General features: G+C 66.5%; 53 protein-coding genes and 4 pseudogenes (1 of these 57 cut by a window edge). 27 read left to right on the forward strand and 30 right to left on the reverse strand.

Annotation, left to right across the window (positions count from 1 at the left end; translation table 11 throughout):
- The 5 genes from ACYVDK_RS01505 to ACYVDK_RS01525 all read right to left on the reverse strand — a co-directional run.
- Window positions 1-1,257: the 5' portion of a type I restriction-modification system subunit M gene (locus tag ACYVDK_RS01505; protein ID WP_460516906.1), read on the reverse strand. The gene continues 243 nt to the left of window position 1, outside the view; only the first 1,257 of its 1,500 coding nucleotides appear in the window; it begins with the start codon at window positions 1,255-1,257; its stop codon lies off the left edge, out of view.
- Window positions 1,254-3,215 (reverse strand): N-6 DNA methylase, encoded by a 1,962-nt coding sequence (locus ACYVDK_RS01510; RefSeq protein ID WP_460516909.1) that lies wholly within the window; start codon window positions 3,213-3,215, stop codon window positions 1,254-1,256. The genes ACYVDK_RS01505 and ACYVDK_RS01510 overlap by 4 nt, the downstream gene beginning before the upstream one ends.
- Entirely contained in the window at window positions 3,212-3,817 is a 606-nt protein-coding gene (locus ACYVDK_RS01515) for an NYN domain-containing protein (protein WP_460516912.1), read from the reverse strand. Before ACYVDK_RS01515 ends, ACYVDK_RS01510 begins: the two co-directional genes overlap by 4 nt.
- Before the next feature lie 1,141 nt (window positions 3,818-4,958).
- Window positions 4,959-5,546: an ImmA/IrrE family metallo-endopeptidase gene (locus ACYVDK_RS01520; RefSeq protein ID WP_460516915.1), complete on the reverse strand. Its 588-nt coding sequence runs from the start codon at window positions 5,544-5,546 to the stop codon at window positions 4,959-4,961.
- Entirely contained in the window at window positions 5,539-5,901 is a 363-nt protein-coding gene (locus tag ACYVDK_RS01525) for a helix-turn-helix domain-containing protein (RefSeq protein WP_460516918.1), read from the reverse strand. Before ACYVDK_RS01525 ends, ACYVDK_RS01520 begins: the two co-directional genes overlap by 8 nt.
- A gap of 100 nt (window positions 5,902-6,001) precedes the next feature.
- Between ACYVDK_RS01525 and ACYVDK_RS01530 the strand changes: the two genes are divergently transcribed.
- From ACYVDK_RS01530 to ACYVDK_RS01545, 4 genes are all read left to right on the forward strand, one after another.
- Window positions 6,002-6,274, forward strand: coding sequence for a hypothetical protein (locus ACYVDK_RS01530; RefSeq protein ID WP_460516920.1), 273 nt, complete (start codon window positions 6,002-6,004; stop codon window positions 6,272-6,274).
- Entirely contained in the window at window positions 6,271-6,669 is a 399-nt protein-coding gene (locus tag ACYVDK_RS01535) for a hypothetical protein (protein ID WP_460516923.1), read from the forward strand. Before ACYVDK_RS01530 ends, ACYVDK_RS01535 begins: the two co-directional genes overlap by 4 nt.
- Before the next feature lie 137 nt (window positions 6,670-6,806).
- Window positions 6,807-8,105: a ThiF family adenylyltransferase gene (locus ACYVDK_RS01540; RefSeq protein ID WP_460516925.1), complete on the forward strand. Its 1,299-nt coding sequence runs from the start codon at window positions 6,807-6,809 to the stop codon at window positions 8,103-8,105.
- A gap of 380 nt (window positions 8,106-8,485) precedes the next feature.
- Window positions 8,486-9,238, forward strand: coding sequence for an SDH family Clp fold serine proteinase (locus ACYVDK_RS01545; RefSeq protein ID WP_460516927.1), 753 nt, complete (start codon window positions 8,486-8,488; stop codon window positions 9,236-9,238).
- Window positions 9,239-9,723: 485 nt separating this feature from the next.
- On the opposite strand, the gene ACYVDK_RS01550 is transcribed toward ACYVDK_RS01545, so the two are convergent.
- Window positions 9,724-10,581: a hypothetical protein gene (locus ACYVDK_RS01550; protein WP_460516930.1), complete on the reverse strand. Its 858-nt coding sequence runs from the start codon at window positions 10,579-10,581 to the stop codon at window positions 9,724-9,726.
- 161 nt (window positions 10,582-10,742) lie between these two features.
- Here ACYVDK_RS01550 and ACYVDK_RS01555 point away from each other — a divergent pair, with 161 nt between their 5' ends.
- Together ACYVDK_RS01555 and ACYVDK_RS01560 are read left to right on the forward strand one after the other, a co-directional pair.
- Window positions 10,743-12,743 carry an ATP-binding protein gene (locus ACYVDK_RS01555; protein ID WP_460516933.1) on the forward strand — a complete coding sequence of 667 codons (2,001 nt, stop codon included), beginning with the start codon at window positions 10,743-10,745 and terminating at the stop codon, window positions 12,741-12,743.
- An 80-nt stretch (window positions 12,744-12,823) separates the two neighbouring features.
- Window positions 12,824-14,050, forward strand: a complete 1,227-nt coding sequence (locus ACYVDK_RS01560; RefSeq protein ID WP_460516936.1) for a DNA-methyltransferase — start codon at window positions 12,824-12,826, stop codon at window positions 14,048-14,050.
- A gap of 581 nt (window positions 14,051-14,631) precedes the next feature.
- Here the strand turns inward: ACYVDK_RS01560 and ACYVDK_RS01565 are convergent.
- The 7 genes and pseudogenes from ACYVDK_RS01565 to ACYVDK_RS01595 form a co-directional block, all read right to left on the reverse strand.
- A pseudogene (locus tag ACYVDK_RS01565) lies at window positions 14,632-14,907 on the reverse strand (ATP-binding protein); the annotation flags it as partial.
- Between the two features lie 105 nt (window positions 14,908-15,012).
- Window positions 15,013-16,005: a tyrosine-type recombinase/integrase gene (locus tag ACYVDK_RS01570; protein ID WP_460516939.1), complete on the reverse strand. Its 993-nt coding sequence runs from the start codon at window positions 16,003-16,005 to the stop codon at window positions 15,013-15,015.
- Window positions 16,002-16,934, reverse strand: a complete 933-nt coding sequence (locus tag ACYVDK_RS01575) for a site-specific integrase (RefSeq protein WP_460516942.1) — start codon at window positions 16,932-16,934, stop codon at window positions 16,002-16,004. Before ACYVDK_RS01575 ends, ACYVDK_RS01570 begins: the two co-directional genes overlap by 4 nt.
- Complete coding sequence (locus ACYVDK_RS01580) at window positions 16,931-18,097, reverse strand: tyrosine-type recombinase/integrase (protein ID WP_460516945.1); 1,167 nt, start codon at window positions 18,095-18,097, stop codon at window positions 16,931-16,933. The genes ACYVDK_RS01575 and ACYVDK_RS01580 overlap by 4 nt, the downstream gene beginning before the upstream one ends.
- Window positions 18,098-18,269: 172 nt before the next feature.
- A pseudogene (locus ACYVDK_RS01585) lies at window positions 18,270-18,791 on the reverse strand (ATP-binding protein); the annotation flags it as partial.
- Window positions 18,791-20,006, reverse strand: a pseudogene (gene istA, locus ACYVDK_RS01590) (IS21 family transposase). The pseudogenes ACYVDK_RS01585 and istA, both read right to left, overlap by 1 nt.
- A 215-nt stretch (window positions 20,007-20,221) precedes the next feature.
- Window positions 20,222-20,866, reverse strand: coding sequence for a TetR/AcrR family transcriptional regulator (locus tag ACYVDK_RS01595; protein ID WP_460516948.1), 645 nt, complete (start codon window positions 20,864-20,866; stop codon window positions 20,222-20,224).
- A 35-nt stretch (window positions 20,867-20,901) separates the two neighbouring features.
- Here ACYVDK_RS01595 and ACYVDK_RS01600 point away from each other — a divergent pair, with 35 nt between their 5' ends.
- Window positions 20,902-21,657 carry an SDR family oxidoreductase gene (locus tag ACYVDK_RS01600; protein ID WP_460516951.1) on the forward strand — a complete coding sequence of 252 codons (756 nt, stop codon included), beginning with the start codon at window positions 20,902-20,904 and terminating at the stop codon, window positions 21,655-21,657.
- Between the two features lie 100 nt (window positions 21,658-21,757).
- Here the strand turns inward: ACYVDK_RS01600 and ACYVDK_RS01605 are convergent, their stop codons facing one another.
- On the reverse strand, window positions 21,758-22,579 hold the full coding sequence (locus ACYVDK_RS01605) for an SDR family NAD(P)-dependent oxidoreductase (protein ID WP_460516954.1): 822 nt from the start codon (window positions 22,577-22,579) through the stop codon (window positions 21,758-21,760).
- A 59-nt stretch (window positions 22,580-22,638) separates the two neighbouring features.
- On the opposite strand from ACYVDK_RS01605, the gene ACYVDK_RS01610 reads away from it, so the two are divergent.
- The gene (locus ACYVDK_RS01610) at window positions 22,639-23,181 is read left to right on the forward strand and encodes a TetR-like C-terminal domain-containing protein (RefSeq protein ID WP_460516957.1); all 543 of its coding nucleotides are present in this window, start codon (window positions 22,639-22,641) and stop codon (window positions 23,179-23,181) included.
- A gap of 128 nt (window positions 23,182-23,309) precedes the next feature.
- Window positions 23,310-23,618, forward strand: coding sequence for a thioredoxin family protein (locus ACYVDK_RS01615; RefSeq protein WP_460516959.1), 309 nt, complete (start codon window positions 23,310-23,312; stop codon window positions 23,616-23,618).
- Between the two features lie 35 nt (window positions 23,619-23,653).
- Here ACYVDK_RS01615 and ACYVDK_RS01620 read toward each other — a convergent pair whose 3' ends face one another.
- The 6 genes from ACYVDK_RS01620 to ACYVDK_RS01645 form a co-directional block, all read right to left on the reverse strand.
- A complete protein-coding gene (locus tag ACYVDK_RS01620) occupies window positions 23,654-24,247 on the reverse strand; it encodes a cation diffusion facilitator family transporter (RefSeq protein ID WP_460516962.1) in 594 nt (197 codons plus the stop codon).
- A complete protein-coding gene (locus tag ACYVDK_RS01625) occupies window positions 24,244-24,615 on the reverse strand; it encodes a hypothetical protein (RefSeq protein WP_460516965.1) in 372 nt (123 codons plus the stop codon). Before ACYVDK_RS01625 ends, ACYVDK_RS01620 begins: the two co-directional genes overlap by 4 nt.
- Window positions 24,616-24,677: 62 nt before the next feature.
- Window positions 24,678-25,283, reverse strand: a complete 606-nt coding sequence (locus ACYVDK_RS01630; RefSeq protein WP_460516968.1) for a cation diffusion facilitator family transporter — start codon at window positions 25,281-25,283, stop codon at window positions 24,678-24,680.
- Between the two features lie 215 nt (window positions 25,284-25,498).
- Entirely contained in the window at window positions 25,499-25,966 is a 468-nt protein-coding gene (locus tag ACYVDK_RS01635) for an SRPBCC family protein (RefSeq protein WP_460516971.1), read from the reverse strand.
- Between the two features lie 10 nt (window positions 25,967-25,976).
- A complete protein-coding gene (locus ACYVDK_RS01640) occupies window positions 25,977-26,624 on the reverse strand; it encodes a dihydrofolate reductase family protein (protein ID WP_460516974.1) in 648 nt (215 codons plus the stop codon).
- A 1-nt stretch (window position 26,625) separates the two neighbouring features.
- Window positions 26,626-26,964, reverse strand: a complete 339-nt coding sequence (locus tag ACYVDK_RS01645) for an ArsR/SmtB family transcription factor (protein ID WP_460516977.1) — start codon at window positions 26,962-26,964, stop codon at window positions 26,626-26,628.
- 153 nt (window positions 26,965-27,117) lie between these two features.
- Here ACYVDK_RS01645 and ACYVDK_RS01650 point away from each other — a divergent pair, with 153 nt between their 5' ends.
- The gene (locus ACYVDK_RS01650) at window positions 27,118-27,462 is read left to right on the forward strand and encodes a YciI family protein (RefSeq protein WP_460516980.1); all 345 of its coding nucleotides are present in this window, start codon (window positions 27,118-27,120) and stop codon (window positions 27,460-27,462) included.
- A 21-nt stretch (window positions 27,463-27,483) separates the two neighbouring features.
- Here ACYVDK_RS01650 and ACYVDK_RS01655 read toward each other — a convergent pair whose 3' ends face one another.
- On the reverse strand, window positions 27,484-28,152 hold the full coding sequence (locus tag ACYVDK_RS01655) for a VOC family protein (RefSeq protein WP_460516983.1): 669 nt from the start codon (window positions 28,150-28,152) through the stop codon (window positions 27,484-27,486).
- Window positions 28,153-28,305: 153 nt separating this feature from the next.
- Between ACYVDK_RS01655 and ACYVDK_RS01660 the strand changes: the two genes are divergently transcribed.
- Complete coding sequence (locus ACYVDK_RS01660; protein WP_460516986.1) at window positions 28,306-29,505, forward strand: integrase catalytic domain-containing protein; 1,200 nt, start codon at window positions 28,306-28,308, stop codon at window positions 29,503-29,505.
- A 266-nt stretch (window positions 29,506-29,771) separates the two neighbouring features.
- The gene (locus ACYVDK_RS01665; RefSeq protein WP_460516989.1) at window positions 29,772-30,242 is read left to right on the forward strand and encodes a hypothetical protein; all 471 of its coding nucleotides are present in this window, start codon (window positions 29,772-29,774) and stop codon (window positions 30,240-30,242) included.
- On the opposite strand, the gene ACYVDK_RS01670 is transcribed toward ACYVDK_RS01665, so the two are convergent.
- A complete protein-coding gene (locus tag ACYVDK_RS01670; protein ID WP_460516993.1) occupies window positions 30,180-30,701 on the reverse strand; it encodes a pyridoxamine 5'-phosphate oxidase family protein in 522 nt (173 codons plus the stop codon). The genes ACYVDK_RS01665 and ACYVDK_RS01670 overlap by 63 nt on opposite strands.
- Before the next feature lie 61 nt (window positions 30,702-30,762).
- Between ACYVDK_RS01670 and ACYVDK_RS01675 the strand changes: the two genes are divergently transcribed.
- Window positions 30,763-32,082, forward strand: a complete 1,320-nt coding sequence (locus ACYVDK_RS01675; RefSeq protein ID WP_460516996.1) for a threonine/serine exporter family protein — start codon at window positions 30,763-30,765, stop codon at window positions 32,080-32,082.
- A gap of 96 nt (window positions 32,083-32,178) precedes the next feature.
- Window positions 32,179-34,368 carry a glycoside hydrolase family 36 protein gene (locus ACYVDK_RS01680; protein ID WP_460516999.1) on the forward strand — a complete coding sequence of 730 codons (2,190 nt, stop codon included), beginning with the start codon at window positions 32,179-32,181 and terminating at the stop codon, window positions 34,366-34,368.
- A 104-nt stretch (window positions 34,369-34,472) separates the two neighbouring features.
- Here the strand turns inward: ACYVDK_RS01680 and ACYVDK_RS01685 are convergent, their stop codons facing one another.
- Window positions 34,473-35,459 carry a LacI family DNA-binding transcriptional regulator gene (locus ACYVDK_RS01685; RefSeq protein ID WP_460517002.1) on the reverse strand — a complete coding sequence of 329 codons (987 nt, stop codon included), beginning with the start codon at window positions 35,457-35,459 and terminating at the stop codon, window positions 34,473-34,475.
- A 151-nt stretch (window positions 35,460-35,610) separates the two neighbouring features.
- On the opposite strand from ACYVDK_RS01685, the gene ACYVDK_RS01690 reads away from it, so the two are divergent.
- The 5 genes and pseudogenes from ACYVDK_RS01690 to ACYVDK_RS01710 form a co-directional block, all read left to right on the forward strand.
- A complete protein-coding gene (locus tag ACYVDK_RS01690) occupies window positions 35,611-36,564 on the forward strand; it encodes a carbohydrate ABC transporter permease (protein WP_460517005.1) in 954 nt (317 codons plus the stop codon).
- 12 nt (window positions 36,565-36,576) lie between these two features.
- A complete protein-coding gene (locus tag ACYVDK_RS01695) occupies window positions 36,577-37,407 on the forward strand; it encodes a carbohydrate ABC transporter permease (RefSeq protein WP_460517008.1) in 831 nt (276 codons plus the stop codon).
- Window positions 37,404-38,762 carry an ABC transporter substrate-binding protein gene (locus tag ACYVDK_RS01700; RefSeq protein WP_460517011.1) on the forward strand — a complete coding sequence of 453 codons (1,359 nt, stop codon included), beginning with the start codon at window positions 37,404-37,406 and terminating at the stop codon, window positions 38,760-38,762. Before ACYVDK_RS01695 ends, ACYVDK_RS01700 begins: the two co-directional genes overlap by 4 nt.
- A 69-nt stretch (window positions 38,763-38,831) precedes the next feature.
- The gene (locus tag ACYVDK_RS01705) at window positions 38,832-40,034 is read left to right on the forward strand and encodes a Gfo/Idh/MocA family protein (RefSeq protein ID WP_460517014.1); all 1,203 of its coding nucleotides are present in this window, start codon (window positions 38,832-38,834) and stop codon (window positions 40,032-40,034) included.
- 161 nt (window positions 40,035-40,195) lie between these two features.
- A pseudogene (locus ACYVDK_RS01710) lies at window positions 40,196-40,414 on the forward strand (ASCH domain-containing protein); the annotation flags it as partial.
- Window positions 40,415-40,580: 166 nt separating this feature from the next.
- Here ACYVDK_RS01710 and ACYVDK_RS01715 read toward each other — a convergent pair.
- Window positions 40,581-40,865 carry a hypothetical protein gene (locus ACYVDK_RS01715; RefSeq protein WP_460517383.1) on the reverse strand — a complete coding sequence of 95 codons (285 nt, stop codon included), beginning with the start codon at window positions 40,863-40,865 and terminating at the stop codon, window positions 40,581-40,583.
- A 282-nt stretch (window positions 40,866-41,147) separates the two neighbouring features.
- Here ACYVDK_RS01715 and ACYVDK_RS01720 point away from each other — a divergent pair, with 282 nt between their 5' ends.
- Entirely contained in the window at window positions 41,148-41,840 is a 693-nt protein-coding gene (locus ACYVDK_RS01720) for a TetR/AcrR family transcriptional regulator (protein WP_460517017.1), read from the forward strand.
- A 22-nt stretch (window positions 41,841-41,862) separates the two neighbouring features.
- Here ACYVDK_RS01720 and ACYVDK_RS01725 read toward each other — a convergent pair whose 3' ends face one another.
- The gene (locus ACYVDK_RS01725) at window positions 41,863-44,100 is read right to left on the reverse strand and encodes an adenylyl cyclase (RefSeq protein ID WP_460517020.1); all 2,238 of its coding nucleotides are present in this window, start codon (window positions 44,098-44,100) and stop codon (window positions 41,863-41,865) included.
- A gap of 161 nt (window positions 44,101-44,261) precedes the next feature.
- Window positions 44,262-45,143, reverse strand: a complete 882-nt coding sequence (locus ACYVDK_RS01730) for an SDR family oxidoreductase (protein WP_460517023.1) — start codon at window positions 45,141-45,143, stop codon at window positions 44,262-44,264.
- 85 nt (window positions 45,144-45,228) lie between these two features.
- Between ACYVDK_RS01730 and ACYVDK_RS01735 the strand changes: the two genes are divergently transcribed.
- Window positions 45,229-45,807, forward strand: coding sequence for a TetR/AcrR family transcriptional regulator (locus ACYVDK_RS01735; RefSeq protein ID WP_460517025.1), 579 nt, complete (start codon window positions 45,229-45,231; stop codon window positions 45,805-45,807).
- A 99-nt stretch (window positions 45,808-45,906) separates the two neighbouring features.
- On the opposite strand, the gene ACYVDK_RS01740 is transcribed toward ACYVDK_RS01735, so the two are convergent.
- Window positions 45,907-46,590 (reverse strand): thioredoxin domain-containing protein, encoded by a 684-nt coding sequence (locus ACYVDK_RS01740; RefSeq protein WP_460517028.1) that lies wholly within the window; start codon window positions 46,588-46,590, stop codon window positions 45,907-45,909.
- Between the two features lie 56 nt (window positions 46,591-46,646).
- On the opposite strand from ACYVDK_RS01740, the gene ACYVDK_RS01745 reads away from it, so the two are divergent.
- From ACYVDK_RS01745 to ACYVDK_RS01760, 4 genes are all read left to right on the forward strand, one after another.
- Window positions 46,647-47,339, forward strand: coding sequence for a winged helix-turn-helix transcriptional regulator (locus tag ACYVDK_RS01745; protein WP_460517031.1), 693 nt, complete (start codon window positions 46,647-46,649; stop codon window positions 47,337-47,339).
- Between the two features lie 121 nt (window positions 47,340-47,460).
- On the forward strand, window positions 47,461-47,910 hold the full coding sequence (locus ACYVDK_RS01750; protein ID WP_460517034.1) for a hypothetical protein: 450 nt from the start codon (window positions 47,461-47,463) through the stop codon (window positions 47,908-47,910).
- Window positions 47,911-47,919: 9 nt separating this feature from the next.
- Entirely contained in the window at window positions 47,920-49,035 is a 1,116-nt protein-coding gene (locus ACYVDK_RS01755) for a sensor histidine kinase (RefSeq protein WP_460517037.1), read from the forward strand.
- 214 nt (window positions 49,036-49,249) lie between these two features.
- On the forward strand, window positions 49,250-49,891 hold the full coding sequence (locus ACYVDK_RS01760) for a response regulator (RefSeq protein WP_460517039.1): 642 nt from the start codon (window positions 49,250-49,252) through the stop codon (window positions 49,889-49,891).
- Window positions 49,892-50,022: 131 nt separating this feature from the next.
- Here the strand turns inward: ACYVDK_RS01760 and ACYVDK_RS01765 are convergent, their stop codons facing one another.
- A complete protein-coding gene (locus tag ACYVDK_RS01765) occupies window positions 50,023-51,042 on the reverse strand; it encodes a zinc-dependent alcohol dehydrogenase family protein (RefSeq protein WP_460517041.1) in 1,020 nt (339 codons plus the stop codon).
- A gap of 275 nt (window positions 51,043-51,317) precedes the next feature.
- Complete coding sequence (locus ACYVDK_RS01770; protein ID WP_460517044.1) at window positions 51,318-51,959, reverse strand: LysE family translocator; 642 nt, start codon at window positions 51,957-51,959, stop codon at window positions 51,318-51,320.
- 88 nt (window positions 51,960-52,047) lie between these two features.
- On the opposite strand from ACYVDK_RS01770, the gene ACYVDK_RS01775 reads away from it, so the two are divergent.
- The gene (locus tag ACYVDK_RS01775; protein WP_460517047.1) at window positions 52,048-52,512 is read left to right on the forward strand and encodes an Lrp/AsnC family transcriptional regulator; all 465 of its coding nucleotides are present in this window, start codon (window positions 52,048-52,050) and stop codon (window positions 52,510-52,512) included.
- A gap of 164 nt (window positions 52,513-52,676) precedes the next feature.
- Complete coding sequence (locus ACYVDK_RS01780; protein WP_460517050.1) at window positions 52,677-53,918, forward strand: MFS transporter; 1,242 nt, start codon at window positions 52,677-52,679, stop codon at window positions 53,916-53,918.
- A gap of 367 nt (window positions 53,919-54,285) precedes the next feature.
- Here ACYVDK_RS01780 and ACYVDK_RS01785 read toward each other — a convergent pair whose 3' ends face one another.
- Window positions 54,286-55,320 carry a LacI family DNA-binding transcriptional regulator gene (locus ACYVDK_RS01785; protein ID WP_460517053.1) on the reverse strand — a complete coding sequence of 345 codons (1,035 nt, stop codon included), beginning with the start codon at window positions 55,318-55,320 and terminating at the stop codon, window positions 54,286-54,288.
- Window positions 55,321-55,412 lie beyond the last annotated feature (92 nt).

Here is a 55,412-nt window from a genome sequence, read left to right on the forward strand (position 1 = left end):
GGTCGCGTGTTCGGGTTCGAGGGTGTTCTGGTTGCGGCCCTTCGTCATCAGGTCTTCGCCGTTGATGAACAGCACCTTGTCCTGTTGATCGGCCGGCCGCTGATGGCGCAGGATCAGCACACAGGCAGCGAGGCCGGTGCCGTAGAAGAGGTTCGGGGCGAGACCGATCACGGCCTCGATCTTGTTCGCCTTGAGGATGTGGGTGCGGATGCGGGCTTCGGCGCCCTGTCGGAACAGTGCGCCTTGTGGAAGCACGACGGCGACTCGGCCGGTGTTCGGATCGGCCGAGGTGAGCATGTGCTGCACCCACGCCCAGTCCGCGTACCCCTTCGGCGGGACTCCGCCGATCTGGTTGCGTCCCCACCGGTCGGATGCCCACTCGACGTCACCCCAGGCCTTGAGCGAGAACGGTGGGTTCGCGAGAACGTTGTCGAATCGAGCGAGGTGGTTGCCCGTGTAGAACGCGGGGTTGCGCAGCGTGTCTTCGCGCACGACATGGAAGTCCTCGATGCCGTGCAGCAACATGTTCATACGCGCGATCGCCGACGTGGCGAGCACCTTCTCCTGGCCGTAGAGCTTGCCCCACAGCGTCTTCGGGCTGCCGCCGGCATCCTTCACATGCTCGATGACTTCGATGAGCATGCCGCCCGTCCCGCATGCGGGGTCGTACACGCTCTCACCCTCCTTCGGGTCGAGGATGTTCACGAGCAAGCCCACGACCGAGCGTGGCGTGTAGTACTCGCCGGCCTTCTTGTTGGACTGGTCGGCGAATCGCTTGATGAGGTACTCGTACGCGTTGCCGAAGACATCCGGTGCCACGCTTGCGTTGCTAAGTGTCTTCGTCGAGAAGTGTTCGATCAGGTCGGCGAGCTTGCGGTCGGGCAGCTTGTCCTTGTTCGTCCAGTTCGCGTTGCCGAAGATGCCGTAGAGGGTCTCGGGGTTCGCCTTCTCGATCTCACGGAACGCCGCCTGCAGCGCGGTGCCGATGTTTGTGGTCTTCTCGCGCACGTCCGACCAGAGATGGCCGCGCGGGATCGCGAAGCGGTGATTCTCGGCGAACGCGGCGAACTCGTGGTCTCTACCGGACTCGTCGAGTGCTCGATCGAACTCCTCGAGGTAGACGTCACTGATCCGTTTGAAGAACATCAACGGGAATATGTAGGCCTTGAAGTCAGCCTGGTCGATGCTGCCGCGCAGGAGGTCGGCGGCCTGGGCGAGGTACTGCTCGAGCTCGGACAGTGTGAGCCGTGCCGTCATCGAGTGAGTCCTTCGGAGGTCGTGCTTGAAAGGGACGCGCCGTGGCGGACGGCATTAAGGATTACAGTCGTCAGGCTATCGGCGGCTTCAGACGCTTGCTTCGCGAGTTGGTGGGCTTCCCGCGCATTGCTGACGGCGGTGTGGATGGCTCGCTGGTCTTCGAGCGTCGGGACGGGGACCTCGATCTGCCGTACCGGAATGCGCTGAATGGCTGCCCCTGCGGCGAACCGGCCGTTCCACTCGCCGGCGAGAACGTCGGCCAAATACTGCGGGTCCAGCTTTGTGTGGTCGAGGACTCGGATCCGGGAGACTCCACCGACCGGGAGGTGGCCTCCTTCCTTGTCGATCACCGCGCGAACTTTGTCGATGGTGGTCAGCAGCACATCGCCGGGCCGCGTGAGCGCGGCTGAGGTGCCGATGTCAGGGAGCGCATCAACTGACACAAGCTCACGCGTCCGGACGGCCGTGGCGTCGATGCGCCTGTCTTCGAACCCGGTGGTACCCGATTGCGGGGGGCGCGTAGGGACGACTTCGATCGCTCCTGCGTCGACGAGCTCAGCGATAGTCAGCACTGTCGGCTCGCTATCGAGGCGGAGAGGTTCCACCCGCTCTACCGTCGAGGCAAGGCCGGCGGAGGCCCCGAGCAGTTCAACCCTCGCTCGGTGGAAGTCGGTGGCCAACAGGGCGCGGTCGACAGCATCGGTCAATACCCATCTCGCGGGGCTGAGGTCCGAATTGCCTGCTGCAAGTTCGTCGACCGGTACCCGTGCGTGCGGGACACCGACGAGCGACTCATCGTTCGTCAGCCACTTGGCGACCTCGTTCTCGGGTGCTTCGACCTCAGAGCCGTCTATCAGGAGCACCTCGCCGCGAGAGGGCGATTCGGGGTCACCGAGGACCCATAGCACCGGCGCGATGGATGTGTGCGGCAACATCTTGCCGGTGAGCGCCACGACAGCGCGCACCCAGCCGCCGAGAAGCAGGTTTCTGCGGATCCCGGATTCCGCTCCGCTGCGGAAAAGAACGCCCGGAGACGTGAGCACGTAGCCGACGCCGCCCGGTGCCAGGTGGGCCACCACATGCTGGAGCCAGAAGGAGTCACCACTGGAGCGCGGCGGGATACCGAAGCGGAGGCGTGGGTCGAGCATGGTTGTCTGCGGGTCGATGCGCAGCCCGAAGGGTGGCTCGGCGATGATTATGTTCGCGCGCAGGTCCGGATCTGGGTCGTTCGCGAGGACATCGCCAGCACGCAGTTCAAGATCGACGCCGCGCAGCTCGGCGCGGCCGCGCGCAATTTCTGTCGCTGCTGCATTGATCTCGTTGCCGACCATGCGGTCGGGGCGAGCGCCCATGGTGACCGCTTGAAGAAGCGCCACGCCGATTCCGCTGGCCGGGTCGTACAGCGTTCCGCCGTCGATGGGTGCGGCAAGTGATGCGAGGAGCGTACTGGTTCGCGAACCGACGAACCCATTCTCACCGGCCGACTTCCCGAGCGCGCGAGAGGTCCGTTCGAGGAGTCCGTCGATCGCGCCAGCAAGCTGATCCCGTGGGATGCTCTCGAGCGTATGGCGGAGTTCGTCAGTCAATGACCGACTGACCCGATGGGGTGCATGCGATGGGCGACCTTCAATGAGGTCGACCGCGGTCTGGACAAAGAGCTGACCGAACTCATAGATGGCAACATGCCCGCGGAAGAGGTTCGCTACCCCCCAGAGGCGCGACTCCCATGCTCTCTCATCGGAGTCGGCCACCGTGTCCGACTTCTGCTTCTCGGGGTGAGCTACCAGCCATGACGCGATGTCGGATGCGGCGAAGAGCGGCTTATTCGCACTTCCCCCCACTGGCCGTGGGAAGTCGTCCATGCGCTTGCGCCAGTTGCTGACCGCGGCCCGGGAGACACCGGCGAGGTCGGCAACGTCGCTCGGTGAGAGGAGCCCCTCAGCGGTCGGGGTTGTCATGCTGTCTCCAGGAAAGAGTCTTGGTGATAGTCCAGGTAGACGGTGTGGGCGGCCGCCATACGGAGTCGCCGAGAGCAAGCGTCGGAACGAGCGGCGATGGTGACGTCGACACCGGCCGCGCCGAGCGCAGAGACTGTATGAGCGAAGATCCCGTCGCCGGAGGCAAGCACAATCTCGGCGAATCGCTCACTGATGCGCTCGGTTTCGAGGATCTCGAGAAGCTCAAGATCCGCCCCGTCCAGGCCGGGGCGGAAGACAAATCGTCGCGCGCCCTGCCACTCAAAGCCGACAACGTCTGCGCTGAGGCGGCCGCAGGCGACGACGTCCTGATCATCGGGTCGGCGTCCGACGGTCGCCACGAGCGCTGTCTCCGCGTCATGGACTTGTCGTGCCATGGTGACCCCACCTCCAACAATGTTCTCGATGTCGACGAGGACGAGGCGACGACTGTGCGCCGCATCAAGTGTGTACATGCTATCAGCCCATCTGCTTGTGAATCGGATCACCACCCTGGCGCCGATGAAGATCACTGTAGGGCGGATGTTGAAGGATTGCAAGTGTGAATCGAATTCACGCACGAGCATGGTGTGGGCGAGGTTCACATGTGATCCATCCAGGCCGCGCGACCTGAGGGAGTGCTGCGGTCGGCCGAGCGCGGCAGCGGGTGGACTGGTGAACACTGACCCCGCGAATGGGTGAGGTTGCAACGGTGCTGATCGGCGCGGCGACTTCCGAATCCATTCAGCGACCCAACAGTGCCGTCTCGGCTGGATCAGCTGGCAGCAGGGGATGGAACGGAGTCTGCCTGTCCGACCAGTCTTCCGCGAGCACTTACACCGTCACCCAGCAGAGCGGAGGGCGCGGCGGGGTGCATGGGACCAGTTGAGCGCCGCCGAACAGGCGGCCGCAGCGCCGGAGCCGTTACCTGGCGAGGCGCCACTCTTCGGCGAAGAGGCCGCAGCGTTCGGCCGGCGACTGATCGAGTGGGCGGAAGAAGGCGAAGAGGAAGGCCAGGACGACGTTGGTCAAGCCGGAGCCGAGTCGGTTGGGACAAGTACTGGTCCTTGTTTCAAACTCTCCGCGGTCGCGATGTCTGCACCGTGCGATAGAAAGGAATCCGGGTTGGGCGACAGTCATCGCGGCAGTCATCGGCGCGGTCGGACTGATCGTTGGCGGAGCTCTTCGCGAGCGGCTTGCTGCGGAACTTCGTGACGCCAACCGCCTGAGCGTAGCCATCGACCAAATGCGGAAGGGTACGGGCGAGCGCCAGTTGGTTGAAGAGTACCGAGACGACCTTGTCGTGTCGTGCGTCGTTGGTCGGGTGTCCCCGCACGACAGCGCCTGGCGCACTACTGGAATCTATGCGGCAATGCTGGGCATGCTGTTCCTGATCGGGACGCTGTTCCTGTCCGCGCTCACGGGCTTGTCGGCGGTGACCGGTTCGGCCCGCGGCGCCACTCATCCTGCCCATGGCGATCATGGTCGTCGCTTCCGCGCTCTGCTTTGCCGGTGCGGGCTACGCGGCCAGGAAGTGGTCCGCCAGCGTCGACTCTTACATGAGAGTCGCCCGGGCTGAGCGCAGCATGCGGGAGCCGGAGAGCAAGTGGTTCTCTGAGCAAGACAAAGTTCACAAAGCGCGGGGCTTGAGACGCGCGGATCGGAAGCAGCAGTCACCTCCGGAGGAGCCGACGCAACGCTCTCAAGCGCACCAGCGGGCTGGCGTGGCTCCTGCCGAAGAGCGGGCTACGGGGTAGGCGCGGGGGTGCGGTGCATGCCACGCGATCGCTGCACCCGCTTACGAGCGCCGGTGACGTTGATTCGCCAACGCACCATCTCAACACTGACTTGGTACAGGCGCGCTGTTCTCTCCATATTTTCGCCTCGGCGAAGAGCAGCCAAGACGGCTTGTTCCGTCAGGAGCAGAGCTCCTGCCATGTACTGTGCCTCATCCTCCATGACCTGATCCCAGTCACGAAGGCCGGAATCATCGAGGGCCGGTGTCGGCTCGTGAAGCAGCAGCCCGTGGGAAAGCTCGTGGCTGACGTCACTGCGTTGCCGTGCGGGGCTGTTCGAGTCGTTGAAGACGATGTGTCGGCGCGTGCCGTGGAACACAGTGACCGCGGATAGTGCATCAGGTTCGTCATCGAGGAGATACTCGGCACCCCCAGCGCTCCGGCCGCGGAGCGTAGACAGCGCGAAGACGGGGATCTCGAGGCTGGCAGCAAGTGCAAACGGGTCGAGGGCATCGAACGGTCCGAGCCCTTGCTCGGCGCGAACCTCCGTCGCCAGATCCGTCACATGCTTCTTGACGAAGCCAGCCGCTCTACTCATCTGCCTTGGAACTCCTCATCGCCTCGTACGTGCTCTTGATGACGGATTCCATGGCCTCTGCAGCCTTAGGTGTGAGGTGCTTGTCCGCTCTCAGATAGGTCGAGATCATCGCCATCGTCTCGGGAGCGGGTTCCGTCGACTCTCGACGGACGTAGTCGTCGGAACTCAATCCGCTCCACACCGTGAGTGCAGCGAGCCCATCAATGTCGGGGCGCCGGCCCTGAGCCATGCGGGTAAGCGTGGACGCGCTGACACCAGACTCGGCGGCCACCTGCTTCCAGTTCAAGTTTCGGGACTGGCGCGTCTGGTTCAGAGCCGCGTAGAACGCGTCGGAGTCGAACGTGCCGGCTGCCATGGATGCCTCCAGTTGCGAGTGTGAAATCAGAATGCTATCGTCGAATCAGCAATTCGACTTTCGCAATCGTGAGTCTCATTCTAAACCAGAAAGGGTCGCCATGACCATCGCAGAATCACCTCTCCACGAGGCCAAAGCCCACCAGACGGTCACCATCACCATGAACAGCCGCTACCGCGTGGTGCTCGACGGTGCCAAGCAGACCGGACTCGAGATCAAGAACATCGCGATCGCGCAGGGCGTTCCGATCAAGCCCGACTTCCTTCTCTCGCACAAGGTCGGCAAGAAATACAAGCCGGTCGCGGACAACGAGCAGGTGCACGTCAAGGACGACGACGAGTTCCTCGCTGTTGACGGTGACGACAACTCATGACCGGCGCGACCACTACCGCGATCGCCGAAGCCATCGAGGAGCTACGCGCGACCTTTCCGGAAACGGAGGTTGTCGTCGAACCCGACGGTGCCGGCGGCGCCTGGGTCACGATCAGCTCCGTCCCGATGGGCAGCGCCTTCCTGCAGTCGGAGTCCTGGATGGCGTTTCAGCTGACCTTCCCCTATCCCGAGGCCGATGTGTACCCCTTGTTCGTGCGCGCAGACCTGGTGCGTCGAGACGGCGCAGCCCATGGTCAGGGGTTTGCTGCAACGACGTGGGGTCCGCGCGGTGAGGCTTGCACACAACTTTCCCGTCGCAGCAACCGCCTGGACCCCGCAGTCGATACGGCCGCGACCAAGGTACTCAAGGTGATCCAGTGGCTGGAGCAACAGTGACTGCCAACTGGTCGGTCGTGATGACCGGGAAACAGTGGCGGAGGCTGAAGCGCCACCTGTTCCCCGGCGATCGCGGCGAACATGGCGCCGTCCTCCGATGTGGGATCGCGCGAAGCCCGCGTGGAAACCGGCTCCTCGTGAAGGCAGTCGTTCCCGCGATCGACGGGATCGACTACATCCCGGGCAACAGGGGGCACCGACGGCTGCTGCCGGAGTTCGTCGCGAACAACATCAGCGCATGCGCTGAAGATGGTCTCGCATACCTCGCCGTCCACAATCATGGGGGTACGACGACTGTCGGCTTCTCCGGTACCGACATGGCTTCGCACGAGCGCGGCTACCCATCGCTCCTCGACATCAACCGCGGCGTGCCCGTCGGTGCCCTGGTCTTCGCGCGCGAGGCAGTAGCGGGCGACATCTGGACGGGTGACGGCAAGCGTCACAAGCTGAAGCATCTTCGCATCGTGGGTCGACATCAGCAGACCCTCACGGCCGAGCCGCTACCGGAGTCGGTCGCCGACCCGAGTTTCGACAGGCAGGCGCGGATCTTCGGCGACCGCGGGCAGGCGCTGCTCAGCGGATCCCGAGTCGCTATCGTCGGCCTCGGCGGCGTTGGTTCTCTGGTCTGTGAATACCTCGCACGGCTCGGCGTCGGCGAGCTCATACTCATCGACCCTGACAGAATCGACCCCACCAATCTTCCGCGCGTTGTCGGCGCGCGTCGGTGGGAGGCGATGACCGCGTTGCGGCGCGACAGCATGCCGGCATGGATGCAGCGACTTGGTGAAGTGGTCGCCGCGCGTAAGGTGCGGGTCGCGGCACGAGTCGCTCGACAGGCATCGCGTCGAACGAGGGTATCGCCAATCGCTCGGTCTGTGATGGAGCCGGACGTGGCAGCGTTGCTGACGGACTGCGACCACATCTTCCTCGCGGCAGATTCCGCGCTTGCACGCCGGCTGGTGAACTCTCTCAGCCATCAGTACCTGATTCCCTTCACTCAGGTCGGGTCGAAGGTCTCCACGGCGGACGGCACGGTCGTTGACATCTTCTCGGTGGTGCGCATGAGTACCCCAGGAAGTGGCTGCCTTCAGTGCAACGGGCTGATCTCCCCGGCAAAGCTCGCGGAGGAGGCAACGACTGAAGCTCAGCGCAAGCGGCAACGCTACGTCGACGACAGTGGTGTCCACGCGCCGAGCGTGATCACCTTGAACGCGGTTGGTGCGGCGAGGGCCGTTGACGACTGGCTGATGAGCCTGGGCGGGTTTGTCGGCACGGACGTCGGCGACAACCACTGGGTCGCCTATCATCCACTCGCAGACCTCGCACTCGAAACAGATCCTGGGAGTCACGAAGATTGCCTCCATTGCGGACCGTCTCGTTTCGCGATGGGGGACGCGATTGCGCTGCTGGCAGCGCCCCACAAGACGGTGACGTGATGCACTTACTCCGGTGTCTGTGCCCGGGGATAGACTCGCGTTCTCACTCGAAATACGCGGATGCCGCTGTGGGCTCTGCCACACTGAGTGCATTCGGGAGGCGACATGGCTGGCAGCAAGTCTCATATCGACCGTCACGTACTCGTGCCGCCGAAGGGGGTTGAGCCGCATTGGCAGGTGAAGATCGCTCAGGCGCGTCAAGCGAGGGACCTCTCGACGAAACTTCGGCAGGGGAAGCAGGCGAGCTTCCGACCATCAGTGGGGCGAGCGGGCTGACGGCCGCCCGGACTCCCCTTTTCTACGCCCGCCACGCCGAGCGCTACGCGCGACAGAACCTCATTCGCGCGTACGAGGAGATGGTTGGGTGCAATCTCATCGTGATGATCGACCAGATCTTCCCTGAGAACCTGACGTATCTGGAGGAGTTGCTCACAGATTGTGAGCCGGATCGACCCCTTCATGTCGTGATCGCCTCCCCGGGTGGCGATGGCGAAACGGCGATCAGGATGGTTCGGGCAATGCAGGCACGCTGCACGGAGCTCGTAATGATCGTTCCCGACATGGCGAAGAGCGCGGCGACCCTGATCTGTCTCGGAGCTGACCGGATCGTCATGGGGCCGAGTGGTGATCTCGGGCCGGTGGACCCGCAGTTTCAGCTGGGCAATGGCCGCGGCCTCGGAAGCGCGAAGGAGATCGTGGCGGCGATCGATGAGGCCGAGTCTCGTATCAAGCAGAGCCCCGAGACCTTCCCGCTCTTCGCGAGCCTGCTCTCAGATGTCAACATGCTCATGGTGGAGCAAGCGCGAAGCGCGCTAACGCGGACGGGTGCGATGGTCTCAGAGGCTCTCGCGGCAGCCGGCCGAGATGAGCAAGAGGTAGCGACGCTGACGGAGAAGCTCCGAGCACCGCTGATCGACGACCCAGCGAGTCATTCGGCCGTGATCTCCGCTGAAGCCGCCCATTCATTCGGCTTACCCGCAGAGTCCGTGGACCACCGCTCGGATGAGTGGAACGTGGTGTGGCAGCTCTGGACTCGATACTTCCTACTCGGATGCTTTCCCGTTGGGCGGACCGCAGTCTACGAAGGCAAGCGTGCAAGCCACATCATGAATCCTGGTCAGGTCGCGGCTTGACCTTCGCGCTGACTGAGTGAGTGACCTGAACCCTGAGTTGACTCGGGGCCCTCGGTAGGAATTCGCCATCTTCCGCGGAATCTGGAGTTGAAACCGCCGCCAAGTACCGCGCATTCCCCGGTGTTCTCCGCCATCTTCGCTCGGAACCTACAGTTTGTGACGGGTGACTGACTAGATTGTCTCCCCGCCACTTAGATTGTCCCGTTCGGCGATTGGGACAATCTAAGTGGCGGAATCGGCCAGGTCTGGGTGGGAGTAACCAGTCTCTCGATTGCGGCGCGTTCCATTCCTCAGCGTCGCAGAGGCGCTGCACGGCGTCTCATACGAGCAGTGTGCGGCGGTCGCCGCATCGGTGATAACGGCATCGTCGTCTACCGAGGCGCGCGCGAGCGCCCGGGAGCTGGTCAGCTGACGAACGGTCCTCGCCGTGATGACTGGACGGCTGGCCTCACGCAGGCCGAGCAGAGCGGGCTTGGCCAGTGCGCTTATCCGAGATGGCGGGCTCGGACGATGAATGATCCAGTCATTGCGCGCGCGGCGTCTCGCGCTTGCTCCCATCGTTCGAGGCTGGGGTTGACGAGACCGAATCGATCGACCAGTCGGTCTACGACCAGGCCAGTCACGTTGAGGACCGTCATGCAGTAGTCGATCAGTTGCTGGTCGTTCATGCGTAGTTTCATGGCCTCGAAGTCGAGAAAATTGGCCGCAGCCCAACCCACCCCATGTGCTGTCGCCGAAAGCTCAGAGTAGGCTCCGGCGCCGTCGTCTGAAACCTCGTCGAGGAGACTAATCGCAAGACGGGAGTAACCGATGTTGTCGAGTGTGATGTCGAGATCCTTCGCCCACTCCCTGATTAGTCGACGGTATTCATCGACCGGATGAGTGGGCAGTTGCTCTACCGGGAGCCGCCGCATGCTGGTCCCGAAGCGTTCCGGGTAGACCAGTTCAGAGTGCTCGAGCGAGGCCACCCGACCGACCACCGCGGTCGGCGTATCGGGACCGAGCACCCAGAACACCCGCCCGTAGGCTTCCACCGCGGCACGTGCGACTGCCGCTAGCGGCACGGATAAGGAGCGTGCATTTCTGGACAACTCGTAAAGAGCGAGGCCGTTCTGCACGCCGGCTTGACAGCCAAGGGTGACGATGGAGCGGAGCATCTGACCCGGCTTGTTCCCGTTCCAGCTCGGAGTTGAGCAGATCGGCGAAGACATGACCTGCTCCACCCAACTCCCAGGTACTGGCGCAACGTGTGCGAGATTGTCTGTGGTGCGCTCGGCAGCCTTCAACATCCGCAACAGTGCGCTGAGCATCACCCGGCGGTGGTCAGCGCGCATCTGTGTCACGCGGGGTCCCTTCTTGCTCTAGTCACGGACGACGCCGACCCTAGGAAGCGAGTACCAGACCCTAGGGTGTACATCGGTAACCCTAGGGTGTATGGTCGACCATGTCTAGCGCGCCTAGCTCAAACCGACCTAGTCACCGCCTAGCCGGATCGGAGTAAATCATGAGCAGCGGCAATCGACCCCTGCAGTTTCTCGGCGTTGGTAACCTCCTCGACCGCGAGTATCGGAATAGCCCCGCATACCAGTGGGGCCGCGAGCTCGCCCGGAACGGGATCGAAGCAGACGCCAAGACGATCCGATTCGGCGTCGAGTGGTGCGGTGTGGAAGCCACGGGCACGTACCGCATGCAGTACAGCGATGACGGTCACGGGATGACGAAGGACGAGCTGCGGAGCTACATGAGCACGCTCGGCAGGGGCGGCAAGATCGTCGGCGGCGCCCACGACAACTACGCGCTCGGCAGCCGCATGACACTCCTTCCGTGGAACCCCTACGGTGTCGTCGTCATCTCCGTGGTCAACGGCATCGCCTGGATGGTCAAGATGATGTTCGACGCTGACGCGGCGGATGGTGAGGGCGAGTACGTCCTCGAAGAAATCGAGTGGACCGACGACCAGGGCTCAGGAGACCGTGCCACGGTCTACCCCACGTACCACGATCCCGAACTGGGTTTCGACTGGGCGGAGACGATCCCGGACTTCATCACGAAAGCCGGACACGGAACGACGTTCATCCTGCTCGGCCGCCACGCCGCCGACGACACGTTCGACGGTGACGCGGAACGAAACGAGCGGCACCGTTACCTTGGTCGCAAGTACTTCAACGCTCGCTTCTGGGAACTCCCCGAGGGCGTCACACTCCAGGTCATGGAGATGCCCGAGAATCGCGCCGACTGGCCGAAGTCACGGGCTGAGTCGGGCAAATGGCAAAACCGGACTGTGCGAGGCGGCCACTCGCTGATCGAGTACGCCAAGAAGGGCGCCGACGACAACTTCGTCGCGGCCAAGGGCACAGTGACCCTCAGTGACAAGACGAAGGTGCACTGGTGGCTGCGCACGGAACCCACGGTCGAAACTGGAGGACTGGGCGCGAAGTCCGGGTACATCGCAGTGCTGTATCGCGGTGAGCTCTATGGGCAGGCCGCCGCCGACCAGGAGGACGGCGATCTCCGGCAGGGAGCTGCGGCGTTCCGCAATTTCGGCATCGGATCTGATGCGGTGCGTCGCAAGGTCTTCCTGATCATCGAGCCCCCCGAGTACGACGAGCTGACCGGCGCCCCCGGCGTTGCGCCTTCGACGGGACGCGCAGACCTGTACTGGATGGGGGCCGGGCTTTCATCGCGTTCGGTCAAGCCGAGCGACTGGGCAGGGGAGTTCGGTGAGAACCTTCCCAAGGAGATCTACGACGCGATCAACGACGAGTTCCAGTCCCGGGACCCCGACGACGATCGGGAGCAGCGTCTGCAGCGCGTCCTGGATCGTTTCGCGAAGCGGTGGAAGGCACCTCGCGCGCGCGTGCAGACCAACGGGACCGACACCACGACGACCGCCGCGACCCTGGGCACACCACCACGGGAACCGATCGACAGCCCGACTCCACGCCCACGCAAGCCCAAGGGACCCAAGAAGGTCGTGGTCGGCCCTCGTTCCAGCGGCCCGACATTGGGACCGGTCGGAGTCGGGGGCACACCGGCGAAGACGACGACCGCGGCCGTTGGAGTGCCCGGCTGCCGCTGGGTGACGCAGGACGACATCGCTGACCCGGGGATGATGGCGGCCTGGCAGCCCGGATCAACTCCGCAGTACCCGAACGGTTGCATCGAGATCGCGGCTGACCATCCCGTGATCCGAGGACAGATCGAGTACTGGCAGAGCCAGTACACGCCCGCAGTCGCGCATGACATCGAGAAGATCGTCAAGGACGTATACGAGGAGGTCGCGCTGGCGAAGGTCTCGCACATCCACGCACTGGGCACCCTGTTCGCGGAAGAGAAGCGCAACGAAATGCTGATGAACCCTGCGCTGACGACCTCACTCCTGGGCATCATCGCGGAAGACGCGGTGATCGGGCCGCGCACCGGCAAGCTCGGCACCAAGCGTCGCCCGAAGGGGTCCGAGCACGACGAGGATGAATCGATGCTCGAAGTCGAGGCCGCATCCTAAGCGCCCCACCAGCACGTCTCCAAGGAGGGCGGCGCACTCACGTCGGCATCACCTGCTGAACGCGATGCGCCGCCCCCTTCTTGGCGCAGTACGACCGGATGCGGCCCGATCGCGTCGCGCAAACCAGCCACAGCGGCGAGCTGCACAAGATTGTCGGAGGGGTCAAGCTAAACTCGGGGAGCCCGGCGCCGATGGGCCCAGTTCTCCTCGGATCGCCACGCCCGAATTGGCATTTGTGCCCTGACCCGACGGAGGTTGCCGCGATGACAGATGTCGCGACGATCAGCGCCGACGAACAGGTCGAGACGCTCTCAGTACGTGAAGCGTATACGACTGACCACGGCACGATGTATCAGGGGACGATCGAAGCGTTCCTCGATGAACATGAGGACGAGCTTGCCGGCACCGTGCAGTTGGTGTTCTTCTCGCCACCGTTCCCGCTGAACCGTAAGAAGGCGTACGGCAACCTCGATGGCGATGCGTATCTCGAGTGGCTGAAGGAGCTCGCTCCGCGACTTGCCCGGCTGCTGAAGCCCAGCGGGTCCCTCGTCATGGAGCTGGGCAATGCCTGGGTTCAGGGGAAGCCTGCAATGTCTCTGCTTCCTCTGAAGGCATTGATGGCGGTGGCAGAGGGAGCGGAGCTCAACGTCTGCCAGCAGTTCATCTGTCACAATCCGGCACGCCTGCCTTCTCCGGCTCAGTGGGTGACGATCGAACGGATTCGGGTCAAGGACAGCTACACCCACGTCTGGTGGATGGCGCCGGATGAGAAGCCGGATGCCAGCAACACTCGAGTCTTGCGCGAATACAGCCCGGCGATGCAGAAGCTCCACGAACGAGGCAACTACAACGACGGACCGCGTCCGTCAGAGTTCGTGATCTCGCCGACGTCCTTCCTGGCGAAGCACGCGGGGGCGATTCCTCCGAACGCGCTCGAATTCGGCGAGGAGCCCGATGAAGACAAGGAGTTCGGGGAGAACTTCCTTCGGATGGCGAACACTGCATCGAACGATCCCTACAGTCGCTACTGCCGCGACTACGAACTCAAGCGGCATCCTGCGAGGATGCCTGCAGCGCTCCCGCGGTTCTTCATCAACATGCTGACGAAGGAGGGCGATCTAGTCCTCGACCCGTTCGGCGGCAGCAACACGACCGGTGCAGTGGCCGAAGAGCTTGGACGAGAGTGGATGGCGGTAGAGCCGAACTTCGACTACATCGAGGGGTCGAAGGGTCGATTCGAGGTATTCCGTGCCGAGCGGGCAGCCCAGGCCCGTATCATCGATGCGGTCGATCACCAGGCGCCTTGAGCGATCTGAGTCGCTCTGGCGTGCTGCTCGCGGTCCTGCTTAACCCGCCGTCAAGCACCACTGGTGTTCGCACGAGGAACGCCGTCAACCTGGCTGGAGAGGTGCTGGGCTTCCATCGGACCGAGATCGTCAATCTGACGACTGTGGCCACACCGACAGTGCTTGAACTGAACCAATTGTCAGCTGACGTCTGGCTAAACGCTCGTCCAGACATTTCTGAGGGTCTCGCGCGGGCTTCCGCCCTTTTGGGAGGGTGGGGGACAGCTGGGCTGTCGGGCGTTGCGCGGGCGGCCCGCGCGAGTCAAGTCGAATGGCTCATCCACGCCGCTCGTGAAGTGGGCATAGAGGAGATCTGGACGGTCGGCGGACGCCCGAGACATCCATCTCGTTGGCACCAGTATGTCGCGGAGAAGCATGGCAGAACTTCAGAGGGGTCGTTCTCGCAGAAACTCAGTCAAGTGATGACGAGGCTTCCCCTCGATTCCGCCACCCGGATCGGCTGATACTTCAGCCGGAACTTGTCGGCGACGCTTGAGAACTGGTCATTTCCGACGCTTGAAAAGTGATCAGTTGCGGGCAGTCTAGCCAGGTGTTTCGTCTGTGGTGGTGCGGATGCTGGGGAGGCTGTCGATGCCCCTGCCGCGGAGCCGGTAGCTCGCTCCCTTCAGTGTGAGCACGTCCGCGTGGTGAACGATCCTGTCGATCATCGCGGCCGCGACGGCCTGGTCGCCGAACACGCCGCCCCACCCGGAGAACGGCAGGTTCGAGGTGAGGATCAGCGACCCGTGCTCGTATCGGCTGGAGACGAGCTGGAAGAAGAGGTTGGAGGCGTCTTGCTCGAACGGGAGGTAATCGACTTATGCCGAGACCGCGGTTATGCCGAGCATTGTTGCGGCAGCCTGGCCGGCCGCCTGTTGTTGGCGGGGCGTGAGCGCGCGGTGCGGTCCTGAGTGTCGGCATAGTTATAGGGCTTCCAGGAACGCGAGCAGCTTGTCCGGGGCGCGATATCGGCCTTGTGGTGCGTCCTGAGGCGCGACCTTTTGCAGGGCGCGTTCTTTGATCGCGAGGTCTGCGTGGAGGTAGGCGTTGGTGGATCGCACGTCCGCGTGGCCGAGCCAGAGCGCGATGACGGTGGTGTCGACTCCGCCGTGCAGCAGATTCATCGCCGCGGTGTGTCGGAAGACGTGCGGATGGAGCCTGCGCCCGGCCAGGCTAGGGCAGGCTGCAGTGGCGCGGGCGGCGTAGAGAATGATCCGGCGTTGCACGGCATCGGGGCTGAGTCTCTTGCCACCTCGGGTGGTGAACACGGGTTGGTCCGGTGTGGCTTGCCGGTCGTGGATGAGCCAGCCGGTGAGGACGTTCTGCACGGTGTCGTCGAGTGGGACGGCCCGGTGCTTTCTGCCTTTGCCTTCGCAGCGCAGGTTCGCCCCGGTGCCGAGAGTGATGTCGGCCCGATTCAGGCCCAGCAGCTCGGAGAGTCGCAGCCCGGTTTGGATCGCGGTGAGGATCAGGGCGAAGTCGCGCCGGCCTTCCCAGGTCGAGCGGTCGGGTGTGACCAGCAGCGCCTTGGTCTCGGTCTCGTTCAGGTAGGTGATGGTGGCTTTCTCGAACCTCTTGGCTGGGATAGCGAGGACCTGCGCGATCGTCGCAGCGTGCTCGGGGTGCAGCAGGGCAGCGTAGGAATAGAGCGACCTGATCGCGGTGAGCCTGGCATTGCGAGTGCGGATCGTGTTGCCCCTGGCCTGCTCGAGGTCGTCGAGGAAGTCGCCGATCAGCTGGGCGTCCAGTTGTGCCCAGTCCAGCCGTTCCGGCGAGGTCCCGGTCTTCTTCTTGGCATAGGCCAGGAGGAGGCGGAGGGTGTCACGGTATGCGGCGATGGTGTGTGAGCTGGCGCGCTTCTGCCTGGCGAGACGGTCGGTGAAGAACGACTGCAAAGTGGCGGAGATCCTGGTCATTCCGGGATCACCGCCCCGATGATTGGTTCGAGCCTGCCAGCGGCGTGGGCGAGCAGCTCCGGGACGGCCTGGAGGTACCAGTACGTCATCCGCGGTTCGCGGTGGCCGAGGTAGGTGGAAAGCCGGGGAAGCAGTCCGGCCACGTCCTGCCCGTCGCGGTACCAGCCCAGCAGCGTCGTCACCGCGAACGTGTGTCGCAGGTCGTGGATCCGCGGCCGCCGCGGGGCGCCGGCTCCGATCCCGGTCTCGGCACGCAGGTGGTCGAAGACGCTGAATACCGACTCATAGATCAGCCTGCGCCCGGTGCGGGAGACCAGGAAGCTCGCGTTGCCCTCCTGGGGTCGGAACTCCGCCCGCTGCTGCCAGTAACTGGTCAACGCCCCGGTGGTCGAGGCGTGCACGGGAACATGCCGCGACTTGCCGAACTTCGACTCACGGATTGTGAGCACTCCGGCGTCGAGGTCCACGTCCTCGAGATCCAGCTGCAGCACCTCGCTCACTCGCATCCCGGTAGCTGCCAGCAGCCCGAACAGCACCGTGTAGGTCGTGCTGTCCCGGCCGAACCGGAGCCGGCCGGCCGCCTGAAGCAGCGTGGCAATGTCCTGCTTCGTGTAGATGTACGGGGCTTTCCATCTCTGCCGGGAGGGGACCAGCCCGTGCGGCGGGATCTCGGTCGCGGGATCAATGCCGGAGAGGTAGCGGGCGAAGCCGCGCACCGCGGTCATCCGGCACCCCGGCACGGTGCTGTCCGGGCCAACTTCCGGTTGCTGAACCCATTCCAGTGCGGAGCGCACCGTCACCGTGTTCTGCCCGGTCGCGTCCATCCACGCCACGAACCTTGGCAGCAACCGGGCGGGCTCGGCGAGCTGGTGACCGAGACCGCGGCGCAGGGCGAGGTAATCCGCCAGAGCCGATTCCAGGCCGGTCACTGGAGGACTCCCGGCCACGGCTTCGCGACCTGCCGTAGCGCGTCGAACTCGACTTTCGCATAGAGGGCGGTCGTGGCAAGGTCCTGGTGCCGCAGCACCTGGCTGATCTGAATGATCGGCACCCCGGAAGCCACCATGCTCGTGGCCAGGGCGTGCCGGAGCCGATGCGCACCCATGTGCTGGATCCCGGCGCGGATGCAGCCGCGCTGGACGACATCCCCGACCAGGTCAGCACGGATCGGACGGATCGGCGCCCGGCAGGTCAGGAACACCTCCCGACACTTCGAAGTCGGCCGCCCATCCCGCAGATAGCCCACGATGGCCTGCCCCACCTCGGCCGGCAACGGCATCCGGTCGATACGGCGCGCTTTCCCACGGACCTCGATCTCCCCAGTGCGCCAGTGCACGTCCTCAAGACGCAGCCGGGCCACCTCGATCGAACGCAGCCCCAACCGGGCCAGCAGCAGGAGCATCACAACGTCGCGCCTGCCCATCGGGGTCTGCTGGTCGCAGCTGTCCACGAGCTTGCGGATCGACTCCGACGGCAGACTCTTCGGCAGCCCGGTATCCCGCCACCCCGCCACCGGCGGCACCGACGCCGCCAACTGCCTCTGTGCGCGGCCGGTGGCGAACAAGAACCGCAGCAGACTGCGCATCTCCGCGACCCGCCCCTTCGCCGCCCCGACACTGCACCGGCGCGCCTCCTCCAACAAGAACGCGTAAACCTCGCTCCCGTCGAGACCCTCAACACGTGCGCCAGCCTCCCGACCGCGGAGGAACATTCGTGCCGTCCTGCTGTACCGGATCACCGTCGCCGACGCCAGGCCCCGTTCCTGCACCAGCCAGCTGCGGTAGACAACCAGCAGCGCCTCGAGCGGATCGAGCTCCACCTGCACGGGCTGGGCAGCAACCCCCTGGTGGACGAGGAACTCGAGCACCTGCAACGCGTATCGACGCTCATAGACAGGGCGCGGCCGATCAACGGTACGAAACGCATAGAACTCCTCGACACGCTCGGCATCGAGATCGGCAGCGGTGAGGTCCCGGGCAGCCATCCACCTGCCCAGACGGCCCAAAACGATCAACTTCTCCCGCACCGTCGACGGCGGATAACCACGCTCAACCAGCTCTGCGCGATACCCCTCGACGAACGGGGCAAGCACGGCAGCCTTACGGCGACTACCAGACATGACAAAGGCTCCAATCCAGGGCACCATGCCCTGCGATCGAAGCCTCAACCCTCACCCGAAACTATGCCGATCCGATCAGCCCGCAACGTCGCAAAGGGCGCCACGCTCAGCGGGACACCTCGGCATAATCGCGGTCTCGGCATAAGTCGATGATGATCAGCCCGTAACGGCGCAGCCTTGCAAGTTCGCGAGGCAGGTTCCCCTGTCGGTGCGCGTCGGTGAGGCGGGTGACCCAGTCGGTCGCGGTCGCGAACAGCACCCGGTGTCCGTGCTGTGCGGCGACGATCCCGAGCGCAGTGGCCAGGTGGGTCTTGCCGGTTCCGGGTGGGCCGAGCAGCACCACGTTCTGCGCCTGGATGAGGAACCCGCCGGAGGCCAGAGCGGCGATCTGCTGCCGGGCGGTGGGTTGCGCGTCCCAGTCGAAGTCCTCCAGCGTCTTCCGGGCGGGGAAGCCCGCCGCTTTGATGCGCAGCTCGGCGCCAGAGGCGTTTCGGGCTGAGACTTCGCGTTCCAGGACGGCGGCAAGGTAGTCCTCGAACGACCAGCCCGCGTCCCGGGCCTGGTCGGCCATCCGGCCGGCGGCTTCGGTGATCCGTGGTGCCTTCAGCGCGCCGGCGAGATAGGTGATCTGCTTCACCGATTCGGTGGTGCTCTTCGTGGCGGCCATCACTGCAGCCCGCCGTCGATGAGACCGAACGCACGGTCGTAGTCCGCGAGATCACGGATCAGATCGTTCCCGCCCGCAGCGGCGATGCGGTGCTGCTGGAACTGCTTACGCAACTGAGCCGCGATCTCCACGTGGGCAGGATCGGTGACCGTTGTCCCGCGCGCCCAGACCCGGGCGTGGTCGGCGACGATCCGCCCGTCGGCGCGGACTTTCACCCGTTCCAGGTCGGCGCTGACGTCGACCATCCGTCCAATGACAGCGGGGTCGACGGAGTAGTCGTTCGTGTCGAGGCGGACGTAGTAATCCCGGCCCAGCCGGATGTTGTTGCGCCAGCCCAAGTGCAGCGGGATCGGCGGCAAACGGCAGCATCGCGGCGCGATCCGCTTCCACCCGTTCGATCGGCGCCGCACCGGTCGTGCGCACCACCCGCCGGTTCGCTCGATCCAGCCAGTCACCGAACTGGAGAGTGAAGTCTTCCGGCGACAGGAACGACCGGCGCGGCATGAACGATGTCTCGAACCAGCCCTTGCGGCGCTCCACGACCCCCTTGGACTCCGGGTCCCGTGGCGGCAGCAGCACCAGCTTCGTGGCCAGCGTGCCCATGAACGCCGCGACGCCCTGCGCGGGGCGATGCCCCCGCCCGATCCCGGCCTCGTTGTCCCAGATCAGCCGCCGCGGCACCCGCCCCAGCTGCTGGATCAACTCCCACGACGCCAGCAGCAGATCCTCCATCGTCCGAGTCGGGATCATCCGCGCGACCATGAATCTGGAGTGCGCGGCCGTGATCACCAGCACCGGCAGCAGCTTGCTCGTCCCGTCCTCAAGCGGGATCTTCTTCGGCGGGAACCACAAATCGCACTGCGCCGCATCACCTGGGTCCCACGTCAACCGATCCGCCGGGTCGATCGGCCGGAACTGCGGCCGCAACCGCTTCACGTTCTCCCGGAACCACGTGATCGACCCCGACCAGCCGACCCGCTCCGCGAGCACCGTCGCCGGCGTATCGGGCGTCTCCGCAAGCAGCACCCGCACCCGCGATTCGAACGCGACGAACGACGACTCCGTCGCCACCCGCTCATACCGCGGCGGCGACTCCGACCGCACCGCCTTCAACACCGTCGTCCGAGAGACCCCCAGCCGCTCCGCGATACGCGCCTTCGGGACACCCTCCGCAGCCAGCCTCCGAATCAGCGCCCAGTCCTCCAAGGTGATCACTCTCCAATCGTGATGAGTGACCACTTTTCACCGCCGAAACTGACCAGTTTTCAACCGCCGCCGACACCGCATGCGAAACATGGCGGACAGCGTCTCCCGTAGGGATTCGCCATCTGGCCGGGAACCCGAGCCAGATGTCGCCGCCAAGTGTCGTGGAATCCGCGGTGATCATCGCCATCATGGCCCGGAACATACACGTAGGGCGGCCATTGCGATCAACCGCGTCGAGCACGCAGCGACAGGCCAGTCTCGGGGTCACGGAGGAACAGGGCGCAGGCATCTTCGACCAAGTCATCCACCTGCTCCACGGGCAAGGCACCCGCGGCGGCGAACGCTGCCACACCCTGCAGTGTCGCGATGATCAGCGGTCGCAGTCGAGCCGAGTCGAGACCACGTAGCCTCCCACGCTCCAGGCCTCGCTCCACTAGAGATCCGAACGCGCCGTACAAGGCGCTGGTCGCATCCTGGAGGACGGCCGAGCCTCGGCCCTTCCCGATCGAGAACATGACATCCAGCAGGGCCGCGTTGTCGATGGCGAAGCGCACGAAGGCGGACGCGACCGCTCGGAACTGTGCGTCGAAGCCTTCGGCCGCCGAATCGGCAGCCTCGATCACGCGATGGCCGAGACGCTCGTAGCCCGTCGCCGCAAGCGCAACGAGGAGAGCGTTCCGATCCGGGAAGTGCCGGCTCGGCGCGGCATGGCTGACTCCTGCCCTTCGGGCGAGATCGCGCAGGGTGACATGATCGGCGCCCTCCTCGCGCAGCACCTGCTCGGCCGTGACCAGCAGCTCGTCGCGCAGATTGCCGTGGTGGTACGAACGCATGCGCTCGGTGGACCCGCGAGCAGCCGATGTAGTCATTGACAACATCCTATCCCGCGCACACAATGTTGTCTATGACTACATTGGATTCTGCGGTACTGATCACCGGTGGAACGAGCGGCATCGGCCGAGCCACCGCCGTGCTCCTGCATGAGCGCGGATACCGGGTTGCCCTCACCGGGCAGGGGACCGCAAGCACTGCGCGAGCGCGCGCCGAGCTTCCCGGCGACCTCCTCGTGATCCAGGCGGATTCCCGTTCTCTCGACGACACGCGACGCATGATCGGCGAGGTCCGAGACCGCTTCGGCCGATTGACAGCGCTGTTCGTCAACGCGGGAGTCAGCCGGTCGACGCCCCTCGGGTCCGTCGACGAGCGGACGTGGGACGAGGTGATCGAGATCAACACGAAGGGCGCGTTCTTCACGGTCCAGGGCGCCCTTCCTCTGCTCGTCGACGGCGCAGCGATCGTCTTCACCGTCGGCATCGGTGCAACACCGCCGTTCGGCATAGCCGGTGGAAGCGTTGCCGCCGCAAGTCGCGGTGCGCTGCTGTCTATGGTGCCGTCGCTAGCCCTCGAGCTCGCACCGCGTCGCATCCGGGTGAACGCCGTGAGTCCCGGCGCGATCGATACCCCGATCTGGTCGAAGTTCGGCGCACCCGCGGAAGCCGTCAAAGAACGGAAACAGGCCCTCGCTGACAGGATCCCGTTCGGCCGGCTCGGCGACGCCCGGGAGATCGCTGAGACGGTCGCCTTCCTCGCATCAGACGGTGCCGCCTATCTGACGGGCCAGAACATCGTCGTCGCCGGCGGAAGTGGGCTAGCAGCCTGACGCTGAACCGCACGACGAGCGCTGATCGCCCGCACCGGACCCCCGCTTCTGCAACACGGAACTGGTCGCCGCTGTCGGAACGGTGAAAAACCAAGGATCGCTAGGTGATGGGGAAGCGGGGGTCGCGCGCGTAGTCCTCGTGGCGAAGATCGAGTGCGGCCCGCACCTGAGCCGGCGCGTCGTCCCCGACGAGCACACGTAAGCGGTGGTCATCCGTCGCGGCTACGCTCGCCAGGATCACCGTCGCAGCATCCTCCGGCGTTGTTCCTCCGGCGGACTCGCCCTGCGGCCACGGAACTTCGGCAGTGCCGAACATCTCGGATCGCAGAGCGTCGTAGGCGTTCACTGGTGCGCTGAATCGCATGCTCGCTCCTGCCCAGTCGGTGTCGAGCGCCCCCGGTTCGATGAGGGAGACCCGGATGCCGAATCGCTGCACTTCTGCTGCCATCGCCTCGCTGAACGCCTCCAGGCCCCATTTCGTGGCGTTGTAGAGCCCGAGCATCGGCATTGTGCCTACCGCTCCCACGGTCGAGATCTGAACGATGTGCCCCGACCCCTGGCCACGCATGATCGGGATGGCGGCTTGGCTCAGCCAGAACGGCCCGAGCAGGTTCGTGTCGAAGATCGCGCGGGCATCCTCTTCGGACGCCTCCTCGACAGCGCCGATCAGGCCGTGGCCCGCGTTGTTCACGAGGACGTCGATTCGACCAAGACGAGCAGCGGCCAACTCCACGGCATCGTGCCCCGCGCGGCGGTCACGAACGTCGAGGGTCAGTACGGTCAGGCGTTCGTGCACGGGCAGAGAGTGCTCGCCTCTCACCGTTGCGACCACGGCATGCCCGGCGTCGAGAGCCCGCAACGTGAGTGCTCGGCCCAGGCCCCGATTGGCTCCGGTGATCATCCATGTCTGAGGTGAAGTCATCCCGTCACCATAACCAAAAACTGGACGCACCGTCTCGTTTGATCGAATAATGTTCTTGTATGGCACGTCAGCAGACCCGCTCGAAAGTGCACAAGGCCGTGCTCTCTCTCGCGCGTGAGACTCGGGTCGGATCGATCACGATGGAAGGGATAGCGGGGCGGGCCGGCATCAGCAAACAGACTCTCTACCGAACTTGGCCATCGACCGGTGCGGTCCTGTTCGATGCCCTCCTGGCTCGGAGTACGGACGAGAACGATGTTGTCGTGGTGCCGGAATCGGGCAATCTCGCCACAGATCTAGAAGCGCTAACGGTGGCGACCATTGCCGAGCTCACCGATCCAACCCACGAGCCCCTGCTGCGGGCCGTCACCGCCGAGATGCAGGCGGACGAGGGACTCGCGACACAGTACCGTGAGCGGCTCCTCAGGCCGCAGCTCAGCGCTATCGCGAACCGCTTTCGTCGGGAGAACGTGCCCGATCCGGACGGCGCCGCAGAGCTGTTCGTCGGCCCGATCTTTCACCGATGGCTGCTTCGCACCGGCCCGTTCGATTCGGAGTGGGTGCGAGCGCACGTGGACAGGACGGTGCGCGGGACATCGTGACGCGAGCCGCAAACAATGGCGTCCCGACTCGCATCGCCCACACGGCCGGGGCCGTCCTCGAGCGAAGGTGTATTCGCTCAACGACGGCGTGCCGTGCCAGGATGCGGCGCAAGGGCGAGGATTCAGGTGTGGAGATCACGATCCTGCATACCGATGATTGTCCCAACTGGCGGCTGGTCCCCGGGCTGCTCGCGCAGGCGGCCGCGAACGCGGGCGTGCCCGAACCGGAGATCACCATTCGGCTCATCGCGTCGCCCGCGGATGCCCGTGCCACGCCGTTCTCCGGGTCACCGACGATCCTGGTGAACGGCGTCGACCCCTTCCCGAGCAGTGGCCCGGTGGGGGAACTGGCATGCCGCATCTACCAGACGCCCAACGGTCTGGCCGGCGCCCCGATGGTCGAACAGCTCGCCGCAGTCCTCGCACACGACGTCTGAACAACAGCGCGTCGCATGTGGTGCGACTTGGATTTCTACGGGCGAAAGATGTCGACGGCTTCGCGGATCGCGTAATAGACGATGACGAGCGTTGCCGCGGAGTCCGCCCACCACCAACCCAGCAGCGTGTTGAGCAGGACACCGAGCAAGACGGCGCACGCCAGGAGACCGTCGATCATGGTTACGCGGCCCTCGGCCCGCAGCACCGTGTTCCCCAGAGCACGGCCGGTGCGGGTCTTGAAGGCGGCCAGGGTGAACATGCAGACCGCGGTGACCGCTGTCCAGACGATGCCGCCGACGCTGCCATCCGCACGGTGTCCGGTCAGCAGCGCCACAGCCGTCTGCACCAGGAGGTAGGCGGCCAGAGCGACGAAGGCGATGCCGATGAGGCGGAGAGCGAACCTCTGCCGGTGCTCACCGGTGCCGGACAGCTCCCAGAGCACGACAGCGCTGGCGCCGATCTCGATCAGTGAGTCCAGCCCGAAACCGGCGAGCGCCACGGAGGCGGATGTGAACGCCAGAACCGCCAGCAGGACCACGCCGACCACGTTCCAGCACAGCGTGATCCACTCCAAGGCGAAGCCGACCCGCAGAAGCCGAGCGTGCCTCGCGGCATCCGTGACCGTCATGCCACCACTTTGCGTGCGAAGAAGCTCCCGATCGGCAGGAGCAGCCCGAGCAGGGAGAGCACGATGAAGACGATCTGGTGGATGTGATCAGTGCCCGGCGGCAGACCGCCGATCAGGTGCAGCGCCCAGAACACCGGGTAGAACCAGAGCGCCCACCACGCGCAGCGTTCCCGGCGCCGGAACGGGATCACGGCGATCAGACCGCCGAACAGGCCCAGACCGATCGAGGCCAGCCCGTCCGCCTTGTACAGCAGCTCATCGGCGCCCATCGGTGCCAGGGCGACGACGAGGCCGAAGCCGAGGATGCCCAGGCTCACCACGGCCAGGCAGATCCAGCCGATCCGCATCATCACGCGGCCCGAAGCCATGGTAGATTCCGTCGCCTTGGTCACCGGTGCATGCCTCCGTCTCGCCTGCTCTCATCGTGCGACTAGTCGTCGTCGAAGTCGACCGCCTGGCGGCGCAGGGCAGCGATCGCCTTCACGCCGAGCCGCACGGCCGCAACCCCGATGAACGCGGAGATGACCAGGGCGACCACAGGGTCCAGCCAGAACAGGCCACCGGTGATCAGGATGATGGCGCCCGCGATGGCGACACCTGCCGCGGCGGCCGCATCCGCGAACGCATCCAGCAGCACCGAGCGCATGTGGATGTCTTCGTCCGCTGCAGAGAAGCCCAAGACCGCCGCACCGGCGAGCATGACCAGCACGGTGATCACGCTCACGATCAGCACGGGGAGCCCGGACACGTGCGGCGAACCCGCCACGAGTCGGGCGACCGCCTCGACCACGACCGAGACGGTCACCACGAGCAGAAGGCACGAGTTCACCAGCGCGGCCAGCGCGATCGGACGTTGTGCATGCGGGTGATCGGGGTCGCGATCGCGCAGGGTGACAGCGACCAGGCCGAGCGCCAAGCCGAGGCAGTCCCCCACTGTGTCGCCGGCCGCGGCGAGCACGCTCACCGAACCCGCCAGCAGGCCGACCACGACGAGCCCCACGATCAGCGCCGCGTTCAAGCCGAGCACGATGCTCAACCGTCGTCGCTGGCTCCATCGGGGAATCGAACGGGCGCCGGTCACCGTGATGCGCTCGCAGCCCGACGTCTCCGCATCCTGCGAGCCTAACGGGCGGCCGGGTGCCGCCGGCCGGTCGGGTCAGGCGTTGGTTGACGGGCATCGGGAACCCGCTGCCGTACTTCGACACCGTGAAGCAGGACAGGTCGCCGCGATTGCGTCCGACCGACGGATGTTCAGCTCCCCGCGAGGTAGTCGCCGAGGGTCTCGAGAATTCCGCGGCTACCCGCCTCCCGGTTCGGACCGTCGGCCCAGAACCGGTCGAAGAAGGCGCCGTGCTCGACGTGCGTGAGGCGGGTGCCGTTCTCGACGGATTCGAACTCGAAGGAGGCGATCGAAGTCGACATGTGAGTTCCATCGAGCCACATGTCGTAGGTGGCGACGATGCGTACGTGGGTGACGATGTCGGTGTACGTGGACACATACCGCGACACCGGGCCGTCGTGAAAGGCTCCTTCCGCGATGTCGTGCCCACCGACGCGGAAGTCGAAGGCCCATTCGCCGGTCTCGAAGGCATCGCCTTCACCGAACCACTGGAACTTCTGCTCCTCGATCGCGAACGCGTCCCAGACTCGTTCGACGGTCACCGGATAGTCGCGGACCAGAGTGAATCCGGAGTGGGCGAGACGACGTTCGATGGTCATGAGGCTGGTCCTATCGGGTGAAGTCGACGTGGATGGTGCCGCTTTCGGCTACCTCCGTTGCTACGGTGTGGGTGCGCTCGAGCCCGCCCAGGTCATCCCACAGCCGAGTTCCCCGGCCGAGGATGACCGGGGCGATCATGAGGTGCAGGTGATCGACGAGCCCGGCGAGCAGGAACTCGCGCGCGGTGCCGATGCCCCCGCCGACGCGCACGTCGTGGCCGGCCGCGGCCTCGGTCGCCTCGGCCAGCACGGTCTCGACGGCCTCGTTGCGGAAGTTGAAGACCGTTCCGCCGTCCATCGGGAGAGGCGGGCGCGGCGCCGTGTGCGTCAGCACGTAGACCGGGGTGTGGAACGGCGGCTCCTCCCCCCACCAGCCCTTCCAGTCCGGGTCGTCGGGGAAGGAGTGCAGACCGAACATTCCCGCACCCATGATCTCCGCTCCGATGCCCTCGAAGAAGGCGGAAGCGTGCTTGTCGTCGACGCCCGTGGTGCCGGCCCCGCTCGTGTCGCCGAAGACCACGCTCCGGAACGTGCGCGTTGCAGTGTAGGCGGCCGTGAGGCGCTCCCAGTCCTCGCCCATCGGGCTGTCTGGGGTCGGCTCGGCGCTGGCGACGTAGCCGTCGAGGGAGAGGAACAGGTCGATTCGTACTCGTGACATGTCAGCTTTCTTTCGGTGCGGTTCGAGCCAGGTGGATGCCGAGCCGGTCGGCTTGGCGTTCTGCCGGGGTTCGCTGCTCGCCGAGCCACAGGTGCAGCACGTCGAGGGCGCCGGGGACCAGGCTCACGGTGCGGACGCGTCCGTTCTTCTCCGACGTGATCAATCCCGCATCCTCGAGCACGCGCAGGTGCTGCATCAGCGAGGGCAACGCCATCGAGAACGGCGCGGCGAGTTCCGACACGACGGCCGGAGACGTGGCCAACCGTTCCACGACGGCCCGACGCGTCGGATCCGCGAGGGCGCGGAGCACGGCGTCCAACTCGTCGTGATACTTAGGCATATGCCTAAGTATGGATGCCTGGCGTCGCTTCGTCAACCCGCTGTGGCCCGAACCCGGTCCCCGGCATTGCGGTCCCTGTCGAATACTCCGCATCCTGTTCGACGAAGAGATATCGGACGGAAACCCCGCCCGTACCCGTGAACGGAGCAGCCCGTGCCTCAATACGCAGTCCTCATCTACGGCCCGGATGCCTCGACCGCCGAGACGACGATCGAGGAGCGGGACACCCACGACGGTTACGCCGACGAACTCATCGCATCCGGTGAGATGGTGGCCGCCTTCGCACTGCAGCCGGCGGTTGCGACCGCCGTCTCGGTTCGTGACGGCGCGGTGACAGACGGCCCCTTCGCGGAGAGCAAGGAATTCATCGCCGGCTTCTACGTGATCGAGGCGGATGACCTCGGCTCCGCGCTGGAGACCGCCCGCCGCAACCCGATCAACCGGCAGGGCGGTGGCGTCGAAGTGCGCCCGGTCGAGGGCGGGTTCATCGGCGGCTGACCAACGGATCGATTCGCAGGATCAGGCGCCGTGGCCCGACCAGGTGTCGGGCCACGGCGCGATGTCGACCTCGTTGCCCTCCGGGTCGGCGAGCGTGCACCACAGCGGGCCGTTGTCACGCACGAGCGTTCCGCCTGCCGCGAGAGCTGCGGCGATGCGGGTCTGCGCCTGGTCCGCCGGCACGTACAGGTCGATGTGGATGCGATTGCGCTGCGGGCGGGCGGCATCCATCTGCTGGAACCAGAAGTTGGGGGCGAACCCGTCCCCGTCGAACAGGTCGTCTTCGGTGGCCGATCGTGAGAGCACGGCGGCCCAGAACGCCTGCACCTTCGGGATGTCGAGGGCATCGATCGCGATCTGAAGCGTGTGAACCCTGGTGGGGTCGGCGGGGATGCCGAGTTCGCGTGCAACGTCCGAGATCTGCGCGGCGAGGGCGGCGTCACGCTCGGTCAGCCAGCCGTTCGGCATCACCTCGTGGGTCATCAGCTTGACGAGCACCGCGGGGTAGCGCAGGTCGATGTCGGGATGATGGTTCGCGGCATCCGCCAGCGCCCCGACTCTGTCGACGAACTCGAGACCCTGCGCGAACGATCCGGTTGCGAAGTACGCAGCCGCCCCGTCGGAGAGCACGCGCCAGTCTTCGACACCAGGCGCTTCGTGAAACTGCTTCGAGGTGATGGGCTCGACCATGGGGCGAACGTACGGCCACGGGCGGAGCGCGTCAAGGCATCGCGTTGACTCATAGGAAACCTCCGCGTAGCGGTATTCGTTGCCTCATTTGAAAACCTCCGCGTAGCGGCGTGGTGATCGGGGTGGTGATGAGTTCGGGTTACGCCTGTTTCTATGGAGCTGACGATGATGCGGCGGCAGGCTGTGACGAGGAAGAAAGCGCTCGCGTATCGCAGTGCTGACCGGGCCGGCAAGGGGCGCATCCTGACCGAGTTGGTGGAGTTGACCGGGTGGCATCGCGACTATGCCCGGGCGGCGTTGCGGGACGCGTTGATGCTGAAGGTGGTCAAATCCCGGGCCGGGCGGGCACCGACCTATGGTCCGGTGGTGACGGCGGCTCTGGTGAAGTGCTGGGCAGTGTTACGGGCGCCGGCCGGCAAACGCCTGGCCCCGATGCTGGGCGTGTTGGTGCCGTTGCTGCGTCGCGATAACGAGCTTCTCCTCACTGATGCTGAGGCGGCGCTGTTGGTGCGCATGAGCGCGGCCACGATCGATCGCCGGTTGGCCCCGGAGCGGGCGAAACTGATGGCGCGGGGACGCTCGCATACCAAGCCCGGGACGCTACTGAAGTCGCAGATCCCGATCCGCACCTGGGCGGACTGGGACGACGCGGTGCCCGGGTTCGTGGAGATCGATCTGGTCGGTCACGAGGGCGGCAACGCGTCGGGCGAGTTCTGTTTCACCCTGACGGTCACTGACATCGCGACCGGGTGGACGGTGAACCGGTCAGTGGCGAACAAGGCCGAGAAATGGGTGTTCGAAGCGCTCATGCACGTCGGCCGGGTGTTCCCGTTCCCGATCCTCGGCATCGACTCTGACAACGGGTCCGAGTTCATCAACCACCACCTGTTCGACTACTGCCAGGCGAACAAGATCACCTTCACCAGATCGCGGGCGAGTCACAGCAATGACGGTGCTCATGTCGAGCAGAAGAACTGGACCCACGTGCGTGAACTCGTCGGCTACCACCGTTACGACACGGACGCCGAGCTGGCCCTGCTGAACGAGATTTGGGAACTCGACCGGATGTTCACGAACTATCTCCTGCCGCAGCAGAAGCTCGTGTTCAAGCAACGCAATGGCGCGAAAGTGATCAAGCGATATGACACCGCGACCACCCCGCACCAACGCGCCAGCACCTGGCCAGGAATGCGGAAGATGCCGATCATTCGGATGAACGCCGAGTTCAATAGGGTCCAGCCCGCGGCCCAGTCCCGGCAGATCCTCGCGCTCACCGGACGGCTCGAAGTGCTCGCACTGGCGAAGAAACCGGCCGGTGTGAAACCGCCCGTCAACCGGGCTTGGAACGCTTAACCTTCGCGAAGGTTCTCAGATGAGGCAATGAACCAATCTCCCGGAGGTATTGACATGAGGCAACAGGGGCATCGAGAGCCTTCTCGAACAACGTGCTCCTTGGAATTCCTGTCCGAAACGGTCGCTAATCCCGCGGCGAAACGACAGTATGGGACCGCAAGTCTCGGGGATGCGGTAGATGCAGCAGGCATCCGTGGTTCTCTACGTTCGGATGACGCGCGCGAGCGTCGTTCGCGTCGTCGGTCCGACAAAGAGATGAGGCGCCAGTGGGCTACTTCGTTCCGGTCATCCTTCAGACCGTCGTGCTCCCCATTGTCTCGGGGATCATCGAGCTGGCGATGGTGGGTGGCGATCCCGTTCTGGTCTTCGGCAAATGGTGGGCGTTCTGGGGTGTCGGCACTCGGCTCGCTCTCGCCGGTGCCGTTCAGATCAGCGGTAGAGCGCCCACGGCGAAGATCCTCGGCGCCGGGACTCCCACCATGCAAGAGAAGCAGCTCACTCGCGAGCTCGGGACCGCGAACCTCGGTATGGGTGTCGCCGGCTTGCTGGCTCTCGTGCCCGGATGGGCATTGCCTGCAGGTATCGGCGGTGGTGTCTTCCTTCTGATCGCCGGGCTCATGCACGTGGCCAAGAAGGGGAAGAATCCGCAGGAAGCCGTCGCAACATGGACGGATCTACTCGTCGGAGTCGTGATCGTGGTCTTCGGCGTCTACGTTCTCGTCCGATGGATCGTCTGACCCGACGGCGAGGAGCCACTGCCCGTCACTCTCGCTCCAATACGCCTCGGTGACGACAGGCTGTTCGTCGGAGGCGTCATAGACACGCACCCAGGTCGGGCGCACGCCGACCACGACGAAGCCGGCCGAGAGCGCGCGAGAACCGGGGAACTGCTCGAGGTACGCCGTTCCGAGGCGCTCGCGCTCCGCACCGAAGGCCAGGAAGGCCGTCCCCTCCAGCTGCACGCTCACATCGCCGTCGGTCCCCACGACGACCGCGACCCGATCGCACGCGCGAAGGTTCTCGATCTTGCGGTAGCCGGAGGGGCTGTCGAAGATCAGTGTTCCGTCATCGAGTGCTGCCAGGCCGACGAACGCGGCTTCGGGCGCGCCCTGCGCGGTCACGGTCGCGACGACCCCGGCACCGACATGTCGCACGAAGGCGGCCAGAGAACGGGGGTCGTCAGCATCAGGATGCACGCGGGAAGACTACCTGGAGCCCGGCGAGCAGCGGGGCACACGATCGGTAGCGTTGGCTCCGATGGCTGACGGGCAGGCGCTGGACGCACCAGGACGCATCCGGGTGGTGCTCGACCTCGCCATCCGGCTGGCCGAGGTGCTGTTCGCATCTGGCGCAGGAGCGGCGGATGCGACCGCCGCGATGACCGCGGTCGCCGGCGCTTACGGGGTGCGGAACGTCGACTCCGATGTCACGCACACGGTGCTGAGCCTGACCTGGACCAATCCAGGCACCTACGAGTCGGTGTCGCGCCGGCACACGATCGCCGCGCGGGGAATGGACTTCGCGCGGCTCACCGCGGCATCCGCGCTGTTCGAGGAGATCGTCGACGGACGAATCGAACTCGACGTGGCCAGACGCCAGCTGGCACGGGTCGCGTCGCACAAGCCCCAAGCGTCCCGGCTGGTGCTGCGAATCGGGTGGAGCCTGATCGGTGGCGGGGCGGCACTGCTGGTCGGCGGTGACCTTCTCGTGGCGGCGGTCGCGTTCGTCGCGGCGTTCGCACTGGAGAGCCTCACCGCCCTGATGGCACGTCGTCGCGTTCCGGTCTTCTTCCAGAGCGTCGTCGGCGGGGTGATCGGGCCGGTCGCGGCCGCCATCGTCCACCTCGTGCAACCGCAGGAATCCGCTCGTCTCGTGGTTGTGGCGACGATCATCGTGCTGCTGGCCGGAACCGCGATCTTCGGCGGCGTGCAGGACATCCTCTCCGGCTTCTACCTGACCGGGCTCGCCCGGCTCACCGAGGCGCTGGTCATCACGATCGGCATAGCGGCAGGGGTCATCGGCGCCTCGCTGGTGTTCGCGGGGTTCGGTTTGTCGTTGGATGTCATGGCGAGCGACACGCAGACCGGAGGCCCGCCCGCCGTGTCGATCGCGGCCGCCATCGTGATCGTGATCGGCTTCGCTCTGGCAACCCAGGTGCCCTGGCGCGCCCTCTGGGCGGTCTGCCTGCTCGGTGCGGTGGCGGAGGGGCTCTACCTCGTCTGCGCCGCGCGATCGTTCGGGCCGGTCTGGTCGTCCGCGATCGCCGCACTCGCGGTCGGGATGCTCGCCTCGATCCTCGCGCATTGGAGCCGCACGCCCGTGCTCGCCCTCGTGATCACCGGCCTCGTTCCGCTTCTGCCCGGACTCGTGCTGTTCAACGCACTGATGCAGCTGGCATCCGGAACAGTCGCCGGCCTCTTCGCCGCACTGGTCTCGGCAGCAGTCGCGGCGGCGCTCGCCGCGGGCGCGATCGCCGGGCAGTACGTGACGCAGGCATCGTGGCGCAACATGTCCCGCGGGACGAGGCGCATGCGCGGCCCGCTGCTCTCGATCGCGTCGCGACGGCGGAAGAGCTGAAGCGCGCAACCCGGCCGAAACGCGTGTGTCAGCTCATATGATAGAACGTTCCATCAAATCGGGCGAGGAAGCCCGGACCATCATCGAGGAGCATCCGTGCAGCAGTTCATCTGGCAACCGGGACCCATCTCCCTGACGTTCGTCATCGACGAGGCCGCGCCCGTTCGCCTCATCGGCATCGCAACCGACTCGGCGCGATCCGCCGAACACGACGACCGCTCGCCGTCCCAGCCGCTCGTCGAGGTGCTCGCGCCGCGCTCAGGGCGACGCATCCCCGGGTACCGGTTCACGGAGACAGAGCTCGGCGCCCGGCTGCGCTACCTCACTCATCGCACCGCGGATGAGTCCGGGGGCGAGCATGGACCCTCGCGGTCTGTGCTCTGGATCGACCAGCGCACCGATGAGGGGCTTCTGGCGACGACGAAGTTCGAGGTGGTCGGCGGGGCGCCGGCCGTGCGTGCGCGCACCACGGTCTCGCTCGAGGCTGGAGCCGATCCATTCGTCCTCTGGGCGGTCACCAGTCTCGCCACCGGAGCCATAATCGGCGAGAACCTGAACGACCTGGACGTGTGGTCTGCGCGAACATCCCAGATGGCGGAGAACCGGTGGGAGTCGACGCCGTTGCGGGCCCGCGGGTTCGCGCGCCTTCGCCAGGATGGGCGAGGCGAGACTAGTAAGGGCCGTGTCGCCGCCACCAGCACGTCGACCTGGTCGTCGGGCGAGTACAACCCGGTGGGCGCCGCCGTGCAGCGCTCGAGTGGGCGCACGCTGGCGTGGCAGATCGAGCACAACGGCGGCTGGCACTGGGAGGTCGGCGAGCGTCCCGACTGGGGGCACGGTGCGGCTCCCCTCGAAGAACGTGTGCGCAGTGCGGAACCGTACGGGCCGCCGCGCGGCGACCACTCGAACGATGGCGCGTACCTTGCACTGCTCGGGCCGGAGGATGCCGACCATCAGTGGGCGTACCCATTGGCACCGGATGCCCCGTTCACCACGGTTCCGGTCACGATCACCGTCGCTGACTCGCTTGAGGATGCCCTCGGCAACCTCACTGCGCACCGCCGTGCCGCACGTCGTCCGCACACCCGCGAAGATGCGTTGCCTGTCGTGTTCAACGACTACATGAACACGCTCGAAGGCGACCCGACCGAGGGAAAGCTGATCCCGTTGATCGATGCGGCGGCGCGGGCGGGAGCTGAGTACTTCTGCATCGACGCCGGCTGGTACGACGACTCGGCCGGCTGGTGGGCGAGCGTCGGTGATTGGGAACCCTCCACGCTGAGGTTCGAGCACGGCCTCGGGTTCGTGCTCGATCACATCCGCGATCGGGGCATGGTCCCCGGGCTCTGGATGGAACCCGAAGTGGTCGGCGTCACGAGCCGCGCCGCCCGAGAGTTGCCCATGGAGGCGTTCCTGCGTCGGCACGGTGAGCGCATCCGGGAACACCAGCGCCACTTCCTCGATCTGCGCTCCCCGATCGCACGCGCCTATCTCGATGAAGCGGTCGACCGGCTGGTGCGCCGGCTCCGCGTCGGCTACTTCAAGTTCGACTACAACGTGACGCCGGGCGCCGGAACCGATGTCGACTCCTCCTCGGTCGGGCATGGCCTGCTCGAACACAACCGCGCGCTCATCACCTGGCTGAACGGTGTGCTCGACCGCCACCCGGATCTCATCATCGAGAACTGTGCCTCGGGGGCGATGCGGTCCGACTTCGCCATGCTCGGCACGCTTCAGCTCCAGTCGACCTCCGACCAGCAGGACGTGCTGCTCTACCCGGCGATCGCCGTCGGCGCGCTCGGGCACATCCTGCCCGAACAGGCGGGCAACTGGGCATACCCGCAGCCGACGATGACGGACGAGGAGATCGTGTTCGCCATGGTCGCCGGCCTTGCCGGGCGGCTCTATCTCGCGGGCGTGCTCTCGCGGATGACCGACGAGCAGCTCGACCTCGTTGCGGCCGGCGTGGCCGTGCACCAGCAGACCAAGCATGTGCTCGCCCGCTCGATTCCGCGCTTCCCCACTGGGCTGCCGACCTGGGACGACCCGTGGGTCACCGTCGCATTCGACGGCGGCGACCAGACGATCCTGATCGTCTGGCGGATGCCCCACGCCGGCAGGGAGCAGGAGGTTCCGCTTCCGGCATCCGCGCGCGGCGCCGTGCCCGAGCAGCTCTATCCGCCCAACGGCACCGGAGTCGCCTGGGACGTGACCCCCTCGGTGGGCGGCCTGCACATCAGCACCGAGCCGGGCACGGCGCAGGCACGCGTGTTCCGGCTGCGCTGACGAGGTGCAAACCACTCGCGTCTGCGCCAGTTTGTGGTGATTGCGCCCGAATACGTGGCGCAATCACCCCGAAGTGGCGCAGACACAGGCGACGAGGATGCCCGTCATCCCGTGCTGGCGCCCACGACGAGCTCGGGCACGATGAGGTCGCCCGGGGCATCCGGTTCGCCCGCCACTTCCCGCACGAAGCGTTCCATCACGAGCTCGACGATCGACGGGATCGGCATGCGAACCGTGGTGAGCGATGGCAGCATGTTGCGCCCGATCACGTCGTGACCGAATCCGGTGACCGCGAGGTCGCGGCCGATCGTGATGCCTCGGTCGGCTGCCGCCTCGTAGACTGATTCGGCGAGCTTGTCGCCGCTGCACACGATCGCTGTCGCGTCGCCCGAGATCGCCGCGGCGGCGGCTCGAGCGATGTCCGACGGATCGTTCGGCGTGATGACGACGTTCGAGGTGAGGCCGAGCCGAGCCATCGTCGAGTGGTAGGCATCCGCTCGTTCCGTGTCCCAGTAGTTGACCGGGTCGTACCCGAAGAAGGCGATACGGCGGTGTCCGCGTTCCGCGACGTGCTCGACGGCCATGCGCATGCCGGCCGCATTGTCGATGTCGATCCACGGCTGCCGCCGACCAGGCTCGGTTCGGCCCATGCAGGCGAACGGGGTGCGGGACTCGGTCACCAGATCGATCCGCGGGTCGTCGTGCTGCAGATTGGAGAAGACGAATCCGTCGACGCGGGCCGACCGGATGAGGTCGCGCATCGCCTCGAGGCTGGGCACCATGAGCAGCACGTGGTAGCCGCGCTTTCCGGCGGCGAAGGTGAGCTCGCGGGCGAAGTCGAGGTTGAAGACCTCCTCCTTGTCCTCGGCGTAGGTGTCGAGCGGGAACGCGAGCTGACCGGTGCGCAGTGAACGGAGGCTGCGCGCACCGGGATGCACCACGTAGCCGAGCCGGTCCACAACGGCCCTTACCCGCTCGGCCGTCGCGGCACCGACTCGTCCGGTGCCGTGCACGACGTTCGACACGGTCTGTCGTGAAACGCCGGCCGTGCGCGCGACGTCATCGATGGTCACGCGGGTCGTTCCAGTCATCTCGCCTCCTTCAACGATCTTGGTGCATTCGTTGACAGACCCTTCCGCGGTCTGTCACCATGGCCCCACTCCCACATGATCGAACGTTCAATCATCACGGTCAACCGGGCGGTCCATGGAAGACGAAGGAGTTGTCGATGGAGACCTCATCATGACCGGGGTGGCGCAAGACGCCCCGGCGAAGGCGCGGCAGGCGCCGACGAAGAACGCGAGGAACCGCGCGCCGGCGGGCGAGCGGAAGCGGTATCTCGCCGCGTACGGACTTCTCGCCCCCAGCCTGTTCGGGGTGGTCGTCTTTCTGTTGATCCCGGTGATCTTCGTGTTCGTGCTGTCGTTCATGAAGTGGAACATGCTGAACGCGCCCGCATTCGCCGGCTTCAGCAACTACATCGACGCCTTCAAGTACGAAGGTGCCTGGCACGCGCTGGTCGTCACGTTCTGGTACGTGCTGCTGAACATCCCGGCACAGACGGTTCTCGCGCTCGGCATGGCGATGCTGATGAACCGCAGAGGCCGGTTCACCGCCGTCATCCGTGTGCTGTGCGTGCTCCCCTACCTCGCCATGCCGGTCGCGATGGGTGTCGTCTGGCAGTGGATCTTCGCGCCCAGCACCGGCGTCGTCAACACGCTGCTGCATCTCATCGGCATCACCGGACCGAACTGGCTCAACTCGCCGGGCTGGGCGATGCCGGTCGTCGCCTTCGCCAACATCTGGCAGTACGTGGGATACAACATGCTGTTCTTCCTCGCCGGGCTGGCCGCGATACCGCAGCACGTCTACGAGGCCGCATCGATCGACGGCGCCAGCCCGTTGAAGCGGTTCTGGTTCGTCACTCTGCCTCTGCTGCGTCCCACGATGCTCTTCGTCGTGGTCACCGGCGTCATCGGATCGTTCCAGGTGTTCGACACGGTCTACGTGATGACCAACGGAGGCCCCGGCACGTCGACCACGGTGATGAACATCCTCATCTACCAGAACGGGTTCGAGGGGTTCCGGTTCGGCACGGCGTCCGCGCTCTCGGTCATCCTCTTCCTGATCATCCTGATCGTCACTCTGGTGCAGTTCAACTACTTCCAGAAGAAGACCGTCTACGAGATGGCGTGAGGAGCCCCGACCATGACTTTCAACACCGGATTGCGCAAAACGCTCTACGTCATCGTGCTGCTGCTCATCGCCGCGGTCTTCCTGACGCCGTACATCTTCTCGATCTTCGCCGCGTTCAAACCACTGTCGGAGATCCAGTCGGATCGGGCCTGGCAGCTCCCGTCGCACTTCACGTGGGACAACTTCGTCACGATCTTCACCCAGTACCACTTCGCGACGTACCTCGCGAACACGATTGTCGTGACGGTCATCCTGACCATCGGGCAGGTGGGGTTCTCGCTCCTGGGCGCCTACGCCTTCGCGCGCATCAGATTCCCCGGGCGTGAGGCGATCTTCTGGGGCTTCCTCGCCATGCTCATGGTGCCGAACGTGGTGACGATGATCCCGCTCTACATCATGATGTCGGGCGCGGGGCTCGTGAACACGTACTGGGCGCTGTTTCTGCCTTACGTCTTCGGCACCCCGTACACGGTGTTCCTCATGCGGCAGTACCTGCAGACGATACCGGGCGAGGTCGTCGAGGCGGGGCGTCTCGACGGGCTGTCGGAGCTCGGGATCCTGCGCCGCATCATCGTGCCGCTCGTGCAGCCGGTCATCCTGACGGCGACGATCATCGCGATGATCTTCGGCTGGAACAACTTCCTCTGGCCGCTGATCGCCACCGACTCCAACGATCTTCAGGTGCTCAGTGTCGGCATCGCGAACTTCAACTCGAACTACGCGCAGCAGTGGAACCTCGTGCTCGCCGGATCGCTGGTGGCGCTGGTCCCGATGGTCATCCTGTTCGCGATCTTCCAGAAGCACATCGTCAACTCGGTGAACCTGTCGGGAGCGAATCGATGAAGCGGCGGCAGTTCCTCCAGCTGGCCTCGGCGGCAGCGGGCACTCTCGCGCTGAGCGGCTGCTCGGCAGCCGGTTGGGGGTTCAGGGGAGACGGCGGCAAGACCGTCGAGCTCACGTATGCGCTGTGGGATGCGAATCAGCAGATCGGGCTGACGAAGTCGGTCGCCGAATTCATGAAGCGAAACCCGAACATCCACGTGACGATCCAGCAGGTGCCGTACAACAGCTACCAGCAGAAGATCACCCAGCAGTACATCTCGGGCAACGCGCCCGACGTGTTCTGGGTGAACACGCCGTGGCTGGCCGACTGGGGACGCGGAGGGGTGCTCACGGATGTCGCCCCGAAGGTGAACGAGGCGGGCATCGACCTGAGCCGGTACTACCCGGCACTGGTCGACCTGCACACCGACGGCGACCACCTCTGGGGTCTGCCGAAGGACTGGGACACCATCTGCTTCTTCTACAACGCGACCCACCTCGCGCAGTGCGGGTATGCCAAACCGCCGACCGACCTTCAGTGGAATCCGACGGACGGCGGGAGCTTCCTGCACTTCTTGAAGCGCATCACGCTCGACAAGAAGGGTCGCAGCGCGCTCGACCCGGCATTCGATCCGAACGACATCGCCATGTACGCCACCTCGGCGACGAACAGCTACCAGGACTCGTTCGGCAACTACATGGCGATGAACGGCGGCTCCATGCTGCCGAGGCCGTACGCGACCTCATCGACCCTGAACAGTCCGCAGAACCGCGAGATGTTCACGTTCATGACCGACATGTTGAGCGCCGCGCACGTCATCGTGCCGGCGGCGCAGACCGGGCCGAACGGGGACTCCACGAACGTGGAGACGCTGTTCGCCTCCGGCCAGATGGCGATGTGGATGACCGGCGACTGGAACACGCTCACCGTGAGCCAGCTCTCCGGCTTCAAGATCGGCGTCATGCCGATGCCGTCAGGCCCGAAGGGACGCGTCAGCGTGTTCAACGGATTGATCGACGCCATCGTCAGCAACACGCCCCACCCCCACGAGGCGTGGCAGCTCGTGCAGTGGCTGGGCGGGCCGGAGTCGCAGCGGATCATGGCCGAGGGCGGATACGTCTGGTCGGCCATCAAGGAGCTGGACCCGCTGTTCCTCGCCTACTGGAAGAAGAAGGGCCTGGACATGTCCTGGTTCCTGGATGCAGCCCACGGCAAGACGGTCAACTTCCCGGTGGCCACCGGCATGCAGGAAGCACTGACCAACGTGACGACGACCCTCGGACCGGCCTTCCTCGGTCAGTCTCCCGTGGCGAGCTCGCTCGCCGCCGCAGGCGAGATCTTCGACTACCGCATCTCCTACGCCAGCAAGAAGTAGCGCTCCGCGGGTCCGCACAGCGGTCCGGCCAGGCGTTCAGAACCACGCAACAACACACGAAAGGTGACCATGATCTCCATCGGAATGGTCGGTGCCGGCCAGTTCGCCCCCTCGTTCGCCAAGCTGTTCAAAGCGCATCCGGATGTCGACCGAGTGCTGGTGACGGACATCCTGCCCGAGCGGGCGAGGGAGCTCGTCGAACGCGAGCGCCTCGACGGAACGGCCCCGGACTTCGATGCGATGCTCGCCGGCGACGTGGATGCCGTCGCGATCTTCACGCAGCGCTGGACGCACGGCCCGCTGGTGGTCGCAGCGCTGAAGGCCGGAAAGCACGTGTACTCGGCCGTGCCGATGGCCATCTCGGCCGAGGAGATCGCCGCCATCATCGAGGCGGTGAAGGAGACCGGCCTCACCTACATGATGGGCGAGACGAGCTACTACAACCCGGCAACCGTCTTCGCCCGCAAGAAGGTGGCGGAGGGCGCGTTCGGGCGCATCGTCTATGCCGAGGGCGACTATGTGCACGACATGGATCTCGGGTTCTACGCCGCTTATCAATACAGCGGCGGCGATGGCTGGAAGGCCACGGCCAGCTACCCGCCCATGCTCTACCCGACGCACGCGATCGGCGGGGTGCTCGGCGCGATCCCCGGTCACGCGGTGAGCGTGAGCTGCATCGGCATCGTCGACGATCGCGGCGACGGCGTGTTCGACAAGCAGGTGAGCCAGTTCGACAACGACTTCTCGAACGCGAGCGCGCTGTTCGAACTCGACAACGGCGCCGTGATGCGCACCAACGAGATGCGCCGGGTGGGGTACCCGTCGCAGATTCGCGAATCCCGGTTCCGCTACTTCGGCACCCAGGCCAGCTTCGAGCAGCTCGCGACCGTTTCGGTGTGGCAGGACAAGCACGAGGTGTTCGACGTCAGCAAGCAGCTGGAGACCGAGGCGTCGATGTCGCTGGATGACCCGGAGCTCGCCGACGTCGCACCGGAGCTGCGGGAGTCGTTCGTCTCCGGCTACGCCGAGGTGCACGACCCGTCGCGGCTGCCGGCGGCGTTCCACGGTCTGCCCAGCGGGCACGAGGGCAGCCACCACTTTCTCGCCGACGACTTCGTTCGGGCCGTCGTGGACGGCACACTGCCGCCGGTGAATGCGTGGGTCGCCGCTCGCTACACGCTGCCCGGGATCGTCGCTCACCAGTCCGCGCTGCAGGGTGGAGCACGGCTGCCGATCCCCGACTTCGGAGATGCGCCCGCCATCGTTGGATGAGTGACCGCGCACCGCGCATATCGGATGAGGGCTGCCGCTGCGCAACCGAGTGATGGCCGGATGCGCTACACAGATCGGCATCCGCTACAGCCTTTTCCTGTGGCGGATGGCCGATTTGTGTCGCGGATGCCGTTCCGCCCCGCCTGTGCTTGGCTGATCGCGTGGACGAGCAACTGCCGGTCGCGGAGTTCGCGTTCCCCGGACCGCTGCGGGACAACATCCTCGCCGCGATCGCGTCCGGAGAGAAGACCGCCACGAGCGCTCTCCTGCGGGAGTACGAGCTGGAGCGGGAATCGTTGCCGTCGGTCGGGGCGCGAACTGCGGTCGTCGACTCGGAGGGAATGCGCCGGTTCGTCATCGAGACGACGGGCGTGAGCGTGGTGCCGCGCTACACGGATCGGCATCCGCTACACAAACATTCTGTAGCGGATGCCGATGGTTGTAGCGGATACCGATTGCTGCGTCGACGAGCGTGTTCGGCGTCGTGCGCCGCGCCGTGGTGCCGGGCCGCATGCTGCTGCGACTCTGAATGGCCGCGGCGAGTACTCAGCCGACAGCGAGCTGGAGCTCTCGCTTGCGGAGGGGGCGCACCGCTGCTCGCCACCGGCCGCCGGGCTGCGCCTGCCAGCCCCCGCCAGGGGCGAAGTCGAGGTCGAGTGGAGCGAGAAGGCCGGAGTCCCAACCGAAGGCATCGGGACTGGGCGCATCCGGATGGTCGAAGTCGACGAAGAAGAGCACAGGCGTGCCATGCTCCCCCAGGAGCGTGAGATTCCATTGCGTGTTGCCGAGGTCGTACGTTGCTTCCATGGCAACGACCGATGCCCAGTCCATGGTTCGCCCTTCCGGTCTCCTGTGGTGGCTGCGCCTTGCAGGCTCAATCGGTTCGGTCGTGCGAGCAAGCTCGCATGACGCTCGCCTCAATCGCCTGTGGTGGCTGCGCCTTGCAGGCTCAATCGGTTCGGCACCACGAGCAAGCTCGCGGCGCCCTCGCCTCAATCGCCTGTGGCGGCTTCGCCTTCAGCGGTAGCTTACTTACATGTCAGTAAGTTATGGCATCCGAGAATATTCAGAGTCGGCAGGATGTCGACCCGGCGGCACGAAAGAGGAGCGCACGTGATCGCATCAATGACGCAGAGCGAGTCGCGCGGCAAGCCGAAGCCCCGCGCAGGCACGGCAGCGCGCCGCGAAGCCGTGCTCGAGGCGGCGATGAGCGTGTTCGGCGAGCGCGGCTACAACAAGGCCGCGCTCACCGAGGTCGCCGAACGTGCAGGGATGACGCACGCTGGTGTGCTGCACCACTTCGGCAGCAAGGAACGGCTGCTCGTGGCCGTGCTGCAGTATCGCGACGGAGACGAGGTCGACGGCATCGCCGCGCGGTCGCAGGTCGACGGGCCCGCGTTCGTCGGGCACATCCTCGACACCGTCGAGGCCAACACCGAGCGCCGCGGTGTCGTGCAGGCGTACGCGGTGCTGTCTGCTGAGTCGGTCACCGAGGGGCATCCGGCGCAGGAGTACTTCCGCGGCCGGATCGCCGGGCTCCGCGAGAAGCTCATCCGCGTGCTGCGCGAGTTCGCCCGGGATGACGCGAGCGACGACGAGCTTCTGCGCGCCGCGAACTCGCTGATCGCGGTGATGGACGGGCTGCAGGTGCAGTGGCTGCTCGATCCGGATGCCGTGGACATGCCGGGCACGGTCGCGATGGTGATGAACGAGATCGTGGACCGGCTTGCATCCGGAACCCCGGCGCCCGACGCCCGGGCGCGGGCCGCGGCGCTGGTGGAGCGCGCGGCCGCCCCCGACGTGTGAGCCGGCGGCGGCCGCGCCCGGTCTAACCGACCACGCGGCCGTGCCAGGTGCCGACAGCCTCGACATCGCCCGCGGCGTCCGTCGCCGTGGCCGAGACCGTGTGCCAGCCCTTGCCGAGCTTGATCGGCCCGCTCACGGCGACCGGGGCCATGCCGTCGATGCTGGCGGTGAGCACGGCGGACGTATCGCCCGTTGTGCCGATCACGAGCGTGACCGATCCACCCTTGTAGAAGCCGGCGCCGTTGCGATGAGCGCCGGGGGTCGCGAACGTCACAGTCGTGACCGGCGTGCCGGTCGCCGGGTAGTCCGCGATGTAGGCGGTGTGACCGGTCGGTGCGGTCGCCGAGACAGTGTCGCCCGTGCTGTTGATGCCGTGCACGATTCCGCCGCCGCCGTTCAGGAACTGCGTGACCACGTGGTGGAACGTCACGTTCGGGTTCACAGGCGTCTGGATGGCCGAGGAGGCGAACACGTTCTGATCGACGCCCCCGGCCTCACGGGTGGGGTCGAAGAACGAGTAGATGCCGAGCCCGTACGCGTGGTGGCTCGTCACGGTGCCGGCCACCTGGTACGAGGCGTAGCCGTCGCGCGCGCCGTCCATCCAGGATGCCTGCGTCGGCGGATCGTACGGCAGCTCGCTCTGGTAGAACACGGTCGTCCCGTCATCGCCGTTCCACACGGTCTGCGCCTGCTGGTAGTGCTCGACGAACAGCCCGTTCGCCTCGACGTGGTCGCCGTTCACCACGAGGCCGTGCTCGCCGGTGTTCTGCGTCCAGCCCACGCCGGTGCCGTGGTCGGCGCGCCACGACCAGATGTCGTCGAGCAGCACGTTGCTGCTGTTCACGACGATCGCCGTGTCCACACTCCCCTGCCGGGCGCCGCCGATGCGCACGAACACGTCGCTCAGCGTCGTCGGGTCGCTCGGGTCGCTGAATCGTGCGCGATCCGGTCCGACCTGCACGAGCACCTTGCTTGTGACAGCGCCGGCGTCGATCGTGAGGCCTGACACCTTGACGCCCTTCACGTCGCCGATCTCGATCGCAGCGTTGCCACGGGTCGGCGTCACCGTCGCTTCTCCCTGCCCGAGGATGACCGTGTCCGATCGCCGCACCTCGAGCGCCCGATCGAGGTTGTAGACGCCGGGCGTGACGATGAGGTTCTTGCCGGATGCCAGCTGCGCGTTGATCCGTGCAGCGGAGTCACCGGGGTGGGCGATGTAGAACGCGGTCATCGGCAGGGATGTGCCGGCCGAGGCATCCGTCGACCAGGAGATGCCCGACGCGTTCTTCTGCGCCATGGGCACGAACACCCGGTACTGGCCGTGGTCGACGTAGAGGAACGGCGCCTGCCTGCTCTCCGGCGTGGAGCTCAGCGTGGTGTACGGCGGGTTCGGATACGTCGCATCGTCGGGAGCGCCTGTCACGCCCGAGAACACCTGGTTCCACACCCCGTTCGACCACGAGCCGACCGAGCTGTTCTCGGTGTACCACTGCTGCTGGGAACCGTTCGTCACGAGTCCGGTCACGTTCGAGTCGGCGAGAAACCCGCCGCTCGCGTAGGCGCCGAAGCGGCCCATCAGCGTGAGGTCGCCGGCGATGTCGACCCGGCGAAGCGGTGCGGCCTGCGAGACGGACCAGCGCATGGTGTGCGGGTCGGTGATGCCCTCCGGGTACTGGCGCGTGGCATCCTCTCCGAGCGGCTCCTGGATCGGGTTGATCTTGACGTTGCTCAGCGAGCGCCAGAAGTTGTCGAGCGAGCCAGGGCTCTGCCCCTCCCACGGCGCGGTCGGATTCGACTGCACCGGTTCGACGTGGAGCGCGCCGTTGATCGTGACGTCGTCCGGCGATGCACCGAGGCCGGCGACCGACTCGTAGAATCCCACGTTCGCGTTGACGATGTTCGTCGCGGCATCCGGACCGGAGTTGTTCGTGTTGGTGCCGCATCCGTACGTGCCGGGCAGGAAGTACACCTGGTGCCTGTTGGACGAGAACTCCTGCTCGTTCGACACCGCCGCGAGCTTGGCGTTGATCGTGTCGTTGCTCATGCTCGGATCGAGGATGAGCACGTTCGGCCCGAAGTTCGGCGCGGCCGGTGCACGGTACGAGGGGTCGGGCTGACAGCCGGCCGTCGAGGCGTCGCCTGGAGTCGCGGCGGACGCCGGCACGGCGCCCAGCAGGCCGAGCCCGCTGAGTGCGAGTGCGGAGGTGGCGAGAACGCTCGCGCTCGTCAGGATGCGACGCGAGGGCGCGGAACGACTCATCTGGTTCTCCTTCTTGCCGAGCCGCCTGCACGCGGATCCAGGCGGCGGTGCCCGAAAACGTTGGAAACTTCAGTTACTTACTGACTGGAAAGTAACCCTGCCACTCGATGCGGTCCCGCGCCACCCCTTCAGGGGGACAACCGCCGCCTTGGCCGCCGCCGTCAGGGCTGGATCTTCTCCAGGTCCTCGAGCAGGCTCGGATGCGACGGCTCCCAGCCGAGCAGCTCTCGCGTGCGGGCGCTGGACGACGGCTGGTCCATGGCGAGCACCGGACCGAGCGGCCCGTAGGTCTCCTCGGGCACCTGTTCGACGGGCACGCCGAGCCGACGGCCGATCGCGGCGGCGATGTCGTGCACCGCGTCGCCCTCGTCGGCGACGGCGTGCCAGACGCTGCCGGGATCCGCTCGCTCGAGCGCCAGCCGGAACAGCGCGGCCGCGTCGAGCGCGTGCACGGCGGGCCAGCGCTGAGTGCCATCGCCCGGGTAGCCGCAGACGCCGGTTCGGCGAGCGATCTCGGTGAGCATGCCCGCGAAGCCGCCGGTGCCGTTGTTGTGCACGGTGCGCGGCAGGCGAACGGCACTCGTGCGCACTCCGCGACCCGCCAGCTCGAGCGTGGCCGTGACCGACTGGCTTCGCCCGCCGACCGGCCCGCTCAGAGGCGCCGGATCGTCTTCGGTCGAGGCGCGCCCGGGAATCGCAGGTGTGCCGGAGACCCGCACGAACGCCCGTCCGCTTCCCACCAACTCCTCCCCGATGGCGGCACTGGCGGCGGCCTCCTCGGCGATCGCCCGATCGAGTGCCTCAGGACTGCTGAAGTCGTTCGCGAACGCCAGGTGGATCACGCCGTCGCTCTGGGCGGCTCCCTCTCGGAGGGTGTCGAGAGCCGTGAGCTCGCCGCCGATGGTCTGGGCCCCGGCCTGTTCGAGCGCCCGAGCAGAGGCGTCCGAGCGTGCGAGCGCCAGAACGCTGTGCCCGTGCCCGAGCAGTTCGGCTACGACGGCCGAGCCGATCAGGCCGCTGCCGCCGGTGATGAAGACGTGCATGAGATCTCCCTGATGAATGATGGGACTAATGTCTCATCACTGTACACCCGCGATGGGACAAAAGTACCGTCACTAGGATGGAGCCATGGCTCGATGGGAACCCGGCGCGCGTGAGCGACTCGTCGTCGCGGCCGTCGAGCTGTTCTCCGAGAACGGCTACGACGAGACCACGGTGGCCGAGATCGCCGAGCGCGCCGGCCTCACGAAGAGCACGTTCTTCAGGTACTTCCCCGATAAGCGCGAGCTCTTGGTCGCCGGGCAAGAGACGCTGGGCGTCCTGCTCGCGGAGGGCATCGCGGCCGCACCGTCGGATGCGACCCCGCTCCAGGCGGTCGCCGCCGGTCTCGATGCCGTGGCGGGCGCGATGGGCCCGATCAACCGTGAGCTCGGTCCTCGCATGAAGGCGGCCATAGCCGCCAGCACGGAGCTTCAGGAACGCGACGCGCTGAAGAGCGTCGGCCTCGCGGCATCCATGACGTCCGCTCTCGTCGCGCGGGGCGTGCCCGAACCGACGGCCCACCTCGCCGCTGAACTCGGCCTGCTCGCGTTCAAGCGCGGCTACGCCGAGTGGACGGAGGGTGACCGCGAGTCCGGCCACGACCTCGCGCACTACATGTCGATCGCGCTGAACGAGCTGCGCGCCGCCACGGCGTCGCTGGGCTGAGTGGCCCCAGGGTGCGGCCACGGCGCGGCATGCGTTACGTGCGCCGATGGCGATCGTGATGCGTTTGCGGTAAGCGACCGCCGTGCGTCAGAGATCGACCTAGGCCCCGAGTCGGGTCCACTGGCCGACCGGGCGGCCGTTCTGGCGCCACCAGTCGGCGCCGACGGCATCGGGCTGCGGCCATCCGTCGGGTGAGTCCTCCCATTGCTCCCTACGCCCGTAAACAGTCATGTCGAGCAGTTGCAACGCCGGCATGATCGCCTCGGCTCCACGTCCGTCCGTCGCGTAGGTGAGGAAGATGCGGTCGCCGATGCGCAGGTAGGCGTTGAGCCAGCCGTCTGAGACTCCGCGCTCGGCAACACCGTGAAGGGAGTACCACGGCATCCGGTAGCCCATGAACTCGCGGAACGGAGCGAACTCCTCGTACGGGCCCTGGCACCAGACGGCGTAAGACACACCACGCGCTTCGAGGTAGGTGGTGTCCTGCGTGGCCCAGATCGTCAGCGTGCAGCCCTCGCACTGGTCTTCGAACGGCTTGCCGTCGTGCCACATGTGGTGACAGGTGATGAGCAGGTCGCGCCCCTCGAACATGTCGAGCAGAGGGGTGGGGCCGTTCTCGCCCTGGAGCGAGATGTTGCGCACCTCGAACATCGGAAGTCGCCGTCGTGCTGCCGCAATCGCGTCGCCCTCACGAGTGTGCGCCTTCTCGCGTTTCAGAAGCGCGTCGCGCGCCTGCATCCAGGTGTCCCAGTCGACGGTCGGCGGCGCTGCCACGGTATCCATGTCGCTATCGTAAGAATAGTTTCAGGTCGTGTAAAGAGATCACGGAAGGCGGTTGCGTGCCGGTCAAGAAGACATACGGAGAGCTCGGAGACGCCTGCGCCACAGCGCACTCACTCGACGTGATCGGCGACCGGTGGAGTCTGATCGTCGTGCGCGAGCTCATTCTCGGGCCGCGACGCTTCGCGGATCTGCTCTCGGCAGTGATCGGGATCACCCCGTCGGCGCTCGCCGGTCGACTGCGCGACCTGCAGAATGCGGGGGTCGTCGAGCAGACGACGCTCGACGACCTGGCGGGCACCCGCGCGTATCGGCTGACCCCGTGGGGCAGCGGGCTCGAGGATGTCATGCGCTCGATGGCCAGATGGGCGCACGGTTCGCCCGCTTTCCCCGTGCCGGGCACCGGCCTGACGCCCGACGGCGTGATCGTCGCGATGCGCACCATGACGCCGCCCGACGCGCACACCGACGTGCCCGTGCACGCCGAGTGGGAGCTCACCGACGTGCGGCAACCGGATGCCACGGCGCGGCGCTACCGGCTCGCCTGGCATCGCGGCGGCTTCGACCTGGCCCAGGGGCGCGACGACGCGGCCGACGTGAGGGTCGCCGGCGACTCCACCGCCTGGGCCGCCGTCGTCTTCATGGGGCTGCCGGTGGAGCAAGCTGAGCGGGACGGCATCCTCACCGTCGACGGCGACCGCGCGGCGCTGAAACGGGTGCTCGCGCTCTACTCGGCCCCTCCGGCGGGCTGAAGGGGCGGCATCCGGTCTCCTGGGGCGGCATCCGGTCGGTCGCGTGCCGCTCAACCGATCGGTGGCGCACTCGAACCGTTCGGTTGATCCGCGCGGGACCGCGGAAAACGACGCTGGAGTCATGACAAACACCGACACTCCTCAGGTCCGTACCGGCATCGCCGCGCTTCGCCGCGCTGCCTTCCGTCCCGTGCTCCTTCTGCTCACCGGCTTTCTCGTGGTCAGTGCAGCGATGATCGCGGTGCTCGTCGCCATGAGCGTCGGCGGCACCTCCGTCGGCACCGCCATCTGGATCCGGTGCTCGCTCGTGCTGGCCAGCGCCGTGGTGCTGCTGCTCATCGCGGCCGCCGCCGCCCGCGGCTCCCGCGCTGCCTGGATCAGGATGCGCATCATCAGCCCGATCGTCGTCATCGCGGTCATCGTGATCGTCTCGATCCCCGGGTTCCTCCCCGACTGGGTGCGGGTGGAGCAGGCGGCCTGCGGACTGCTCGTTCTGGGGGCGGCCATCCTGGTCAACCTTCCGCGCATGGGGCGACTCTTTCCCAAGGCCGCGCGCGTCACGACGGCATAAGGTCGGTACGTGATCGACCCGCGGTGGCGCACGATTCTCACCTTCGCGCCCTATCTCGTGCTGGGGATGCTCACAGCATTCGCCGTCGGCACCGAGTGGGGCGTGTGGGCGCGTCTCGTGCCAACGCTCATCCTCTGCGCGGCATACGGTGCATGGGTGCTCGTGATGCGGAACCTGCCGTTCCGCTGGCGGGATCGGCCTTCGGCCATCGCCGTCTTCATCGCGGGCGCCATCGCGCTGAACCTGGCGCTGGTGCTGCTGGAGGGTTCGTTCGGATTCCTCACCATCGCGACGTTCACCTTCGCGTACTCGCTCGTCGAGTGGCCGTGGGAACTGCTCGCCGTCGGTGCGACAGCGGTCGTCGCGGGACTGGCGCAGGGTTCCAGCTTCGGGCTCGACACGCTCGGATTCCTCGGGCGCGGCGTCGTCGTCGCGCTCAACGTCGTGATCATGTGCGGTCTCTCGTGGGGTCTGCGTCTCGCGCAGCGACAGGACGAACGGGCCGCCACCGCCGCGGAACGCGCGAGGTTGGCGCGGGAGATCCACGACACGCTGGCGCAGCGGTTTGCCGGCATCGTGACGCAACTGCAGGCCGCCGATCAGGCGCCCGACGACGACGCCCGGCGGCGCCACTCCGACGCCGCGATCGAACTGGCCCGGGACGGACTCGCGGAGGCGCGGCGCTCGGTGCAGGCGCTTCGGCCTGCGGCGCTCGACGCGGTGCGCTTGCACGAGGCGCTGCGCAACGTGGCGGCGAGCTGGTCGGCGCGCACGGGCATCCCTGTCGACTTCCGCGCATCCGGCGACGGCCGGGGCCTCACGACGGATGCCGAGGTCGCACTGCTCAGAACCACCCAGGAGGCGCTCGCGAACGTCGAGCGGCACGCTGGGGCACGTCGCGTCGTGCTGACCATGCGATCGGATGCCTCCGGCACCCGCCTGGAAGTGCGCGACGACGGTCGCGGATTCGACCCGGCCGAGCGGCACGGGCGCGATCCGCGACCGGAGGAGGGCGGGTACGGTCTGGTGGCGATGCGCGAACGGATCGAATCGGTGGCCGGCGCACTCGTCGTCGACTCGCGACCGGGACACGGCACAGCCGTGCGCGCGCAGGTGCCGGCGTGAGCGGGACGCGAGTGCGCGTTCTGCCGCGCGACGGTGCGCGTGCTGCCGTGCGACGGTGCGCGTGCTGCCGTGCGTGGGTGCGCGTTCCACCGCGCGTGGGTGCGTGTTCTGTCGTGTGTGGGTGCGCTTCTACCATGCGAAGGTGAGCTCCTACCATGCGAAGGTGCGCGATCCGGCGTGCGGGGGCGCGGCGTGAGCGAGCGAAGGTGTGGATGTGACTGAAGTGACGACGCCGATCCGGCTGCTGGTCGCCGACGACCACCCGGTGGTGCGCGACGGGATCGTCGGCATGGTGGCATCCGCCCCCGATGTCGAAGTGGTGGGCGAGGCATCCGATGGCGCCGAGGCGGTCTCGCTGGCGCGAGTGCTCGACCCGGACGTCGTGCTGATGGACCTGCGGATGCCCGGCACCGACGGCGTCGCGGCGACCCGCGAGTTCGCGCGGGCGGGCATCCGTGCCAGGGTCGTCATCCTGACCACGTTCGACTCCGACTCCGACGTGCTGCCGGCGATCGAAGCCGGAGCGACCGGGTATCTGCTGAAGGATGCCCCGCGAGACGACCTGCTGCGGGCCATCCGTGCCGCCGCTGCCGGCGAGGCGGTGCTCGCGCCGTCTGTCGCCTCCCGGTTGATGGGGCGTGTGCGCACACCTGAGGCGAACGCGCTGAGCCCCAGGGAGTTGGAGGTGCTGGCGCTCGTCGCGGACGGCGCGACGAACCGCGCGGTGGGCGCCCGGATGCACCTCAGCGAGGCAACCGTGAAGACGCACCTGCTGAGCGTCTACGCCAAGCTGGGCGTCGGCGACCGCGCCGCCGCCGTCGCGGAGGGCTTCCGGCGCGGGCTCCTGACCGGGTAGGCCGTTGCGTGCTGGGAGGCACGCGGATGCCCTGCTCGACACCGCGCGCGGGCACCCGCGTGCGGTCACGCCGTGGTACGCGGCATCGAGGCTCAGACGGGGAGCCCAGACGTTGGGCACTGACGGCGGACTCAGACCGTGAGCATCACCTTGATGGCTCGGCGCTCATCCATGGCCTTGTAGCCCTCGGCCGCCTCCTCGAGCGGCAGGGTCAGGTCGAACACCTTTCCCGGGTCGATCTTGCGCGTCCAGATCAGGTCGATCAGTTCGGGCAGGAACCGCCGAACAGGTGCCGGCCCGCCCAGCAGGTGCACCTCGGCGAAGAACAGCTCGTCGCCCGGGATCGCGACGTCGTGGGCGACGCCGACGAAGCCGACGTGCCCGCCCGCGCGAGTCGAGCGGATGGCCTGCAGGAACGACTCCTGCGTGCCGACCGCCTCGATCACGCTGTGCGCGCCGAGACCGCCGGTGAGCTCCTTGATGCGGGCGACGCCGGCATCGCCGCGCTCCTCCACGATGTCGGTCGCACCGAACTCGCGTGCCAGCGCCTGCCGGTCCGCGTGGCGCGACATCGCGATGATGCGCTCGGCGCCGAGCTGCTTCGCGGCCAGCACGCCGAGCAGGCCGACCGCTCCATCGCCGACGACCGCGACCGTCTTGCCGGGGCCGGCTTCTGCGGCGACCGCGGCGAACCATCCGGTGCCGAGCACATCGGATGCCGCCAGCAGCGACGGGATGAGGTCGGCGTCGGGCCGCCCGGGCGTGGCGACCAGGGTGCCGTCGGCCAGGGGGATGCGCGCCTTCGTCGACTGCGTTCCGATCGAGCCCATTCCCACGACGTGCACGCAGCGGGACTGGTAACCGGCCCGGCAGATCTCGCACGTGTTGTCGGATGCCATGAACGATCCGACGACGAAGTCGCCCACCTTGATGGTCTTCACGTCAGCACCGATCTCCTCGACCACCCCGACGTACTCGTGGCCCATCGGGGTGTGGTGCGGCTGGTCGACGCCACGGTACGGCCACAGGTCGGAACCGCAGATACAGGTCGCGGCGAGGCGGATGATCGCATCCGTCGGCTCGATGATCGTCGGGTCTTCGCGTTCGGCGACGCTGATCTCGCCGGGAGCGTCCATGATGACTGCGCGCATTGCGTCGCCTCCAGTTGTGGTCGATGGTGTGCGATACAAGGCAACACCATCGCGCGCGTACGTGGGAGTCACTGCCGGAACGTGTACCGGCAGGGCGCCCTTCGTGGGTACTCGCGCCGTCAGGCGAATCGATGGCCCATCGTGCCGTGCACCCTGCGGTTCAGTGACGTGATGGGCCATCAAGTCGAGCGTCTATGGCCGTTCATGCGGGTCGATCGCGGCGATCGGCCTCGGTGGGCGTGCGCACGTGGGGCCCTTCTGCTCGGGCCGTCGCCTCACAGCGGGTTCGCCCCCGCCAGTTGCGCGACTCGTTCGGCGACGAGCAGGAGGCCCACGAGGATCATGGCGATTCCGGAGACGCGACTGATGATCCGTGCCGCCGACGGACGTGCCGTCAGGATGCGTCGCGCCCCGAATCCCAACGACAGGTAGAAGGCGAAGCAGAGGGTCACGAACACGCCGCCGAGAAGCGCGAGCTGCGCCGTCATCGGCCACGCACCGCCGAGGCGCGCGAACTGCGGCAGGATCGCCAGGAACACGAGCAGCCCCTTGGGATTCAATGCGCTCACGCCGATGCCCTTGCCGACGAGGCGCCAGTGCCGCGAGCCGTCCGTCGTGGCTTCCGACACGCCTATCGCAGACGGATGCCGCAGCGTCATGACTCCCAGGTAGACAAGGTAGGCCGCGCCCAGGAACGTGAGTCCGGTCAGAAACCCGGGCAGAGCGGTGACGAGCTGCCCGATGCCTGCGGCGACGATGCCGGTGAGCAGCGCGTATCCGACGACGAGTCCGCCGACGGCGGGGAGGACGACACGGTCACGCACTCCGACACCCAGCACGTACGCCCAGTCCGGGCCAGGCACGACGATCAGCGAGAGCGCCACTCCGGCGAAACCGAGAACTGCTGCGGGATTCATCCTGTCACCATCGAGCAGGAACTTATGCCAGAATGCCCGCAAGGTGCTGCCCACTTCTCATCGTGAGGGCTTGTCGATTGGGAGAAATATGACGATCGATCGACTTGACCGCAAGATTCTTTCCGAGCTGCAGAGCGAGGGTCGTCTGAGCGTCACGGATCTCGCTTCTCGAGTCGGCCTGACGCTCTCGCCGACGCACCGCCGCGTGCGGGACCTGGAGACCTCCGGCGCCATCCTCGGATACCGCGCGATCGTCGATCCCGCCGCGCTCGGGCTGGACTTCGAGGCGCTTGTCTTCATCACGATGAAGCAGGAGGACCGCGAGACGCTCCTGGCGTTCGAGAAGGCGGTGGCGGACATCCCGAACGTGGTGCTCGCGCAGCGACTGTTCGGCGACCCGGACTACATACTGCGGGTGCGGACGGCGGATCTCGACACCTACGCGCAGTTCCAGGACAACGAGCTCGCGCGCCTGCCCGGCGTTCAGCGGTTCCAGTCCACGCTCGTCATGAAGAACCTGGTGGTGGATCGGCCGTACCCGACCGAGTCGTAGTCGCGACGGCCGAACCAGTGGCCGCTGTTCTGGGTACCCGAAGTGCCGTTTCGGACGTGCGGATGCGCCGTCGGCATCGCACCGCACCTCACGTTTCAACGCCCGCATTCGACTTCAGGGTGAGTCGTCGCCGCACGGGCGACGCGGGCGAACAGGAACAGACCATGCCGCATACCAAGAACGATCGGTTGCCTCCCGCCTTCGTGAAGATGGCGTGGTCCAGTGTGCTGGCCCTGTCGGCCGACCAGATCGCGCTGGCGGCCACCCCGCTCGCCGCGGTGCTCCTGCTCGGTGCCGACGCATCGGTCACCGCCACCCTGCAGGCGACGCAGACGCTTCCCTTCCTGCTACTCGCACTGCCTGCCGGGGTGGCGGCCGATCGGATGTCGCGCCGCAGGTTGCTCATCGCCGGAGAGGTCGTTCGCGTGGTGTCGGTCGCCGCCATCGTGATGCTGCTCGTCGCCCAGCAGCTGACGGTCCCGCTGCTGGCCGTGCTGTCGTTCAGCGGCGCTGTCGGGACTGTCGCGCTGAGCGTCGCCGGCCCCGCGATGACCCCTTCGCTGGTGTCGCGGGAACGACTGAGCGACGCGAACCGCTGGCTCGAGGTCGGCCGCAGTGCGGCCTATGTCGGAGGGCCGGCGCTCGCCGGGGCGTTGGTGAGCGTAACCGGCGCGCCCGCGGCGTTCGTGGCGGCCGTCGTGATCTGCGTGGCGGGCATCCTGCTGCTGGTCCGCCTTCCGCAGGATGCGCCGCTCGCTCGCGAGCGCCGGCATCCGCTCGGCGAGGTCGTCGAGGGTGCCGCCTTCGTCGTTCGTCACCCTTTGCTGCGGCCGATCATCGTGATCGCCATCCTGTTCAACGTCGCCTGGTTCGTGCTGCAGGGCGTGTACGTCGCCTATGCGGTGCACACGATGGGGTTCAGTGCCGCGGTCGTCGGGCTCACCCTCGGCGTGTACGGAGCAGGGATGGTCGTGGGCGCCTTCGCCGCGCGCTGGGTGCTGCGCCGGTTCGCGTTCGGACTCGCGGTCGCGGTCGGTCCGCTCAGCGGGATGGTCGCGGCGCTCATCATGGTGTGCACGCTCTGGTTCCCCTCGCCGGTTCTGGCGGGTGCCGCATTCTTTCTGTTCGGTGCCGGGCCCGTGCTGTGGACGATCAGCACGACGACGCTGCGGCAGACCGTCACCCCGGCGAACATGCTCGGACGGGTCTCGGCGCTCGTGACCATGGCGACGTACGGTGCGCGCCCGATCGGCGCGATCATCGGCGGCCTCGTGGCGAGCTGGTTCGGAGTGCAGGAGTGTCTGATCGTTGCGGCGGCGGGATTCGTGATCCAGTTCGTCTGCATCGGCGTCTCGGCGCTGCCGCGGCTGCGGGTGATTCCGGAGGCGGTCGAGGCGGTGGGGTGAGCCGGTGTGACCGGTGTGCTCACCGCACGAGCGCACACGCAACGCGCCGGCACACATCCAACGCGCGAGCGCACGCGCGATCGGCGAGCGGGCACGCTGTCGGCGAGCGGGCACGTTCCTGACGAGTAGACATGGAACCGACCTCTGTTGGATGTTTGCTCGCGCGTTGGATGTGTGCTCGTGCGTTGGGTGTCTGCTCGTCTGTTGGATGTGTGCTCGTGCGTTGCGCGTGTGCTCGTCTGTTGCGCGCCTGCTCGTGCGTTGCGTTGCGTTGCGTGCCTGCTCGCTCAGCACGCGCGTTGCGTGTCTGCGCCGGGCGCCCGCCTCCCTCAGGGGCACGTGTCACGTGCTCGCGCCGCGAGATGCGTCAGCGAGACGCGGCGGCCGGCCCGGTCGACGCCCGCACAACCAGCTCGTTGTCGATCAGGCGAAGGCCCGGCTGCGCGGGCTCGCGCTGGATCGCCCGATCGAGCAGGGCGAACGCGCGCTGCCCGACCTCGGCGAAGTTCTGCCGAACGGTCGTCAGCGGCGGCCAGTACTCGGCTGACTCCGGGTTGTCGTCGAAGCCGACCACGCTGATCTCGCCGGGCACGTCGCGCCCCGATTCGTGCAGCGCCCTGAGCACGCCGAGCGCGAGCTGATCGTTCGCGCAGAACACGGCGGAGACATCTTCCCGCGCGGCGAGCACCCGACCCGCCTCGTAACCTGAATCCGCGAGCCAGCTGCCGCAGAGCGGCTCGGGCACTTCGCGCTCGTGCGCGAGCAGCGTCTGGCGCCAGCTGTCGGCGCGATCGGAGGCCGCGTTCGAGGTCTGGACAGGCCCGGCCACATGCCAGACGGTGGGATGCCCGAGGCCGAGCAGGTGCTCGACGGCCAGTCGTGCGCCCTGCCGCTGATCCGCGTTCACGGAGATGCGGTCGTCGTACCGCCGCGAGTCCACGAGCACCGACGGGATGCGGTCGGGGAACTCGATCGAGTGCTCGCTGAGCTCGTGCGCCTCGAGGATGACGATGATGCCGTCGACTGCTTCGTGATCGAGCCGGGAAAGGGCATCCGTGATGCCTCCGGTCGACGGATCGCCGATGGAGATGAGGTCGATCGAAAAGCCGTGCGTCGCGGCCTCGGCGGCGATCGCATCGAGGATGCGGATCGATCCGATGTTCTGCAACGTGAACATGAGTACGCCGATGGTCTGGAATCGGCCGCTCTTCAGGGCACGTGCTGCGCTATTCGGCCGGTAGTCGAGCTCGGCCATGGCGGCGAGCACGCGATCGCGGGTCTCCGCCTTGACCGTGTCGAGACCGTTGGAGACCCTGCTGACGGTCTGCGACGAGACGCCGGCCCTGGCGGCGACATCGGCGATGGATGCCGGGCGCAGCCTGCGCAGTTCGGTCTCGGTCATCCTGCTCCTTCGCGCCGGGTCGGGCCCGGCCGCGTCGTGTCGTGCCGTGCCGGCTCGGCTGGGCTCGGCTTCACGCGCCCGGTCTTCTGCAT

Source organism: Humibacter antri (genome assembly GCF_054777235.1).

What these genes read in the sequence shown, in the direction of transcription:
- ACYVDK_RS01570 (WP_460516939.1), bottom strand. Translation starts at nt 16,005, where the DNA reads ATGACCAGGATCTCCGCCACTTTGCAGTCGTTCTTCACCGACCGTCTC.
- ACYVDK_RS01605 (WP_460516954.1), bottom strand. Translation starts at nt 22,579, where the DNA reads ATGACTTCACCTCAGACATGGATGATCACCGGAGCCAATCGGGGCCTG.
- ACYVDK_RS01545 (WP_460516927.1), top strand. Translation starts at nt 8,486, where the DNA reads ATGATCGACCAGATCTTCCCTGAGAACCTGACGTATCTGGAGGAGTTG.
- ACYVDK_RS01555 (WP_460516933.1), top strand. Translation starts at nt 10,743, where the DNA reads ATGAGCAGCGGCAATCGACCCCTGCAGTTTCTCGGCGTTGGTAACCTC.
- ACYVDK_RS01770 (WP_460517044.1), bottom strand. Translation starts at nt 51,959, where the DNA reads ATGAATCCCGCAGCAGTTCTCGGTTTCGCCGGAGTGGCGCTCTCGCTG.
- ACYVDK_RS01730 (WP_460517023.1), bottom strand. Translation starts at nt 45,143, where the DNA reads ATGCACGTCTTCATCACCGGCGGCAGCGGCCTGATCGGCTCGGCCGTC.
- ACYVDK_RS01715 (WP_460517383.1), bottom strand. Translation starts at nt 40,865, where the DNA reads ATGGACTGGGCATCGGTCGTTGCCATGGAAGCAACGTACGACCTCGGC.
- ACYVDK_RS01520 (WP_460516915.1), bottom strand. Translation starts at nt 5,546, where the DNA reads ATGAGTAGAGCGGCTGGCTTCGTCAAGAAGCATGTGACGGATCTGGCG.
- ACYVDK_RS01775 (WP_460517047.1), top strand. Translation starts at nt 52,048, where the DNA reads ATGACGATCGATCGACTTGACCGCAAGATTCTTTCCGAGCTGCAGAGC.
- ACYVDK_RS01535 (WP_460516923.1), top strand. Translation starts at nt 6,271, where the DNA reads ATGACCGGCGCGACCACTACCGCGATCGCCGAAGCCATCGAGGAGCTA.
- ACYVDK_RS01645 (WP_460516977.1), bottom strand. Translation starts at nt 26,964, where the DNA reads ATGCCTAAGTATCACGACGAGTTGGACGCCGTGCTCCGCGCCCTCGCG.
- ACYVDK_RS01655 (WP_460516983.1), bottom strand. Translation starts at nt 28,152, where the DNA reads ATGGTCGAGCCCATCACCTCGAAGCAGTTTCACGAAGCGCCTGGTGTC.
- ACYVDK_RS01525 (WP_460516918.1), bottom strand. Translation starts at nt 5,901, where the DNA reads ATGGCAGCCGGCACGTTCGACTCCGACGCGTTCTACGCGGCTCTGAAC.
- ACYVDK_RS01620 (WP_460516962.1), bottom strand. Translation starts at nt 24,247, where the DNA reads ATGACGGTCACGGATGCCGCGAGGCACGCTCGGCTTCTGCGGGTCGGC.
- ACYVDK_RS01610 (WP_460516957.1), top strand. Translation starts at nt 22,639, where the DNA reads ATGGCACGTCAGCAGACCCGCTCGAAAGTGCACAAGGCCGTGCTCTCT.
- ACYVDK_RS01785 (WP_460517053.1), bottom strand. Translation starts at nt 55,320, where the DNA reads ATGACCGAGACCGAACTGCGCAGGCTGCGCCCGGCATCCATCGCCGAT.
- ACYVDK_RS01750 (WP_460517034.1), top strand. Translation starts at nt 47,461, where the DNA reads ATGACAAACACCGACACTCCTCAGGTCCGTACCGGCATCGCCGCGCTT.
- ACYVDK_RS01510 (WP_460516909.1), bottom strand. Translation starts at nt 3,215, where the DNA reads ATGACAACCCCGACCGCTGAGGGGCTCCTCTCACCGAGCGACGTTGCC.
- ACYVDK_RS01625 (WP_460516965.1), bottom strand. Translation starts at nt 24,615, where the DNA reads ATGGCTTCGGGCCGCGTGATGATGCGGATCGGCTGGATCTGCCTGGCC.
- ACYVDK_RS01685 (WP_460517002.1), bottom strand. Translation starts at nt 35,459, where the DNA reads ATGACTGGAACGACCCGCGTGACCATCGATGACGTCGCGCGCACGGCC.
- ACYVDK_RS01530 (WP_460516920.1), top strand. Translation starts at nt 6,002, where the DNA reads ATGACCATCGCAGAATCACCTCTCCACGAGGCCAAAGCCCACCAGACG.
- ACYVDK_RS01675 (WP_460516996.1), top strand. Translation starts at nt 30,763, where the DNA reads ATGGCTGACGGGCAGGCGCTGGACGCACCAGGACGCATCCGGGTGGTG.
- ACYVDK_RS01600 (WP_460516951.1), top strand. Translation starts at nt 20,902, where the DNA reads ATGACTACATTGGATTCTGCGGTACTGATCACCGGTGGAACGAGCGGC.
- ACYVDK_RS01660 (WP_460516986.1), top strand. Translation starts at nt 28,306, where the DNA reads ATGGAGCTGACGATGATGCGGCGGCAGGCTGTGACGAGGAAGAAAGCG.
- ACYVDK_RS01780 (WP_460517050.1), top strand. Translation starts at nt 52,677, where the DNA reads ATGCCGCATACCAAGAACGATCGGTTGCCTCCCGCCTTCGTGAAGATG.
- ACYVDK_RS01695 (WP_460517008.1), top strand. Translation starts at nt 36,577, where the DNA reads ATGACTTTCAACACCGGATTGCGCAAAACGCTCTACGTCATCGTGCTG.
- ACYVDK_RS01740 (WP_460517028.1), bottom strand. Translation starts at nt 46,590, where the DNA reads ATGGATACCGTGGCAGCGCCGCCGACCGTCGACTGGGACACCTGGATG.
- ACYVDK_RS01595 (WP_460516948.1), bottom strand. Translation starts at nt 20,866, where the DNA reads ATGACTACATCGGCTGCTCGCGGGTCCACCGAGCGCATGCGTTCGTAC.
- ACYVDK_RS01725 (WP_460517020.1), bottom strand. Translation starts at nt 44,100, where the DNA reads ATGAGTCGTTCCGCGCCCTCGCGTCGCATCCTGACGAGCGCGAGCGTT.
- ACYVDK_RS01705 (WP_460517014.1), top strand. Translation starts at nt 38,832, where the DNA reads ATGATCTCCATCGGAATGGTCGGTGCCGGCCAGTTCGCCCCCTCGTTC.
- ACYVDK_RS01635 (WP_460516971.1), bottom strand. Translation starts at nt 25,966, where the DNA reads ATGACCATCGAACGTCGTCTCGCCCACTCCGGATTCACTCTGGTCCGC.
- ACYVDK_RS01690 (WP_460517005.1), top strand. Translation starts at nt 35,611, where the DNA reads ATGACCGGGGTGGCGCAAGACGCCCCGGCGAAGGCGCGGCAGGCGCCG.
- ACYVDK_RS01735 (WP_460517025.1), top strand. Translation starts at nt 45,229, where the DNA reads ATGGCTCGATGGGAACCCGGCGCGCGTGAGCGACTCGTCGTCGCGGCC.
- ACYVDK_RS01700 (WP_460517011.1), top strand. Translation starts at nt 37,404, where the DNA reads ATGAAGCGGCGGCAGTTCCTCCAGCTGGCCTCGGCGGCAGCGGGCACT.
- ACYVDK_RS01640 (WP_460516974.1), bottom strand. Translation starts at nt 26,624, where the DNA reads ATGTCACGAGTACGAATCGACCTGTTCCTCTCCCTCGACGGCTACGTC.
- ACYVDK_RS01765 (WP_460517041.1), bottom strand. Translation starts at nt 51,042, where the DNA reads ATGCGCGCAGTCATCATGGACGCTCCCGGCGAGATCAGCGTCGCCGAA.